Origin of the sequence: Bradyrhizobium sacchari (assembly GCF_002068095.1) — a bacterium.
GTDB classification, from domain to species: Bacteria; Pseudomonadota; Alphaproteobacteria; order Rhizobiales; family Xanthobacteraceae; genus Bradyrhizobium; species Bradyrhizobium sacchari.
Genome location: NZ_LWIG01000001.1, coordinates 317,891 through 373,183 on the forward strand (window position 1 = coordinate 317,891; position 55,293 = coordinate 373,183).

Here is a 55,293-nt window from a genome sequence, read left to right on the forward strand (position 1 = left end):
GGTTAGGCGACCCGCCGAGTTTCATGATCTCCGGCGTGCCCGAACACGTCGACGGCCGCATGATCGGCATCACCGAAAAGACCGGCGCGCGGCTGATCAATCGCGACCGCATGTGGCATTATGTCGAGGGCATCCAGAACTGGTCACCGATCTGGCCGCGCCACGGCATCCGCATCCTGCCCGGGCCCTCGTCGATGTGGTTCGACGCCACGGGCACGCGATTGCCGGCGCCGCTCTTCCCCGGCTCCGACACGCTCGGCCAGCTCAAATACATCATGTCCACCGGCTATGATTATTCCTGGTTCATCCTGACCCAGAGCATCATCAAGAAGGAGTTCGCGCTGTCGGGCTCGGAGCAGAACCCCGACCTGACCGGCAAGAGCTGGCGCATGACCTTGCGCCGCGCCACCAACAAGGGCGCGCCTGCGCCGGTGGAGGCCTTCAAGAGCCATGGTGTCGACTTCATCGTGCGCGACAGGATCGAGGACCTCGTTGCGGAGATGAACAAGCTTGCCGGCAACGACCTGCTCAAGCTCGAGCACATCAGGATGCAGATCGAGGCGCGCGACCGCGAGATCGTCAATCCTTACGTCAAGGACGCGCAGGTCATGAACATCCACAATGCGCGCCGCTATATCGGCGACAGGCTGATCCGCACTGCCGCCCCGCATCGCATCCTCGATCCCGCGCAGGGGCCGCTGATCGCGGTCAAGCTCAACATCCTCACCCGCAAGACGCTGGGCGGCTTCGAAACCGATCTCGACTCGCGCGTGTTCGGTGGTGAAGGCAGCATCATTCCCGGCCTCTACGCGGTCGGAGAAGCCGCAGGTTTCGGCGGCGGCGGCGTGCACGGCTATCGCTCGCTGGAAGGAACCTTTCTCGGCGGCTGCCTGTTCTCCGGCCGCAATGCCGGACGCGCGGCGGCGAAAGCGGTGGGATAGATCATGCGGCAGTGGATGCAGATCGGGATGTTTCTTGCGGCATTGACCGCAGCCTCGGTCGCATCCGCCGACACCATCGACATCAACGGCGTGAAGCGCTCCTACACTCTGCAACTGCCGACGAAGCGGCTTGTGCCGCTGGTGATCGTGCTGCACGGCAAGACCCAGCGCGGCGCCGACATGATCGCGCGGACGGCGTGGCCCCAGGTCGCAAAACGCGAGGGTTTCGCCGTGGTTTTCCCTGATGGCCTCAACCATGCCTGGGCCGATGCGAGAACGAAAGCGGGACCCGCGCTCCGGGGCCCGCCCGAGGGCACCGACGACGTCGCCTTCATCGCAAAGCTCGTCGAGAAGCTGGTGGTGAATGGCACTGCCGATCCGAAGCGAATCTATGTCGCCGGCATCTCCAACGGCGGTGCCATGGCGATGACGCTTCTCTGCGCGCGCGCCGACCTGTTTGCGGCCGGCGCGAGCGTGATCATGAATCTCACCGAAGAGACCGCGGTCACATGCCATCCGTCACGGCCGCTGCCGATGCTGCTCATGAACGGCACGGCCGACCCGCTGGTCCCCTACGCCGGCGGACGCGGATCGAGCTATTTTGCCGCAGACGGGTTCTGGTCGACCGAGGAGACGCTGGCCTTCTGGCGCAAGCTCAACGGCTGCGAGGCAGACGATGCGGCCACGGTCGATCTGCCCGAGAAGAATCCCGCCGACCAGTCGACGGTCACCCGTATCACCTCGCGCTGCCCGGCCGGCCACGACGTCGTGCTCTATCGCGTCAACCACGGCGGCCACCGCATGCCCGGATTCTCGCCCGATGCGCGCTTCCCAAGGGTCGCGGCGGGGCTGCTCGGGCCGCAGAACGGCGACATCGACGGCGCCGAGACGATCTGGGCATTCTTCAGTCAATTCCCGTGAATCGGCACGTGCGTTGGCGGCGACGCATGCGTGCCGGGCAACGCATGCGTGCCGGGCAACGCATGCGTGCCGGGGGTGGCTGACCGCGAGACGCTGCGCTAGACAGGGCCGCCATTCCACCAGGAGATCCCCAAATGAGCATTCAGCGTTTTGAAACCGGCCCGCGCATGAGCCAGGTCGTCGTGCACGGCAACACCGTCTATCTCGCCGGCGTCGTCGCGAACAAGGCCGCCGGTGAAAGCGTCACGAAGCAGACCCAGGACATCCTGGCGACCATCGACGGCCACCTCGCCAAGGCCGGCACCGACAAGTCGAAGCTGCTCTCGGCCACCATCTACATCACCGACATGAAGACCTTCGGCGAGATGAACGCGGTGTGGGACGCCTGGGTCTCGCCGGGTAACACCCCGGCCCGCGCTACCGTCGAGGCCAAGCTGGCGGCGCCGCAATACACCGTCGAGATCATGGTGACGGCGGCGAAGTAATCTTCGCGAAACAACCGACATGTGAATGAAGCGCGATGAGGCCATCATCGCGCTTCATTTTTATGTGTGCCGATGACCTCCGAGGTAATCGATCGGCACGCGCAGTCCTTCGATAGTGACGCCCAGCCGAACACGGCGCATCGAAGGAGAGCAACATGACCGACCACACCGCCATCGCCCACTGCTATATCGATCTGTGGAACGAGCGCACGACGAGCCGCCGGCGTGAGTTGCTGAGCGAGACCTGGACGGCGGACGCGAGCTATGTCGATCCCCTGATGAAGGGCGACGGCCCCGATGGCATCGACGCGCTGATCGCGGGCGTGCAGCAGCGTTTTCCCGATTTCAGATTCAAGCTGATCGGCGAGCCCAACGGCTACGGCGACCATGTGCGCTTTTCGTGGGGGCTAGGTCCTGACGGCGTCGACAGCCCGATCAAGGGGACGGATTTCGCCGTGCTGAAGGACGGGCGCATCCAGAGCGTGACGGGATTTCTCGATCAGGTGCCTGCAGGGGCGTGAAGGCTATCTTACCCTCCCCTGGAGGGGGAGGGTCGGCTCACATTGAGCGTAGCGAAATGTGAGACGGGGTGGGGTGACAGTCTCTCCACCTCGAACAGTGCCCGCGTGGAGAGATCACCCCACCCCGCTCGCGCTGCGCGCGATCGACCCTCCCCCTCCAGGGGAGGGTGCGAGTCCGCGGCTGCGTTCTAACTTACACCAACCGATACGCCGCCATCGCATTCACCCCGAACGCCTTCTCCCGTACCTGCCCACCTAGCCTCGCCAGACACGCTTCCAGCGCGTCCTTGATCTCGCAATAGCTGCCCGCGAGCAGGCACACCGGCCAGTCCGAGCCGAAGATCAGGCGGTCTTCGCCGAAACATTTTGCGGCGTGCGCGACGAACGGGAACAGCCGCTCGGCATCCCAGTCGTTCCAGATTGCTTCCGTCGCGAGGCCTGAGATCTTGCACCAGACGTTGCCGCACGCAGCGAGCGTTGCAATGTGGTTGGTCCATTCGTCGCAGCCGCCACCGGCAATCGGCGGCTTGGCGGCGTGATCCAGCACGAAGCGCGCTTGCGGGAAGGCCTGTGCGGTTGCGATCGCGGCGGGCAGCTCGCGGGTACGGACGAGGAAATCATAGGTGAGATCGCGGGCGAACATCGCGGTGAGGCCCTGCTGGACGTCTTCGCGCAGCAGCCAATCCGCATCAAGCTCGTCGTGGACCTGATGGCGGATACCAACCAGCTTGTCGCCGCCGGGCAAGGTGCGCAGCCGGTCGAGCGTGTCGCCGAGGTCGCCGTCGGTCAGATCGGCCCAGCCGACCACGCCGATGACGGACGGCGTCGCATGCGCGATGCGCAGGAATTCCTCGGTCTCCTCCAGCGCGGAGCGGCACTGCACCACGATGCTGGCGTCGATGCCGTTCGCCTTCAGCAGCGGCGCGAGATTGGCCGGGCCGAAGGCGCGGCGGATCGGCGTGAGCTCGGGCGCCTCCATCCAGGGATAGTTGGCCCGCGCGGGATCCCAGAAATGCTGGTGGGCGTCGATGATCATGGCTCACACTCCACCCGGCAGCGGCGCGCGAGCGTCGACGAGGTTTCGCGCGCGCAGCTCCTGCCAGAACGCCGGCGACACGGTCGTCTCCGACATCGCGATGTTGTCGGCGACCTCGCCGGCATTGCGCGCGCCCATCACGGCGACGGTCACGGCCGGATGGGCCATGCAGAACTGGAGCGCGGCGGCCTTCAGCTCGGTACCGTGCTTGCGGCAGAGCTCGTCGAGCGCGAGCGCACGGGCGACGAGCGCGGCATCAGCGTCCTGGTAGTTGAACTTCGCGCCGGCGTGCGGATTGGCCAGAATGCCGCTGTTGTAGATGCCGCCGAGCAGGATGCCGATATTCCTGGCCTGACAGACCGGAAACAGTGCATCCAGCGCGCCCTGGTCGAGCAGCGTGTAGCGGCCGGCGAGCAGGAAGCAGTCCACCGGCACGGCCTCGGCGAAGCGGGCCGGCATTTCCGACTGGTTCATGCCGGCGCCGATCGCCTTGACGGTGCCGTCGTCCCGCAGGCGCTGGAGCGCGCGGAAGGCACCGGCGACGGCTTCGTCGTAGTGATCGTCGGGATCGTGCACGAGCAGGACGTCGACGCGATCGAGCCCGAGGCGGGCAAGACTCTCCTCAACAGAACGCATCACGCCATCATAACTGAAATCGAACACGGGTCGCTCGCGCGGCGTGCCCTTGTAGTGTTCGTCCTCGGCGGCGCCACCATCGGGGGCACGCAGCAGGCGGCCGACCTTGGTCGAGATGGCATAGGTGTCGCGCTTCTGCTGCCGCAGGAACGCGCCGAGCCGTCGCTCCGCAAGGCCAAAGCCGTAAAGCGGCGCGGTATCGAAGAAGCGGATTCCCGCCGCCCATGCAGTTGCAAGGGTCGCCTCCGCATCGGCATCGCTGACGGGACTGAACAATCCGCCGAGCGGAGCGGAACCGAGGCCGATCGAGGTGACGTCGAGAGAGCCGAGCCGCGCGCGTTTCATTCCCATTGCCTTATAGTCTTCTTCCAGCAGTCCAGACATCATCTCTCCCGCTTGCGGCAAGCGCAAGCGGGAGAGGCACGCAGGAGCGCGGGGCTGGCGGCGCTCCTACTTCAGCATCTGCGCGACGTTGTCCTTGGTGACGAGGTCGAGGCCGGTGTAGACGATCTCCGGAACCTTCTCGCCCTTCTTGATGGCGAGCAGCGTGTCCATCGCCTTCTCGCCCATCTCGAACGGACGCTGGCCGACCAGCGCATTGGCATAGCCGTCACGCAGCAGTTCGAGCTGCATCTTGAGCGTATCGGCGACGACCAGCGTGAACTTGCCGGAATCGATGTCCTTCTTGTTCCTCGAGGCGAAGGCCTTGAAACCTTCGGGAGCGAACATCGGCCAGCCGCCGATGGGCACGATGGCGGCGAGATCGGGCGTTGCGGTGCGCATGTCTGTCATCTGCTGGACCGCCAGCGCGGGATCGTCGTTGCAGAACGTCGGGGAGCCCGCGACCTCGGTCCATTTCGAGCCCTTCAGCGCCTCACGCACGCCGTCGACGCGCTCGGCGAGGTTCTTGGCGCCTGGACCGCCCGAGACCATCGCGTATTTGCCGCCATCGGGGCGCATCTTCAGCAATTGCTTGCCGAGGGCCAGGCCGAACTCCTTGTTGTTGGTGCCGATATAGGCGATGCGCTTGGAGCCCGGCGCATCGGCATCGAAGGTGATGACGGGAATGCCGGCCGCCGTCGCCGCCTCGATCGACTTGGTCATGGCCGCGACGTCGGCGACTGAGATGGCGAGACCGTCAACCTTCTGGGTGACGAAGTCCTGGATGATCTGCGCCTGTGTCGCCGGCTCGTGCTCGACCGGTCCCTTGTAGATGCACTCGATATTGCCGAGCTCCTTGGCGCGCTTCAGGCAGCCGTCGCGCGCGAAGTCGAAGAACGGATTGTTCATAGCCTTGGGCACGATCACGAAGCGGTAGTTCGCGGCGAACGCCGGCGTCGCCATCATCGCAACGGCGATACCGGCAAGAAGCAGTTTCCTCATAGTCTCCTCCACCCTTGTTTGATGCCTATCCTCTGCAAAGCGCCCGGGAAGCGGACAGGCGGCATTTTCGTTGCCTTCCCGAGATGACGTCACGTCAGGTCATCCGCGAACGGATGCGGTCGACCAGCACAGCCAGAATGATGATCACGCCCACCAACGTCTGCTGCCAGTAGGAGGAGACCTGCGCCAGCACGAGGCCGTTGCGGATCACCTCCAGCAGCACGCAGCCGACGATGGCCCCGAGCGGACCCCCGATGCCGCCGGCGAGATTGGCACCGCCGATCACGGCCGCCGCGATCACGTTGAGCTCGTAGGAGGTCGCCATGTTCGCCGGGGCAGATCCGAGCCAGCCGGAGATGATGATGCCCTGAAGGCCCGCGGCGAGCGCGCAGATCACGTAGACCTCGATCTTCACCCGCACCACCGGAATGCCGGTCAGCTCCGCCGCCTTCTCGTTGCCGCCGAGCGCGAAGACGTGGCGGCCGAACGAGGTGTGGTGCAGCACCACGGCCATCGTCAGGGCAAGGATCACGAGATAGATGAAGGGCGCGGGCACGCCGAGCACGTCGCCCGAGGTCAGCGCGTAGAAATAATCGGCATCGGGCCCACCCGGAAAGCTGCCGCGGCCGTTGGAGACGACGTAGCCGAGCCCGCGCACGATCGAGAGCATGCCGAGCGTTGTGACGAAGGGCGACAGGCCGAGCACGGCGATGCAGAAGCCGTTGACGAGCCCCGCGATCAGCGCGACGCCGAGGCCGGCGAGGATCGACACCAGCAGGATCAGGCCGGGCACGTTGGCGAGCACGGTCTTGCCGTCGGCCGCCATATGCACGAACAGCGAGGCGCCGAGCCCGCCCGGCGTCGACAGCTCGGTCATCACCATCGAGGTGATCATGGCCGAAAAGCACATCATCGAGCCGACCGAGAGGTCGATGCCGCCGATGATGATCACGAAGGTGACGCCGAGCGTGGCAATGGCGATGAACGAGAAGTTCTTCGCCACGTTCTGGATGTTGCCTTGGGTGAAGAAGTACGGGCTGGCGAAATGCATGATCACCAGCAGCACCGCCAGCGCCAGCAGCACATAGCCGGTCTGGGAGGCGAAGATGCCGCGCTGCCACCACCTGATCTTGCCGACATTGGTGAAGCTGATCGGGGATTCCATGGGCATGGCCATCACGCCGCCTCCTTCGCGCCGGTGATGAGAGCGGTGACTTCCTCCGGTGAGGTCTCGTGGATCGGCTTGTCGGCCCGCTTCTCGCCGCGGCGCATGACGATGACGCGGTCGCATACCGCGAACACGTCGGGCATGCGGTGTGAGATCAGCATCACGGCGACGCCCTGCTCCTTGAGCCGGTGGATCAGGCCGAGCACCTGCTCGACCTGGCGCACCGAGATCGCCGCCGTCGGCTCGTCCATCATCACCAGCCGCGCATTGGAGAGCCGGGTCCGCGCGATCGCGACGGCCTGGCGCTGGCCGCCCGACATCTGCTTGACGAGATCGTCGGGCCGCGTCTCCGAGCGCAGCTCGCCGAACAATTCCAGCGCGCGCGCCGCCATCGCCTTGTGGTCGAGCAAGGCGATGGGCCCGAATTTGCGCTTGAGCTCGCGGCCGAGGAAGACGTTGGCGGCCGCCGTCAGATTGTCCGATAGCGCGAGGTCCTGATAGACCACCTCGATGCCGACGGCGCGGGCGTCGACGGGACGGCTGAAATGGACCGCGCTGCCGGCAAAGCGCATCTCGCCATGGGTGGGACGGAAATTGCCGGCGATGATCTTGACCAGCGTCGACTTGCCCGCGCCGTTGTCGCCCATCAGACCGACCACCTCGCCAGGGAAGACCTGCATGTCGACGTCGTGCAGCGCGCGGATCGCGCCGAACTCCTTGCCGATGCCGGTGAGTTCGAGCACCGGACTTGCTTCAGCACTTGCCATCAGCGGCGTTCCTTAGACATAGCGGTTGACCAGGGATTCCAGATATTCCTGCCGGCCCGAGCGCGGCTGCGGATCGAAGCCGGGACTCATCGCGCGGTCCGCGAGATCAGCGAGCGAGCGCTGGCCGCCGAGAATGGCGCGGCCCTCGGGCCCGGCCCAGCCCTCGTAGCGCGCGGCGATCGGCGTCGTGAGCGCGCCGGCATCGAGCATGTCGGCGGCGGCGAGGAAGGCGCGCGCGCAGGCATCCATCGAGCCGACATGGGCGTGGATCAGATCATCGGGGTCGATCGACTGGCGGCGAATCTTGGCGTCGAAATTGAGCCCGCCCGAGGTGAAGCCGCCGCGGTTGAGGATCTCGTGGAACACCAGCGCGAGCTCGCCGACATTCATCGCGAACTGGTCGGTGTCCCAGCCGAGCAGGTCATCGCCGCGGTTGATGTCGAGCGAGCCGAACACGCCGAGCGCCTCCGCCAGGGCGACCTCGTGATGGAAGGAGTGGCCGGCGAGGATGGCGTGGTTCTGCTCGATGTTGAGCTTGACGTCCTTGAGCAGGTCGTAGCGTTCGAGGAAGCCGTAGCAGGTGGCGACGTCGAAGTCGTATTGATGCTTGGTCGGCTCCTTGGGCTTGGGCTCGATCAGGATCGGGCCCTTGAAACCTATTCTGTGCTTGTGCTCGACCACGAGCGAGACGAAGCGGCCGAGCTGGTCGAGCTCGCGCTTGAGGTCGGTGTTGAGCAGCGTCTCATAGCCCTCGCGGCCGCCCCACAGCACATAGTTCTGGCCGCCGAGCCGGTGCGTCACCTCCAGCGCGGCCCGGACTTGGCCGGCGGCATAGGTGAAGATGTCGGGGTCCGGGTTGGTCGCCGCGCCCGCCATGTAGCGGCGATGCGTGAACAGATTTGCGGTACCCCAGAGCAGGCGGACCTTGCTCGATGCCATCTTCCGTTCGAACAGATCGGCAATCGCGTTGAGATTGGCGACGGACTCCCTGAGCGAATCTCCTTCCGGCGCCGCGTCGACGTCGTGGAAGGTGAAGAAGGGCACGTCCAGCAGGCGAAACAGCTCGAAGGCGACATCGGCCTTGGCGCGCGCCATCGCCATCGCATCGGTGCCGTGATGCCAGGGCCGCAGAAAGGTCTCGCCGCCGAAGGGATCGCCGCCCGGCCAGCACAGCGAATGCCAGTAGCACACCGCAAAGCGCAAATGATCCTCGAGCCGGCGGCCGTGGACCATGCGGTCCTTGTCGTACCAGCGGAAAGCATGCGTGTTCGCCGCATCCTTGCCGGCAAAGGCGACCGGCGTCGTTGCATCGAAGAATTTGGCTGGCGCGTTCACTTAAACAGTCTCCTTCAATGCGGGATAAAGCGCGCGCCAGCGACGATAGGCCTCGTCATAGGCTGCGGTTACGGATGGGCGCGGCGCAAAGCTCGCGAGCCGGCGCGGGCGGGTACAGACCTCAGCGGGATCTTCGCCGGTGGCGGCGATGCGGCCGAGCCGCGCGGCGCCGAGGGCGGCCCCGACCTCACCTTCCTCGACGCGGTGGACGGCAATGCCGAGCACGTCGGCGCAGATCTGCGCCCACAGCGGCGAGCGCGAGCCGCCGCCGACGAGATCGACTTCACCGATCGGTCCGCTCGCCGCGCTCAGCGCCGCCAGATTGTCGCGCGCGGCGAAGGCGACGCCCTCGAGTACGGCCTGGACCATCTGGGAACGCCCGGTCGCACCGCGCAGACCGACGAAGGCGCCGCTGGCGGCGGCATCGTTGTGCGGCGTGCGCTCGCCATCGAGATAGGGCAGGAATTTGACGGGGCTCGGCCCATCGACGCGCTCGCCGAGCGGCGCGAGCAGCGCGGCCGCAGGCGTCTCCATCACACCGGACAGCCAGGCCAGTGAAGCCGCGGCCGACAGCATCACACCCATCTGGTGCCAGAGTCCGGGCAGCGCGTGGCAGAAGGCATGCACGGCCGACGCCGGCGCCGGCGCAAACCGGTCGGTGACGCGGAACAGCACGCCGGAGGTGCCGAGCGACAGGAAGGCATCGCCCGGCGCGATGGCACCGAGCCCCATCGCACTCGCCGCGTTGTCGCCGGCGCCGCCGGCCACGACGACATCTTTCGTCATGCCCCAGCGTTGCGCGTATTCCGGCGCGAGCGTTGCGCTCACCGCGCTGCCCTCGACGAGGCGCGGCATGTGATGCAGATCGAGGCCGGTGGCATGCAGCAGCAGGGCCGACCAGCGCCGCTCGCCGACATCGAGCCACAGCGTGCCGGCCGCATCCGACATGTCCTCGAGCATCTCGCCGGTCAGGCGGTAGCGGACATAGGCCTTCGGCAGCAGCACCTTGGCGACCCGCTTGAATATCTCCGGCTCGTGCCGCGCGACCCAGAGCAGCTTCGGCGCGGTGAAGCCGGGCATCGCCAGATTGCCGGCGATGGCGTGCAGCGACGGACAGCGCCGCTCCAGCATCGCGCACTCGGCCTGCGAGCGGCCGTCGTTCCAGAGGATCGCGGGACGCAGCGGGCGTCCGTCTTCGCCGAGCAGCGTCGCGCCATGCATCTGGCCCGACAGGCCGATGCCGGCGACCCGCGCCACCTCGCGCGGATGATGGCTGGCGAGATCGTCGACTGCGCCGATCGCGCCCTCGACCCAGGTGTCAGGATCCTGCTCGGACCATAGCGGCGCCGGATGCGACAGCGCGAGCTCGCGCGCCGCCGTCGCGACCACCGCGCCGGCATCGTTCACGAGCACCGCCTTCACACCGGATGTGCCGATGTCCAGTCCGAGATACACGCCATCCTCCCTTTTGCCTGTTGCGGTGCGCGAGCTTCATGTCGCCTTCGCCGCAAGGGCCGATTTTCAAATCCACCTGCCGCTAGGGCAGATTGTCCCGCATCACGATGTCGATCCTGATCTTCTCCTGTTCGCGCAGGATCGGCTCGCCGCGGGCGAGCGCGAGCAGCACGCGCACGGCGGCCCGCGCCTCATGTCCCGGATTCTGCGAGATCGCGGCATCCATCACGCCCTGGAGCAGCAACCGGCGCGTCAGTGCGGTGACGTCGTGTCCGACAAACACGACCTTGTCGCGGCCGGCCTCGCTCAACGCTTTGGCGACGCCCTGCGTGCCGGCGCCGACGTTATAGAGGCCGACAATGTCGGCATGCTTCCCCAACAGCCGCGCCAGCAGCTGCTCCGAGCGCGCGTCCTCGTCGCGCCCTTCCAGCACCGGCAGCACGCTGAGGTCGGGGAATTCGCTAGCCATCACTTGATTGAAGCCGAAAATACGCTCGGCATGGTCGCGCAGGCCCTGCGATCCCGCGACGACGGCAACCTTGCCGGAGCGTCCGCCGACCAGCCGTCCGACCAGCGCGCCCGCAGTGCGGCCCGCCGCGATGTTGTCGATGCCGACATAGTGGTGGCGGCGCGCCGACGGCACATCCGAGACCAGCGTCACGACCTTGGCGCCGGCGTCGACGAGGTCGTTGATGGCGGCGCGGACGGCGGGATGATCCAGCGCCACCACGGCGACGCCGTCGTAATCCCCCGACAGCGCCTCCAGCGAGGCGGCCAGCACGGAGGCGTCGAACACGTCGGTGGCGATCATCTCGACCTTGAGGCGACGCGCCGAGAGCCAGCCCGACATCTCGCCGAGATAGGCCTCGATCTGCTGCATGAACGGGTTCGGCCCTGACGGCATCACGAAGGCAAAGCGGCGGGCCCGGCTGCGCGCGAGCTCCGCGGCCGCCACATGCGGCTGGAAGGAATTGCGCTCGATCGCTTCCCTGACACGCCTGACCATATCCGGCCGCACGCCCGGCCGGTTGTGCAGGACGCGATCCACTGTCGCCAGGCTGACGCCCGCCTCGCGGGCGATGTCCTTCAGCGTCAGGGCGACGGTGGTGAGCGTCTCGGCCATGGCTGAAGGCTAGCAGAGGTGTTTTGAGGTGCGCAACTCATTTTGAGGGATAGGGCAGTCTTTTCGGCCCCGGTAGCGCCGGCCCGGAACTAGCCTCTCAAATCGAGCTTCAGGAACAGGCTGTTGGGATCCTCGGCATAACCCTCGAACGGGCCGCAGGGCACGAAGCCGTGCGCCTGGTAGAGCGCATGCGCGGGCTTGAAATAATCCCACGAGCCGGTCTCGAGGCTGAGCCGCTGCAGGCCGCGCGCACGGGCTTGCGCGATGATGTGGCGGAGCATCTGGCCGCCATAACCGCGCCGCCGCGCGGTCTGCAGCGTATGCATCGACTTGACCTCGCCGTGGCGAGGCGAAAGCGTCTTCAGCGCGCCGGTGGCGACCAGCGTCTCGCCGTCCCAGCCGGTCCAGAACGCGATGTCGCGCGCACGAAGGCCGGCGAGATCGAGCGCATGGGCGCTGCCCGGCGCGGTCTGCGCCCGCGCCGCCGTGACGTGATGGTCGAGCAGCGCGATGACGCGGGGATCGAAGGTGTCGCCGGGGCGGATCTGCATCTTCGGCCTCACATCGCTGGAAAGCCGCATCTGCATGAGGACCATATCGAGCCAGCGGCCGAACTTGCAGCCAACTTCGGGCATACGGCCGACCTCGGCAAAGCCGAACGAGGCGTGCAGCGCGATCGAGGCGGAATTCGAGGCCTCGATCGCGGCGACCATCGTGTGCTTGTTCAGTGCCGTGGCGCGCTCGATCAGCGCAGCCATCAGGCCGCGGCCAATGCCCGCGCGATGATGCCGCTCGTCGACATAGACGGAATTCTCAACCGTGTGGCGATAGCCGGGCCAGGGACGGAAATCGCCGAAGGAGGCGAAGCCGACCACATCCCTACCCTTCATGGCGACCAGAACGGGATAGCCGGCGTCCCGTCGCGCGCGGATCCACGCGCGCCGCGAATCGAGATCAACCGGGCCGTCGGTCCAGACCGCCGTGGTGTTGACCGCGGCGTAATTGTAGATGGCCAAAATATCCTCGGCATCCTCTAGCGTGGCGTCGCGCACGATCAGCGGCATCACATCTTCCCGTATGAGGTGCCGCGCCGCGTGATGATGACGTAGCGGGCATCCTGTTTTGTTTCGTTCTCGAATGTCACCGCACGCATCACGTCGAAGTCGAGACAGTCGCCATCGCGCAGGCGCACCGTCTTGGCGTCGATATGCACGCAGACCGCGCCGTCCAGCATCAGGAGCTGCTGGGTGAAGGCGTTGCGGCCCCAGGGGCTGTAGGAGACGCGCGCGCCGGCCGGCAGATCGACGACGATGATCTCGATGCCGCTGGCCGCATCAGGCGGCGAGGCATGACGCCGGCGATAGCCGCTGTCGGGATCGCGCCAATGCGGCTGGTCGGCAAGCCGCATCAGGCGCTCCGGCGGCTTCTCCGCAAGCGCGACGACGTCGCTGAGCGTGACGTCGAGCGCCGCGCAGAGCTTGTTGAGCAGCGCCGCCGTCGCACTGCTCTGCGCCCGCTCCACCCGCCCGATCATGGCCCGGCTGACGCCGGAGCGCCCTGCGAGTTCGTTCAACGTCATGCCCGCCTGCGTCCTCAACGTCTTCAAGCGACGACCGATCGCGCGATCCAGTTTCTGCTGGTCCATCTCTTTGCAGGTCCTGTCCTTGATCCGAACATTGCCCGACACGAGGACCCATCCGACAGGGCGGGAGAAGCTTAAGGCTGGCGAGGCGCGCGTGCGGGGCGTGAGGAGCTAATATATTAGAATCTTGCGAGGCCCGCCGGGCCGATTAGGATGCGTCCGACGCCGATGACGACCTGGAGGCGACGAGATGGGCGAGCCGACGCAGCGGACGATCAAGGCCAATGGCATCAGCCTCAACGTCGCCGAGCAGGGCGAGGGGCCGATGGTGCTGCTCTGCCACGGCTTTCCGGAAGGCTGGTACTCCTGGCGCCACCAGCTCGAGGCGCTGGCGGCGGCCGGCTACCACGCCGTCGCGCCCGACATGCGCGGCTACGGCAAGAGCGACAAGCCCGAGGCGATCGACCAGTACACGATCCTCCACATGGTCGGCGATCTCGTCGGCGTCCTCGACGCCTTCGAGGCAAAGGACGCCGTCATCGTCGGGCACGACTGGGGCGCGACGATTGCCTGGCACACGGCGCGCCTGCGGCCTGATCGTTTCCGCGCTGCCGCGATCCTCAGCGTGCCCTATCGACCGCGCAGCGAGGTGCGTCCGACCAGCGTCATGCCGCAGACGGCGGATGCGCAATTCTATCAGCTGTACTTCCAGGAGCCGGGGGTCGCCGAAGCGGAGTTCGAGCGGGATCCGCGCGCAACGCTCGGCGCCATGCTCTATGGCGGCTCCGGCGAAGGAGCAGCGGCGATCCGCGCCAATGCCGAGCGTCAGGGGCGAACCGTCGGCGTCGGCATGGTCTCGCGCAAGGAGGGGATGTTGCCGAAGGTGCAGGTGCCGCGACCATCGTGGCTGAGCGCCGCCGATCTCGACTATTACGCCGGTGAATTTGCCCGCAGCGGGTTTCGCGGACCGCTCAACTACTACCGCAACATCGATCGCAACTGGGAGCTGATGGGGGCCTTCGAGGGCATCAAGGTGATCGTTCCCGCACTCTACATCGCCGGCGACCACGACATGGTCATCGCCTTTCCCGGTGCCGCCGAGCACCTCGCCAACATGAAGCAATGGGTGCCGCAGCTGCGCGAGATCAGGATGCTGCCCGGCTGCGGACACTGGACGCAGCAGGAGCGGCCCGCGGAGGTGAATGCGGCGCTCGTGGAATTCTTGCGGAGCCTGCCGGGCTAAGTATTGGAGCGGGCGAAGGGAATCGAACCCTCGTATGCAGCTTGGGAAGCTGCCGTTCTACCATTGAACTACGCCCGCTTATGCGCTGCTCGCGCTCATCCTGATTAGCCGAGACGGCGCGCCTCGCCAAGCGGTTTGGCGCGGCCGGCCGGACGCTTCTTAACGTTTTGGCAAGATTTTGGGTGCGCCGGATTGTGGCGGTGTTATGATCGAATGTCGGGGGAGAAACGTGCACTGAGTGGGGCGTGTGCATGGCGGGGCGTGGCTACACGATATTCGACACGGCGATCGGGCGCTGCGGCATCATCTGGAGCAGCACCGGCGTCGTTGCCGTGCAATTGCCGGAGGCGCGGGAGATCGACACCCGCCGCCGGATCTTCCAGGTCCATCCCGAGGCGCGGGAGCAGCAGCCGCCGCTCAATACCGAGCTCGCGATCGAGGGCATCGTGGGCCTGCTGCAGGGTAGCGATCCCGATTTTTCCGACGTCAGCCTGGATGCCGGCGCCGTGCTCGCCTTCAACCGTCGGGTCTATGAATACACCTGCACGATCCCGCGCGGGGAGACGCGCACCTATCATGAGATCGCCCGGGCCCTGGGCGCTTCCGGCGCGGCGCACTCGGTGGCGCAGGCGATCGCAAAAAATCCCTACATGTTGATCGTGCCGTGCCACCGCGTGCTGGAGGCCGGCAATTACGCCGACCGGATCTCGCCTTACGGCGGGGTGATCTCCAAGCGGCGGCTGCTGTCGCTGGAGGGCGCCCATCCGGTCGCCAGCAAGACGCTGTTCGAGGTCCTGCTGCCCGTTGCTCCGCCCCGCGCGCCCAGCTAAGGCGCGATCCTGATCGCACCTTAGCTTGGTTTTTTGGCATGATCTCATCGGACAACCGCTACACACTTGTCCGGATCATGCCTAGATAGGTCGCATGGATGCGACCACGCTGCTGACGACACGATCGATAATCGTCTCCGAATTTCGCTGCGATGCGGGACCGGACGACACGCCGTTTGCGGAATGCCGCACCGGCCATTCCATCGCCTATGTCCGCTCGGGCAGTTTCGGCTGCCATTGCCGTGCCGGCTTCTTCGAGCTGGTGGCGGGCTCGATGCTGGTCGGTGCCCCCGGTGAGGAATACACCTGCACGCACGAGCATGTCTCGGGCGACGTCTGCCTCGGCTTCTTCTTCAGTGAGGACCTCGTCGATGCCCTCGGCGGACAGCGCGAAATCTGGCAGATCGGCGCGACGCCGCCGCTGCCCGAGTTGATGGTGCTGGGCGAGCTGGCCCAGACGGCAGCAGATGGCAACAGCGACTTGGGTCTCGACGAGATCGGTCAAATTCTTGCGGGCCGTTTCATTGATGTGGTTTCAGGCAAGGCGCGAAAGCAGGCGACGCCGACGGCGCGCGACCGCCGCCGCGCCGTCGAGGCCGCGCTGTGGATCGACGACAATTCGCATGCCGAGCTCGACCTCGAGCAGGCGGCAAAGCAGGCAGGCCTCAGCCCGTTCCATTTCCTGCGGCTGTTCTCTGCCGTGCTTGGCGTCACCCCGCATCAATATCTGGTGCGCTCGCGGCTGCGGCACGCCGCGCGCAAGCTCGCCGACGAGGACATCGCCGTCACCGACATCGCCTATGACGTCGGCTTCGGCGACCTCTCCAACTTCGTCCGCACGTTTCATCGCGCCGCCGGCGTGTCGCCGACGAAGTTCCGGCAGGCCGCGAAGGGCGAGCGCAAGATTCTCCAAGAGCAGCTCGCCCTCAACTGACTAGGCTCGTCTCCGGCGCGCGCCAGTTGCGGCGCGCTTTGCAATGGAGACGATCATGTACGACCACATCGGATTGCGTGTTGCCGACCTCGACGCCGCCACGCGCTTCTACACCGCGGTGCTGGCGCCGCTTGGTTACGTCCTCTGCTCCAGTGGTGACGGCTATGCCGGCTTCGGGCCGAAGGGCGAGCCGGGGCTGTGGCTGCACCTGAATAAGGGACGCAAGGCCGACGGCGCGCATATCGCGTTTCGTGCCAAGGATCACGACGCGGTCAAGGCGTTTCACAGCGAAGGGCTGAAGAGCGGCGGCCGCGACAATGGCGGCGCCGGACCGCGCAAGGATTACAGCCCGACCTATTATGCGGCGTTCTTGATCGATCCTGATGGCAACAATGTCGAGGCGGTTTGTGTGTGAGCTCTCTCCTTCGTCATTGCGAGGAGCCCTTGCGACGAAGCAATCCAGACTGTCTCTGCGGAAACATCTCTGGATTGCTTCGCTTGCGCTCGCAATGACGGTGTTTGTGGCGACCACTTAATGAAAATCAAGGACACCTTCATGGCCTCCATCCACAACGACATCCCCCTGCCCGTGCCCGCCCGCGACGTCTGGGACGCGGTGCGCGATTTCGGCGCGCTGCCGCAGCGGCTGGCACCGGGCTTCGTCACGGCCTGCACGCTCGACGGCGATGCGCGCATCGTCACCTTCGCCAACGGCTCCGTCGCGCGCGAGGTGCTGGTCGATTGCGACGACGCGCGGCAGCGTCTCGTCTATGCGATCAACAACGAGCGGCTGAAGCATTACAGCGCCTCGGTGCAGGTGATCGCCGAGGGCGATGCGCGGTGCCGGTTGGTCTGGATCATCGACATGCTGCCGAACGAGCTCGCGCCGTATGTTCAGGGGCAGACGAGGGAGGCCGTCGCCGCCATCCATCGGGCATTCCCGCCCGCTTCTGCGTGATCTTTTTCACAGAGCGGCCTCCTCGCCGGCCGTAACCATGCCCCGCGTGCGTCCGGTTGGCTCCGCTCTCCCGGCGGCGCCGCGCACGCGAGGAGCATGCCATGAGAGGTGCGGACAAGGTGATCTGCCAGGCAGCCGCCGTGCTGCTGCTGTTTTCGATGTCGAGCGTGCCGGCAAAGGCGCAGTTCCTCGGCGGCGGGAGCGCCGGCGGCGAGGACATGATGACGCAGATGGCGCCGATGCTGGAAATGATGAAGGCGAAGCTGGGCAAGCGCCGCTTCGCCATGCTGATGCAGACCATGGGTCCGATGATGAGCCGCATGATGGAGAACGGCGGCATGATGGGCGGGGGCAGTGGCCTTGGTGGCCTCGGCGGCGGTTTCGGCGCGCCCACTTACGGCGGCACCACCCCGATGGGCGGAAGCGGCTATCTGCCGGCCGGGCTCGGCGGCATGGGCGGCGGCGATATCATGGGCATGCTCGGCGGCTCCGGTGGCAGCGACATGATGGCGATGATCCCGCAATTGATGCGGCTCGCCAATGCCGGCGGCGGTCATCGCCGTCACCGGCATCGCTAATCCGCCGCGGCCGACAGCGCCGGCCTGATCGCGGGCTTGCCCTCGCGCGGCCCCCAGCGCGTCAGCACGACGCTGGAGCAGGACAGCAGGCCGAGCACGACCATCGAGCTCGCGGCCAGCCAGAAGAAGCTCTGCGCCGTGGCCTCGTGCGTCAGCAGCCACCAGCCGACCGCCGAGATGTAGACAAGCCGCGCGGTCTGCGCCAGCACCGGGCCAATCACCTTCGCCGCGCCTTGCGAGGAGAAATACATCGTCGTTGCAAGGCCGAAGAACGCGTAGAACGGCCCGACCGTCGAGAGATATTGATGGCTCGCCGCGCGCACGACCGGGCTGTCGGTGAAGATGTTGACCCAGAGATCGGGGAAGATCGCAACGAGGCATGCCGGCATGCCGACTGCCACGAAGGCGGCGGCACTGGCGATCCAGGCAACGCGGCGGGCGCGCGCGATGCGGCCCGCACCGATCGCCATGCCGACCATCGGCACGCAGGCAATGCCGAACGAGAACGCGATCGAGGTCAGCAAAAATTCCAGCCGCGCGCCGATGCCGTAACCGGCGAGGATGGCGGTGCCGAACTTCGCCAGCATGTGGGTGAAGATCGAGATCGTCAGCACCGATTGCAGCGGTGAGAAGCAGGCGATGGCGCCGACCTTGAGGATGTCGAAGAACATCGCCCATTGGATGCGAAGGCCACGCAGCTTCGGTGCGATCCGCGCGCGGCCGGAGAACAGGTACCAGCCCATGATGCAGATGTTCATGGTGTAGGCGATCAGCGCGCCGGCCGCGACGCCGCGCATGCCGAACTGCGGCACCGGACCGAGCCCGAGGCCGAGGGCGCCGCCAAGCAGGATCTGCCAGGCTGCGGAGTTGAGGATCAGGAACGACGGCAGCTTCATGTTGCCGGTGCCGCGCAAGATGCCCGCCATGGTGTTGAGCAGCCAGGGCAGCACGGCGCCGCCGAAAAACACCTGCGTATAGGCGATCGCATGGGTGAGCACGTCGCCGCGGCCGCCGAGCATTTCGAGCACCCTGGGTCCGAAGATCAGCATGCCCAGCATGAAGACGAGGCCGAAGCTGATGCCGATCAGCATCGCATGCATCGCGAGCGTGCCGGCACGCTCGCGGTCGCCGGCGCCGAGCGCGCGTGCGATGGCGGACGCCACGGCGCCGCCCATGGCGCCGCCCGACATCGTCATGGTCAGGATTACTGTCGGAAACACCAGCGCCATCGCGGCCAGCGCCTCGACGCCGAGACGGCCGATATAGGAGGTCTCGGCGATCACCGTACAGGTGCCCGCCGACAGCCCGATCACGGTCGGCCAGGCGAGCCCCAGCAGCGTGCGCAGGATCGGCCCGTCGATCAGCGCGCTCCTTAGGGGACGCGGCGGTGGCGGCGGGCGTTCTTGCTCATCGACCGGGATCTCGGCGATGTCGGACATGTCCTCCCCCGGACACAGGCGCCATTTGCAGCGCGGCAATCACCTGGTGTGCCAATAACCTTATTCGCGTGAAGGCGCGGCGAGAGGCTTGTTAGCACGGCGATTGCCGATTCCTCCTGCGCTTCATGCAGGCGTGCCCTGCGGCAGCGCATTCCGATGGGTGGAATTCGTTTTTTCTCCCTCTCTGCATTCTTACGGATTGCAGGGGCCCTGCCCGCACGGTGAGAATTGGACTCGCGGAGACTCCCCTCGCCCCGCTTGCGGGGAGAGGTGCCCGCTGCAATACCGTCGATCTACTCGATGGTCCACACCAGTGGCGGACGGCCGCCTGCAGCGGTGCGCAGGTGTACGCCGATGTGCCGGCCACATCCAGCAGCAAGGCCTTCGAACAATCCCTCCAGCACCTTTGCGCAGGCGCGGTGATAGTCGGCTACTTCGTCCATCAGCTTCCAGTTCTGCTGGCGGATTTCGAACGCGCCTTCGGGCTGCGTCGTCTCGGCCGCGTCATCCTGCGCGGCGAACAGCGCAGTCACGAATGATGCAAACTCGCTTGCGCCGCCGCGGGTCAGCGACAGCGCTGCTGCAACATCATCAAAGTACTGCATCCCGATCAGCTTGCCGGTGAGATGCAGGAGATAGCCGGCGTCTTCCGGGCCGAACAGCTGCACCATGACGGGCGCGGCGGTGCGGACATATTCCATGGCGTAGTTGCGATAGGCTTTTTCCAGCCGCGGTTTTGGCCAGCTCGCAACAGGGAGCGCCGGCGCAGTCTTGGCATCGAACAGCGGCGCCTCCAGATGTCGCGCGAACACGAGGCGCTGGTCCAGCTCGAGCGGATGATCGTATTGGTGATAGTAACCTTCGAGGCCGTCCTGGCCGTCGACGCTCTGCTTGGTGCAGACGAAGCCAAGCCTGAGATCGCCGAGCGCGACGCCGTTGTTGGCGTGCCAGCCGCGCAGCATCGCGCGTGAGACCTCGCCCGGCACGCCGCAGATCGCGGTGCCCTTCCAGATCCAGCGCGGCGGCGGATAGCGGATCCAGGCTTTGGTGTCGCTCTCGTACATGTATTCGACATGCACGCCGCCGATCCAGTTGGAGAGATAGTGATATTGCGCGGCAGCCACCGCCGGCGGCAGATGGTCGAGCCCGAGCTTTTGCAGGCCAGGCAGGAAGCGCTCCTGCTGCTGGCGGCGAAACACGCGGAAGACGAATTCCGCCGCATCCGCCGTGCCGCGGCGCGTGACCACGGTGAGGATGAGGCCGGTGAAATAGGCGTGATAGAGATCGGCGACCGCACGCCAGCGCTTCCATTGCGCTTCCTGCGCGAGATCTGATGCGGCGGTCATGTTCGCTCCCGGCTTGTTGTTTTGCCGGAGTGTGTCATCGCGGAAGGGGCTGCGCAACCAACCGCGCGCTCGGTGTCATCGCCCGGCGAAGACCGGGCGATCCAGTATTCCAGAGACGGTCGTGACTGAATCGAGAGGCCGGGGCGTACTGGATTCCCCGCCTTCGCGGGGAATGACAGCGGAGGATGGGGCTAGCGCTATACCCGAAAATGCTTGGAGAGCTTCAGGCCCTGCGCCTGGTAGTTGGAGCCGATGCGCTGGCCGTACATCGCATCGGGGCGCGCGAGCATCTTCTCGTAGACGAGACGGCCGACGATCTGGCCGTGCTCGAGGATGAAGGGCACTTCGCGCGAGCGCACTTCGAGCACGGCGCGCGCGCCCTGCCCGCCGGCGCCGGCATAGCCGAAGCCGGGATCGAAGAAGCCGGCATAGTGCACGCGGAATTCACCGACCAAGGGATCGAACGGCACCATCTCCGCGGCGTAGTCGGGCGGCACCTGCACAGCTTCCTTGGAGGCGAGGATGTAGAACTCGCCGGGGTCGAGGATCAGACTGCCATCGGGCCGCGCCGAGATCGGCTCCCAGAAATCTTCCACCGCATAGCCGGCGCGGCGATCAACGTCGACGACGCCGGTGTGGCGCTTGGCGCGGTAGCCGACGAAGCCGTTCGCCTTCTCGCCGGAGAGATCGACGGAGACGGCAACGCCGCCTGAGAGATCGGCATCGTCGATGTCGACGAGGCGCTCGGCGGCATGCAAGCCATCGAGTTCGTCGGCGTTGAGAATGGCGTCCCCCGTGCGGAAGCGCACCTGCGACAGGCGCGAGCCCTCGCGCACCAGCACCGGAAAGGTCTTCGGGCTGATCTCGGCATAGAGCGGGCCGTGATAGCCGGCGCCGATCATGTCGAAGCGGCGGGTGCCGTCGGCGATGACGCGGGTGAAGACGTCGAGACGACCTGTCGAGCTTTTCGGATTGGCAGCTGCGACGATCTCCGGTGGCAGCGCAAGGCTCTCGAGCAGCGGCACGATGTAGACGCAGTTGGTCTCCAGCACCGCGCCGTCGGCGAGGCTGAATTCGTGCAGCTTCAGTTCATCGATGCGCTCGGCGACCGTGGCGCCGGGCCCGGGCAGAAAACTGGCGCGGACACGATAGGCGATGTCGCCGAGGCGCAGATCGAGGCTGGCCGGCTGGATCTGGCTTTCGACGAAATCGTATGCGGGCAGGATGAGACCTGCCTCCGCCATCGCCGCGATCATGCGGTCGGGCAGGATACCATTGGCGTCGGCGGCGATCGAAAAGCTCAACCGGGGGTCCTCGTCAGGGGTCAAACGCATCCGGACATGCGGGAAATACTAGCCTTTTACGGCTATCCGATGGACGCCTTGACGGAAAGGCCATTGCGGAATATGAGCATCACTTATCCCGTGGTGATTTGAGCCGGCCGGCTTGCAGCCACGTTAAATAAGTCGCTAAACAGGCCGGGGACCTCTGTGATCCCGGCCCGTGGTTTTGTCCAGGCCGGTTTTTTTGTGACCGTTTTCGACGAAACGGTCATGTCGGAGGGTCCTATGTCGAAGTCGCCTGCGAACTACCGCCCCGAAACCCGCCTGGTCCATTCCGGCACCCTGCGCTCGCAATATGGCGAGACGTCGGAGGCGCTGTTTTTGACGCAAGGCTATGTCTACAACAGCGCCGAGGAGTGCGAGGCGCGGTTCAAGGGCGAGGATCCCGGCTTCATCTATTCGCGCTACTCCAACCCGACCATTGCGATGTTCGAGCGCCGCATGATCGAGCTCGAAGGCGCCGAGGCCGCCCGCTCGGCGGCAACGGGCATGGCGGCGGTGACGACCGCGATCCTGGCCCCGCTCAAGGCCGGCGATCACGTCGTTGCCTCCCGCGCGCTGTTCGGCTCCTGCCTCTACGTCATCCAGGACCTCCTGCCGCGCTACGGCATCGAGACCACGCTGGTGGACGGCCTCGATCTGGACCAATGGCAGCGCGCGCTCAGGCCGAACACCAAGACATTCTTCCTGGAGAGCCCGACCAACCCGACGCTCGATGTGCTCGACATTCCCGGCATTGCCGAGATCGCGCACAAGGGCGGCGCGCGGCTCGTCGTCGACAACGTGTTCGCAACGCCGATCTGGCAGAGCCCGCTGGCGCTGGGCGCCGACGTCGTCGTCTACTCCGCGACCAAGCACATCGACGGCCAGGGCCGGTGCCTCGGCGGCATCATCCTGTCCTCGGAAGCCTTCATTGCCGAGCACCTGCATAATTTCATGCGCCAGACCGGCCCGTCGATCTCGCCGTTCAACGCCTGGGTCCTGCTCAAGGGCCTGGAGACGCTGGGCGTGCGCGTGCGCGCGCAGACCGATACAGCGGGGCGCGTCGCCGAGGTGCTGGCGAGCCACCCCAAGATCTCGCGGCTGGTCTATCCCGGACGGGCCGATCATCCGCAGGCGGCGCTGGTGAAGAAGCAGATGCGCGGCGGCTCGACGCTGGTTGGCTTCGAGGTGAAGGGCGGCAAGGCGGCGGCGTTCCGCGTGCTCAACGAGCTGAAGCTTGCGAAGATCTCGAACAATCTCGGCGACGCCAAGAGCCTCGTGACGCATCCGGCCACGACGACCCATCAGCGCCTGAAGCCGGAAGACCGCGCCGCGCTCGGCATCAGCGAAGGCTTCATCCGCTTCTCCGCGGGGCTGGAGCACGCGGATGATCTGATCGAGGATCTGACAGCGGCGCTGGAAAAGGCGTGAGATTGTTGTCGTCCCGGCGAAGGCCGGGACGACAGCGGATAGAATGGTAGGGCGGGCAAAGCGAAGCGTGCCCACCGTTCAAACGTACACTGCCGATAGATGGTGGGCACGGCGCAGAGCGCGCATCTGCCCCCCTGCGGCACCGCGCCTCTACATCGGCCGATACGTCCGCACATCCGCCGGGACGTTCACCCCGAGCTTGATCTGGCCGACGGAGCGGATGATGTCGTCGCCGAGGAGCTGGGCGAAGCAGGCGTAGCCCCAGTCGTTCATGTGCAGGCCGTCGGAGATGACGAAGCTCTCGACCGGGATCGACTGGTTCTCGTGCCAGTCGCGCATCACTTCGAAGCGCGGAAAGATGCCGACGTGGCGGAGCTCGGCGACCTTGCCGAGCAGCTTGATCATCTTGCCGGCGCTCTCCTTGCGCTGGTTGACGGCCGGCGAATATTGCGGATCGACCAGCACGATGTCGGCGCCGCCGGCGGCCTGGATGTGGGAGATGCCCTCCTCGACCAGCTTGGCGGTGTCGCCGGGATCGAGATTGCGCAGCACGGCGTTGGTACCGACCTGCCAGATCACCATGTCCGGATGCACGTCGATCACCTGCGTCTGAAGGCGCTTCATCATCTCGGGCGCGTCCTCGCCGCCGACACCGGCATTGATGACGGTGATGTCAGCGCTCGGATAGTGCCGGCGCAGCTGTGCGGCCAGACGGTTCGGATAGTTGAAATCGGGCGAGCTCGCGCCATAGCCGGCCGTCGAGGACGAGCCGAACGCGACGATCACGACAGGCTGGCCGGCGACGAGCTTGGCGGCGACATGCGGCAGCGAGCCCATCGTCTTCGAGCCGTCCTTCGGCGGCAGGCAAGGTACACGGCTGAAGATGTCGCCGGCGGATTTCGCGACCTGCTTCACCTTGTCGATGGCGCGCGAGGTGATGCCGCGCTGCTCGGGGGACGACACGGCGACCGTGGTCTGGGAAGGCGATGCGGGCGCGGGATTAACGGTTTGCGCCGGTACTTGCGTTGCCTGCGCGGCCTGTGCCTGCGCGCGCGACTGCGACACCGGCATCAGCAACAGCAGCGCTGCCGCTGATACAGCCAGCCATGCCGTCGGGAAAAAAGGGCGGAGAGAACTCATTAACGCTAGACCTCAATTTTGCTGCTGGGCCGGCCCCAGATGGGCCGCGTCAATCACGAACTGGGCCAAGGCCCGGCCCAGGCAATCATGAACCTGTTTCGCCAGCTCGGGGCCGCGGGACGGGCTGAACAGGTCGAACTGCCCCTGGTCATTCCACTGCCGCATGATCGCGAAACGGTCGAACAGCGGGATGTCGTGCTCCTGCGCCACCACCCGCATATTGTCGAGATAGGGCGGCACCGAGATCATGGTTTCGGTCCGCGGACTGTACTGCAAGTTCATCAACACGACGTCAGCCCCTGCATTTTGCAACGCGGTAACCCCCCCGGTCACCGCGCCACGAAAATCGTCGGGATCGATGGCTCGGATAGCATCCACGGTCCCGGTCTGCCAGATGACCAAAGTAGGTCTTTTTGCTTCCACCAGCTTAACGAAGGTGGTGGCCGCCTCCTCTGCCGTTTTCTTGCTCTGTATTTCTACGGAGACGTGTACGACTTCCGACGCCGGAAGCTTGTCCTTCAAGATGGCCTGCATGCGCGCCGGATAGGACGCATCCTCCGAGGCCGGAATCGTGGTCGAACGGCTGCCGATGACGAGGATTTCGAGCGGTTTGCCCGCCTTGACGGCTTCGGCGACCTTGGGAAGCCTGCTTTCGCTGGTGAGCAGATAGGACGGCAATTCGCAGGCCGGGGGCACCGCTGGAGCGGCAGGCGCAGCATCGTCCGCGCGCGCCGTGGGCGCGGCGAGGTAACCGCATAGCAGGACCAGGCTCAGGAGAACCTTCGCCTTCATCAGCCCCCTCCCGCCAGATCGGCGTTGCCGACGGCGTTTTTGGTTTTCGCACCGCTCTTCTCAGCCACGCGCTTGTACCACGAAATCACCCACGCAACGCCCCACATGATCAGGATTCCGGAGAGACTAATCAGCGCATGCATGGCTGCGCCGCCGGAGACCTCGGCCAGGATGAAATGGCCGGCGAAGGCGAGGAAGACGCCGAGGCAGAAGATCTCGAGCGAATGCTGGCCGCACAGGATCAGCGGCCGCAGCCACGGCGATGTCAGGCCAGGCCAGTCCCGCGGCAGGAAGCGCACGGTCAGCGCGGCCAGCGCCAGGAAATGCGTGAAACGCAGAACGTCGAGATCGGTCTTGTCGATCGGATACATCCACTGCTCGAGCCGCTTCGGCATCAGATGGGACAGCTGCGGCACATACCAGGTCAGCGTCACATAGAACGCCGCCACGATATAGGCGATCGCGATCCACATCGTTACCGGCGACGCTAAAATACGCGACATGCGCCGCGCACCTCCGAGCGCGCACCAGGCACCGAAGACGAAGAGCAATTGCCAGGCCAGCGGATTGAAGGCCCAGAAGCCGTTCGGATAGGCGGAGAAGTAGAGGTCGTATTCCCAGGTCACCGCGTAAAGCACGACGGACAAGGCGAGCGTGAGGTCGGGCCTCCATTTCATCGACCACAGGATCACGGGCAGCGCCAGCATCAGGACGATGTACAGCGGCAGCACGTCCATGTTGACGGGACGGAAGCGCAGCAGCAGCGCCTGCACGATGGTGACGTCGGGCTGCTTGAGGAAGTCCATGATCCCCATCTCTTCGGTGTAGAGCGGGTTCTCGAAGCTGGTCGCCACATAGGAGATCTCGGCGAGGAAGATCGTGAACAGGAAGACGTGGGCGACGTAGATCTGCCAGACCCGGCGCAGGATGCGCGCGGTGGCAATGACGACGCCGCTCTCCAGCATCGCGCGGCCGTAGACGAAGGCGGCGGTGTAGCCTGAGATGAAGATGAAGATCTCGGTGGCGTCGCTGAAGCCGTAATTGCGGATCGTGAACCAGGTCAGCAGGCTCGGCGGCAGATGGTCGATGAAGATCAACCACAGCGCCAGCCCGCGGAACAGGTCGAGCCGGAGCTCGCGCTCGCCGATGGCGGGCAGCGAGATGGCCGGCGCGGCCGCACGCGGCTTGGCCCCCGCGGTTCCCGCGATGGTTGATCCCGTCACTTGGTCGGCAATGGTCATCGGGGCCTAAAAACCCTCACCCAAATCGCGACGTTAAGGGAGTGTACCGGTCCGGCCGTCATCTCGCAAAGCGACCGGATCACATGGGGGTTCACATGGGGGTGTCTTCGGAGTGTCTTCCCCTCAGGCGTGTACTTCTCCGCCAATTCTGGCGGCACGATGTCACCAAAACCGCCCTCAGGGTTTGGTTCCGGCACCGGATTCGGTATGATGGCAGCCATGTACCGCGCCGTGACCCGCCAGATCGAAGTGACCGTCGAGCCGAACTTTGTTCCGGAGCAGTCGTCGGCCGACCGCTCCCGCTATTTCTGGTCGTACACCATCGTCATCACCAATTCCGGCGAGGAGACCGTGCAGCTCAAGACGCGGCACTGGATCATCACCGACGCCACCGGCCGCCAGCAGGAGGTCAGGGGCGAAGGCGTGGTCGGCGAGCAGCCGACGCTCGCCCCCGGTGAGCGGTTCGAATACACCTCCGGCGTGCCGCTCACGACCGCCTCCGGCTTCATGACCGGCCGCTACCAGATGGTCAGCGAAACCGGCGAGCGATTCGAGATCGACGTGCCGACGTTCTCGCTGGACAGCCCTGACTACAAACGGGTGTTGAATTAGCGCGGTGCCGTGAGGTGGGCAACCTGCCTGCCTATCGTCATTGCGAGCGCAGCGAAGCAATCCAGAGTCTTTCCGCGGAGGAATCCTGGATTGCTTCGCTGCGCTCGCAATGACCGGAGGATGGACTTACGCGTCCTCGACGCCCGCCTCGTGCGGCGTGAACTGGTAGACTGACGAGCAGAACTCGCAGGTGACGACGACCTTGTCGTCCTTCACCATCGCCGCACGGTCATCGGACGAAAAGCTCTTCAGCATGGACGCGACGGCGTCGCGCGAGCAGGAGCATTGCGCCTTCAGCGACAGCGGATTGAACACCCGCACGCCGCGCTCGTGGAACAGGCGATAGAGCAGCCGCTCGCCGGAGAGCTCGGGGTCGATCAGCTCGACGTCCTCGACGGTCTCGATCAGCGAGCGCGCCTCGACCCAGGCGTCATCTTCAGCGATGCTGTGCGCTTCGACGCCTTCAGGCGCATCGCCGGGATGCAGATCCGCCTGCCGCGCGCGCTCCGGCGCCTTCGGCAAGAACTGCATCAGCATGCCGCCGGCGCGCCAGCGATGCTTGCCGCCGTCGCTCGAGCGCCACTCCTCGCCGACCGCAAGGCGCACCTTGGTCGGGATCTGCTCGGAGCGCAGGAAATATTCGTGGGCGGCATCTTCCAGGCTGCCGCCGTCGAGCGCGACCAGGCCCTGGTAGCGGCTCATGTCAGGGCCCTGGTCGATCGTCATGGCGAGGTGGCCGCGGCCGAGCAGCGTGCCGGAATCCTTTGCCGTGCCCAGGCGCGAGGCGTCATAGCGGGCATAGGCGCGCAGATGGTCCGGCGCCTTGTAGTCCACCACCAGGAACGACACCGGACCGTCGGTCTGGGCCTGCAGGATGAAGCGGCCCTCGAATTTCAGTGCCGAACCGAGCAGCGTCGCGAGCACGATAGCCTCGCCGAGCAGCTTGCCGACGGGCGCGGGATAATCGTGCTTGGTCAGGATGTCGTCGAGCGCAGGGCCAAGCCGCACCAGGCGGCCGCGCACGTCGAGCGCATCGACCTCGTAAGGCAGCACAGCGTCGTCGACCGGAACGGCGGATGGCGCGCGAACCGGGCCTTCAGGCCCGGTTTTCATGTCAGGGGATTGGGAAACCATGGCGCTCTATCTGGGGTCGGATGGTGAGGAATGGAAGGGGTGCGAGGCGCGGGATGCAAGTCGAACCATACCAAGCCACCTCAAACTCGGTGTCGTCCCGGACAAGCGCAAGCGCAGAGCCGGGACCCATAACCACAGGACTACGTCACAACGCGAGACGGCAACTCCGAGTCATCGCCACACGACGTCCGGTGGCCATGGACTCCGGATCTGCGCGCACTTTTGGCGCGCTTGTCCGGGATGACGAGCAGTGTTTTTGGCCGGCGCGATGCCAGCCAATACCTACTTCACCGCGTCAAAGCACCAGGCCAGAATGCCCTTCTGCGCGTGCAGGCGGTTTTCAGCTTCGTCGAACACGACCGATTGCGGGCCATCGATCACCTCGTCAGTGACCTCCTCGCCGCGATGGGCGGGCAGGCAATGCATGAACAACGCGTCGGGCTTGGCCAGCGACATCAGCTTCGAATTGACCTGATAGGGCTTGAGCACGTTATGGCGGTGCTCGCCCTCCTTGTCACCCATCGACACCCAGGTGTCGGTGACGACGCAGTCGGCGCCTTTCACGGCGGCTTCGGGATCGGTGCCGAGCATGATCGGCGCGCCCGTCGCCTTGATCCAGTCGCGCATCGCCTTTTTCGGCGCGAGCTCCGGAGGCGTTGCGACATTGAGCTGGAATTTGAAACGCTCGGCGGCGTGCGCCCAGGACGCCAGCACGTTGTTGTCGTCGCCGGTCCAGGCCACCGTCCGGCCCTCGATCGAGCCGCGATGCTCCTGATAGGTCAAAAGGTCCGCCATCACCTGGCAGGGATGCGAGCGGCGCGTCAGGCCGTTGATGACCGGCACGGTCGCATTCGCGGCAAGCTCGAGCAGCGCATCATGGTTGAGGATGCGGATCATGATGGCGTCGACATAGCGCGACAGCACGCGCGCGGTGTCGGCGATGGTCTCGCCGCGGCCGAGCTGCATCTCGGCGCCGGTGAGCATGATGGGCTCACCGCCGAGCTGGCGCATGGCGACGTCGAACGAGACGCGGGTGCGCGTCGAGGGACGCTCGAAGATCATCGCCAGCGTCTTGCCTTCGAGCGGCTTCACCGGCTGCTGCGCCTTCTGCTTCGCCTTCATGGCGGAGGAGGCGTCGAGCATGCTCTTGAGCTCCGACAAGGGTAGCTCGTTGATATCCAGAAAGTGCTTCGGTGACTTGCTCATCAGCTTGCCGCCCGCTTGGTCTGACTGGACGAGATCGCAGCGCAGGCGCGCTCCAGCCGCGCAACGCTGTCCTCGATCTCGGCTTCGGTGACGATCAAAGGCGGCAGGAAACGCACGACATTGTCGCCGGCGCCGACCGTGAGCAGCTTTTCATGGCGCAAGGCCGCAGCGAGATCTCCCGAGGGAACCACGGCCTTGATACCGATCAAGAGGCCCTCGCCGCGCACCTCGCTGACGACATCGGGGTGACGGTCGATCACGGAGGCGAGCTTCTGCTTGAGCAGCAGCGACATCTTCTGCACGTGGTCGAAGAAGCCGGGCTTGAGCATGACATCGAGCACGGCATTCGCCGCCGAGATCGCCAGCGGATTGCCGCCGAAGGTCGAGCCGTGAGAGCCAGGGCCCATGCCGGCCGCCGCGTCGGCGGTCGCCAGGAACGCGCCGATCGGGAAGCCGCCGCCGAGCGCCTTGGCCAGCGACATCACGTCAGGCGTAACGCCGGTGCGGCGATGCGCGAACAGATCGCCGGTGCGGCCCATGCCGGTCTGCACCTCGTCGAAGGCGAGCAGCAGGCCCTTTTCGTCGCAGAGCTGGCGGAGCGCCTTGAGGAAGCCTGGAGGCGCCGAACGCACGCCGCCTTCACCCTGGATCGGCTCGATCAGGATGCCGGCGGTCTGCGGACCGATCGCCTTCTTGACGGCTTCGATATCGCCGTGCGGCACCTGGTCGAAACCATCCATCGGCGGACCGAACCCTTCGAGATATTTTGCAGATCCCGTTGCCGCCAGCGTCGCCAGGGTCCGGCCATGGAAGGCGCCTTCGAAGGTGATGATGCGAAAGCGCTCCGGATGACCCTTCGAGAAATGATGATGGCGGACCAGCTTGATCACGCCTTCCAGCGCTTCAGCGCCGGAATTGCAGAAGAACACGAAGTCCGCGAAGCTTTCCTTGCACAGGCGCGCGGCGAGCTTCTCGCCGTCCGGACTCTGGAACAGGTTCGACATGTGCCAGAGCTTGGTCGCCTGCTCCTGCAGCGCCTTGACCAGCGCGGGATGGGCGTGGCCGAGCGCGTTCACAGCGACGCCGGAGGTAAAATCAAGATAGCGATCGCCATTGGTCGCAATCAGCCAGCAGCCTTCGCCGCGCTCGAAACCGAGGTCGGCCCTGGCGAAAACGGGGAGCAAATGCGGCGCGGCGCTGTTCGTCATGACGATCACTTGATGTTGCGGACGGCCTGAACACGCTCATGCAGCGCACCATTGACCGGCCCGGAAAACGAAACGTGCCGCCTTTTAAGGGCGGCACGTGACACTATCTTATGCCGGGTAGAACGGGTGTCAATGCCGCCCGAAAGCTCCGCGAAACGCTGAATCCGTAGTCTTGCGGTGCCGGATTTGCGGGGTTTTTGCCACGGAACATGTGGAAGCGAGTCGGCTGACTCTTGCGCGTGAGTCACGCCATATTGTAGCGTTTGGCTTGTCAGATACGACATCTCGTGCAGCAGTTCTGATCCTCTAAGTCCTCATGTACCGGCGTAGACGTTCGGGCGTTCTGGTTACGCCCGGCGAGCCTTAAGGGATTCTGGCGGCACGGGTTTTTCGAGGCTTAGGCATTCGCCGCAAGGCGCCAGGACGGCAGCCGCACGGCGAGGGAAAGGGTGCAATGACGGTTTTGACCTGGTCCGACGATCGCGTCGAGCAGCTGAAGAAGCTCTGGGAGGCCGGACTGTCGGCCAGCCAGATCGCAGCCGAGCTCGGCAACGTGACCCGTAATGCCGTGATCGGCAAGGTGCACAGGCTCGGCCTGTCCGGCCGCGCCAAGAGCCCGTCATCGGCAGCTCCGCGACCGCGCAAGGCGCGTCCCGCGCAGCACATGATGCGGGTGACCCGCCCCATCGCGCGCGGCAACACCGCGCTGGCACAGGCCTTCGAGGTCGAGGTCGAGGCTGAGCCCGTGACCTACGACAACGTGGTGCCGATGAGCCAGCGGCTGTCGCTGCTGGAATTGAACGAGGCGACCTGCCACTGGCCGGTCGGCGATCCCTCGAGCCCGGACTTCTTCTTCTGCGGCGGCAAGGCGCTCTCGGGCCTGCCCTACTGCGCCCAGCATTCGCGCGTGGCCTATCAGCCCGCGGCGGATCGCCGTCGCGCACCGGCGAAGCCGGGCACGCGGTGAGCGCACGGAATTAGGTGATCGCCAAGCCTGGTCGCCAAGCTTCATCGAAGACTGCAGCCATCACACGATGGCCGCTTCAATCACTCGGTGTCATCCCCGCGAAGGCGGGGATCCATAACCACAGGGCGCAATCGTTGCGCGAGATGGTCATTCCGAGTCTTCGCCAAACGTGATCCTGTGGTTATGGATCCCGGGCTCGCGCTGCGCGCGCCCCGGGACGACAACTGAGATTGTGGCCGCAGCTCGCTAAACCAGCTTACGTCTGCTCAGCCTTCGCGAACCGGTCATCGAGCGCATAACCGGCGCCGCGGACGGTACGGATCGGGTCCTGCTCGCGGCCGAGATTGAGCAGCTTGCGCAGGCGGCCGATATGGACGTCGACGGTGCGTTCGTCGATGTAGATATCGCGGCCCCAGACGCTGTCGAGCAGCTGCTCGCGCGAGAACACGCGGCCGGGATGCTCCAGGAAGAACTCCAGCAGGCGATATTCGGTCGGGCCGAGATCGATCGGCCGGCCCGAGCGCGCGACGCGGCGCTTGTCGCGATCGAGCTCGATGTCGCCATAGGCGAGCACGGTGGCGAGCCGCTCGGGGCTGGCGCGCCGCAACAGGCCCTTCACGCGCGCCAGCAGCTCGGGCACCGAGAACGGCTTGACGATGTAGTCGTCGGCGCCGGTCGCAAGCCCCCGCACCCGCTCGCTCTCCTCGCCGCGCGCGGTGAGCATGATGATCGGGAGCTGCTTGGTCTCGGGACGGGTCCGCAGCCGCCGGCACAGCTCGATGCCCGACAGGCCCGGCAGCATCCAATCGAGCACGATCAGATCGGGAATGTGTTCCTTGAGGCGGGTGTCGGCGTCATCGCCGCGCATCACCGTCTCGACGTCATAGCCGTCGCCTTCGAGGTTGTAGCGAAGAAGCTCGGTGAGAGCTTCCTCGTCCTCAACCACCATAATGCGTGCGCCCATGGTGTCGTCGCTCCTTAAGTCTTCAGGTATTCGGAACCGTCGTGGCGAAGGTCGTCATGTCGCCCTTCGGCCGCTTGTCTGTGATCGCCTGGCCCTCGATCATGTAGAACACGGTCTCGGCGATGTTGGTGGCGTGGTCGCCGATCCGCTCGATGTTCTTGGCGCAGAACATCAGATGGATGCAGAACGAGATGTTGCGCGGATCCTCCATCATGTAGGTGAGGAGCTCGCGGAATAGCGAGGTGCAGATGGCGTCGACTTCCTCGTCGCCCTTCCACACAGCCATCGCCGCCGGCAGATCGTGCGCGGCATAGGCGTCCAGCACCGACTTGACCTGCTGCTGCACGAGGTCGGTCATGTGTTCCAGGCCGCGGAACAGCTTGAGCGGATGGAAATCGGTCTCCAGCGCGGCGACGCGCTTGCCCATGTTCTTGGCGAGGTCGCCGATGCGCTCGAGATCGGTCGCAACGCGCATGGCGCCGACGATCTCGCGCAGGTCGACCGCCATCGGCTGGCGGCGGGCGATGGTGAGCACGGCGCGCTCCTCGATCTTCTTCTGCAGCGCGTCGAGCTCGGCGTCGGTGGTGACGACGCGCTGGCCGAGCGCGACGTCGCGGCGGATCAGCGCGTCGACGGAATCGACGATCATGCGCTCGGCGATGCCGCCCATCTCGGCGACCAGGCGGGTGAGCTCCTGAAGGTCGGTATCGAAGGCTTTTGCAGTATGTTCAGAACCCATGTCCTGTCTCCTCAGCCGAACCGGCCGGTGATGTAATCCTGCGTGCGCCGATCGCTCGGCGACGTGAAGATCTTGCTGGTGTCGTCGAACTCGATCAGCTCGCCGAGATACATGAAGGCGGTCTTGTCGGAGACGCGCGCCGCCTGTTGCATGTTGTGGGTGACGATCGCGATCGTGTAGTTCTCGGACAGCTCCTGGATCAGCTCTTCGACCTTGGCGGTCGAGATCGGGTCGAGGGCCGAGCAGGGCTCGTCGAACAAGATCACCTCAGGGCGCACCGCGACGGTGCGGGCGATGCAGAGGCGCTGCTGCTGGCCGCCGGAGAGCGACAGACCGGAGGCGTTGAGCTTGTCCTTGACCTCGTTCCACAGCGCGCCGCCGCGCAGTGCCTTCTCGACGCGGTCGTCCATCTCGGACTTCGAGATCTTCTCGTAGAGGCGGATGCCGAAGGCGATGTTCTCGTAGATCGTCATCGGGAACGGCGTCGGCTTCTGGAACACCATGCCGACGCGGGCGCGCAGCAGGTTGAGGTCCAGCTTGGGATCGAGGATGTTGGTCTGGTCGAGCATCAGCTGACCGGTGACGCGCTGGCCCGGATAGAGGTCGTACATCCGGTTGAAGATGCGCAGCAGCGTGGACTTGCCGCAACCCGACGGGCCGATGAACGCGGTGACGCGGTTGGTGCCCAGCGTCAGGTTGATGTTCTTCAGCGCGTGGTGCTCGCCGTAATAGAAGTTGAGGTTGCGCACCGTCACCTTGGCGGGGGCTTCCGGCAACGGCTGCTGCGAGGCGAGATGGGCGTTGGAACTCACGGATACGGAAAGGTCGGTCATTTTGCAGTCCTCTCGGCGCCGAGGATGCGCGCGCCAATGTTCAGGGCAAGCACGGTGATCGTGATCAGCAGCGCGCCGCTCCAGGCGAGCTGCTTCCAGTAGGCGTAGGGGCTCTGCACGAAATTGTTGATGGTGACCGGCAGGTTCGCCATCGTCTTGTTCAGGCCGAGGCTGAAGAACTGGTTCGACAGCGCGGTGAAGAGCAGCGGCGCGGTCTCGCCGGCGACGCGGGCGGTGGCGAGCAGCACGCCGGTGATGAGACCTGAGCGTGCCGCACGATAGGCGATGCGCTTGATCACCAGCGAGCGCGGCAGACCGAGCGCGGAGGCCGCCTCGCGCAGCGCGTTCGGCACCAGCAGCAGCATGTCCTCGGTCGTGCGCAGCACCACCGGGATGACGATGACGGCGAGCGCGAGCGCCCCCGCAATCGCCGAGAAGCCGCGCATCGGCACCACCACCGCGCCGTAGATGAACAGGCCGATGATGATCGAGGGCGCCGAGAGCAGGATGTCGTTGATGAAGCGGATCACCGAGGTCAGCTTGTCGTTGCGGCCGTATTCGGCGAGATAGGTGCCGGCGAACAGGCCTAGCGGCGCGCCGATGCCGACGCCGAGCACGGTCATGATGATCGAGCCGACGATCGCGTTGCGCAGGCCGCCTTCGCTCGAGCCCGGAGGCGGCGTGTCCGCGACGAAGATCTGCAGGTTCAGACCGGCGATGCCGTTGTAGAGCAGCGTGATCAGGATCAGCGCGAGCCAGGTGACGCCGAAGGCGGCGGCGCCGATGCAGAGCCCGCGGATGACGATGTCCTTGCGGCGCCGGCGTGCGTAAATCGGGTTCATGTCACTTCCCCGCCTTCTTTTCCAGACGCAGCAGCATCAGCCGTGCGCCTGCGAGCACGAAGAACGTCAGCACGAACAGCAGGAGGCCGAGCAGGATCAGGCCGGACTGGTGCAGGCCGTCGCTCTCGGCGAACTCGGATGCGATCGCCGCCGAGATCGTGGTGCCGGGCGCGAAGATCGACGAGGAGATCCGGAACGAGTTGCCGATGATGAAAGTCACCGCCATGGTCTCGCCGAGCGCGCGGCCCAGCGCCAGCATGACGCCGCCGATGATGCCGACGCGGGTGTAGGGGATCACCACGCTGCGCACGACTTCCCAGGTGGTGCAGCCGACGCCGTAGGCCGCCTCCTTCAGCACCGGGGGCACCGTCTTGAACACGTCGACCGAAATCGAGGTGATGAAGGGCAACACCATGATGGCGAGGATCAGCGCGGCGTTGAACAGGCTGAGATAAGACGGCGGGCCGGCGAAGATCGCACCGAGCACGGGCACGCCGTCGAAGATCTTGATCATGAAGGGCTGGAAGGTGTTGGCCAGGAACGGGCCCAGCACGAAGAAGCCCCACATACCGTAGATGATCGAGGGGATGCCGGCGAGCAGTTCGACCGCCATGCCGATCGGGCGGCGCAGCCATTGCGGGCAGAGCTCGGTGAGGAAGATCGCAATGCCGAGACCGACCGGGATGGCGATCAGCATCGCGATGAAGGAGGTGACCAGCGTGCCGTACATCGGCCCGAGCGCGCCCAGCACGGGCGGATCGGCCGACGGCGCCCAGCGCTGCGTCCACAGGAAGGAGAGGCCGTACGCCTTCATCGCCGGGAAGGCGCCGACGATCAGCGAGATGATGATGCCGCCGAGGATGAGCAGCACCGAGATCGCGGACAGCCGCGTGATCCAGTAGAAGGTGAGATCGCCGAGCTTGAACGCGCTCAAGGCCTTGGCGCGATCATACGGTCCGGCGGCATCTATTACGTTGCTCTCGACAGCCATCTCAGCCACGCCGATCCCCTGTACCCGTTATTTATATACGCTTGTTGTTGGTGGCGCGCTCCGGATGCGGCGTGCGGCCGATCCGGAGCGGAAGTCTTGGATCGTCCCGGCATCAGGACCGGGCCAGGAGCGCCTTAGCTCTTGATCTCGGCAGCCCAGGTCTTCTCGATCAGGGTCACGACGCCCTCGGGCATCGGGATGTAGTCGAGCTCCTCAGCCGCCTTGCCGCCGTTCTTGAACGCCCAGCGGAAGAACTTGATGGCTTCCTGCGAGGCCGCCTTGTCGGTGGCTTCCTTGTGCATGAGGATGAAGGTCGCCGCGGTGATCGGCCAGGACTTGTCGCCGGGCTGGTCGGTCAGGATGACGTAGTAGCCGGGAGCCTTGGCCCAGTCGGCGTTGGAAGCGGCCGCCTGGAAGGCTTCGACGGTGGGCTGCACCGGCTTGCCGGCCTTGTTGACGAGACCGGTGTAGGTCAGCTTGTTCTGCTTGGCATAGGCGTACTCGACATAGCCGATCGAGTTCTTGGTCTGGCTGATGTTGCCCGACACGCCTTCATTGCCCTTGGCGCCGACGCCGACCGGCCACTCGACGGCCGTGCCTTCGCCGACTTTGCTCTTCCAATCGGCGCTGGCCTTGGAGAGGTAGTTGGTGAAGTTGAAGGTGGTGCCCGAACCGTCCGAGCGGCGGACCACGGTGATTGCGTCCGACGGCAGCTTCACGTTCGGATTGAGCTTCTTGATCGCGGTGTCGTCCCACTTTGTGATCTTGCCGAGATAGATGCTGGCCAGGGTTTCGCCGTCGAACACCAGCTCGCCCGGCTTCACGCCCTCGATGTTGACGACGGGGACGATGGCGCCCATCACCATCGGCCACTGGACGAGGCCGTCCTTCTCGAGTTGCTCGGCCTTGAGCGGCGCGTCGCTGGCGCCGAAGGTCACGGTCTTGGCCTGGATCTGCTTGATCCCGCCGCCCGAGCCGATCGACTGGTAGTTCAGACCGTTGCCGGTCTCCTTCTTGTAGGCGTCAGCCCATTTGGAATAGATCGGGAACGGGAAGGTCGCGCCGGCGCCCGTGATATCGGCAGCAAAGGCCGCCGTCGTCGTTGCGGCGACCAAGCCGGCAGCGACGATCGTTTTGATGAAATTCATGCTGGTCTCCATACAGGGGAGCGAAGCGCCATCCGCGCCCGATCGCGCTCCCCGCGCCGCCCCTTTAGGAGCAGTCGGCTGTGCTTTTACGAAGGTTTCGTGACAGCTGGATGACACAACCAAGCGGCTGAAATCACTTCGGTTTCAGCTCTGCGCTGAAGTCTTCACCTGGGGAAAACAGGCCGTGAAGGTGGCGCCCTGTTTCGGCACGCTCTCGATCAGAAGTCGGCCGCGATGACGGTTAAGAATATGTTTCACCAGCGATAATCCGAGCCCGGTTCCACCCTGTGAGCGGCTGTCGCCGACATCGACCCGGTAGAAGCGCTCGGTCAGCCGCGGCAGGTGCTCCGGGGCGATGCCGGGGCCGAAATCGCGGACCATGACCCGGATTTCCTGAGTTCCGTCAGTGGCGGCGCTCGAGGTCAGCGACACGATGACGCGTCCGCCCGAGGCACCGTATTTGAGCGCATTCTCGATCAAGTTCTCGAACAGGCGGAGCAGTTCCTCGCGGTCGCCCGCGATCATCACCGGCGGCTCCGGCAGATGGATATCGACCTCGACCTGGCGCTCGCGCGCCAGCGGCTCGAGCCCGTCGGCGACCTGACGGATGATCGGCTGCAGGTCGACCAGGGTGTCGGGCCGGACATGGGCCGACAGCTCGACCCGCGACAGCGACAACAGATCGTCGATCAGGCGCGCCATGCGGCTCGCCTGGTTGTGCATGATGCCGAGGAAACGCTCGCGCGCCCTGGGGTCGTCCTTGGCCTGGCCCTGCAGCGTGTCGATGAAGCCCGAGAGCGCGGCGAGCGGTGTGCGAAGCTCGTGGCTGGCATTGGCGACGAAGTCGGCGCGCATCTCCTCGACCCGGCGCAGCGGCGTCTGGTCGTGGAACGTCATCAGCATGCATTTGTCGGCGCCACCGAACGAGGTCGGCACCGGCACCGGCGTGATGATCAGCTCCATCCAGCGATCGACCGGGACATGGTCGAGATAGGTCGCGCGGCGCGGCTCCGTGGTCGCGATCGACTCGCGCAGCGCCGTGATGATCTCCGGCGAGCGCAGCGCGAACTGGGCGAGCTCGTTGCGGCGCAGCGCCGGCGCGAGCTGGGCGGCTGCGGCATTGAGATGGATGACGCGGCCGGCGCGGTCGAGCAGCACGGCCGGATCCGGCATGCCGGCGACGACCGCGGCCACCGCAGCGCTCTCGACCGGATTGATGCGCCGGACATCGTCGCGCGAGGCGGCGGTATCGTGCAGCCGCCAGGGAATCAGCGCCGCGGCGGCGATGCAGAGGAACACGGCGATGGCGTGCAGCGCCGACAATTCGCCGAGCGAGACCACCACCGACAGCGCCAGCGCAGCGGCGATCAGGATGATCGTCGAGTGCCGCAGCCGGTCGGACCAGGGCTGGGCGGCGGGAGAAGAAGGGGCGTCGATCGCCATCGGGGCGGGCTTCTCCTGGAGGGACTTCTTTTAAGGAACTGGCGCCAGTCAGACGCCGCCGTCCCTGCGCTCTCTCACATAGGCGGCTTCCGGCGCCGGGCCGGGGTCGAGCTTGAGCGCCGCCTGCTGCAAGCGCTTCGATCGGGCGCCGATTATAACTTCGCGAAACGTCAGCAAGATTACAGATATGACGAAGGGGGACAGATAATAGAGCACGCGGAACAGGAGCATGCCGCCCAGCAGCTCCTCCCGGTCCATCTGCCAGAGGCCGACCAGCATGGCGGCGTCGAACACGCCGAGGCCCCCGGGCGAGTGGCTGGCAAAGCCGAGCAGGGTGGCCGACACGAAGATCACCGCGACCACGACAAAGCCGAGATTGGGTTCGTCCGGGACCAGCACATACATAGCCAGCGCGCAGAAGCCGAGGTCGATGATGCCGATCGCGATCTGGAGCAGCGTCAACGGTCCGCCCGGCAGCACCACAGTCCAGGGCCCGCGGCCGACCACGCGCGGCTGGGTCCAGACCCAGACCACATAGCCGACCAGCGCCACGATGATCATCAGCGCCAGCGTCCGGTTCAGCCAGGGCGGCAACTGGTCGATCGAAGCCGCGGCCTCCGGATGATAGGCGATGCCGAGGCCGAGCACGGCGGCATTGCCGAGCCAGAAGGTCAGGCCGGCGAGGAAACAGATTTTTGCGACGTCGATCGCGTTCAGGCCGTAGGCCGAATAGATGCGATAGCGCACCGCGCCGCCGGTGAAGACGCTGGCGCCGACATTGTGGCCGATCGAATAGCTGGTGAAGGCGGCAAGCGCGTTGATGCGGTAGGGCACATGGGCATGGCCGATCGCGCGCGTGGCGAACAGGTCGTAGAAGGTCAGGGTGAAATAGCCCGCGGCGACGAACAGCGCGGCCATCGCAATCTGGCTCGGCTCGGTGCTCTTGATCGCTTCGAGGACCTCGTTGACATCGATGCCGCGCAGCATGTGATAGAGCACATAACAAGCGATGCCGATGACCGCGACGCTGATCACAACTCCAAGCTTATGCAGGATTTGCTTCTGGCGCAGAAACGTCATCGCCCTGCGTATGGCTTCCAGCATCTAGACCTCGAACAACGCTTCAGCGGCCAGGACGGCCGGCGAACAGGCGAACGACACACTGGCACGCGACGGCCCCTCACCGCCGGCTCCGGCATCACCCACGCCCCCCGTCTCTCCACTAGCGCGTTTTGGCGCGGAGTGGAATTCGGCAATTCGAACAAAAACACGTGCCTTCAATGTTTTAGGCAGGTTGCGGGCTCCGGATGCACGATTTGGCGCTTTCGGCGGCAAGGCCTGACGCGAATCTCCGTGGTGATCCTGCGCAGTCGGCATGAAGGTTTGATGATTTCGGCCGCACAATGTTCCGTCACGCCTTAAGCCGAAATCAATCTATGGGCCGCGCCGGCCTGTTGAAAGAGGGGGAGATCCCGGAGCTTCGTTGACGGATTTCGCCTGTGCCGAAAGGCCGCGGTGCAGCAGCGACCTTTCGGAGCGTTCCGGATCAGTGCCGCGCTGCGGCAACGGCGGCCACGATTTCGTCGGTACCGGGAAAGTGCCTTGCGGCAGGCGGCAACCAACAATGCCGTTACCGACCTTGGCCTGGAATACCCGCCCTTGCCGGGTACACTCCATTACGGCCGCGTCAGGCCGCAAGCTGTGGGCGCGCAGCCTCGATGCCGGCGATCCAGCCCGCGACAGAGCGGCCGATCGCCTCGGGGTGATCCTCCTGGAGGTAGTGCAGCCCGGGTCCGAGATGAACATGCGCACAATGCTTCAGCGAGCTGGCGAACTGCCCGGCGAATTCCGGCGCGACGAGTGCACCGGGCGCGCCCGAGAACAGCAGCTTCGGATAAGACGATGCAGCGAGCGCGGCATGTGCGGATTGCAGCGTCTCGTAGACGTCGGCAGGCTCGCCCTCGATCGGCAGTTCGCGGGGAAAGGCGAGGACGGGACGGCGACTCGCCGGCGTCGGGAACGGCGCGCGATACGGCGCCATCTCGTCGTCGCTGAGCTTGCGCACGATGCCGCCGGGCAGCACGCGTTCGACGAATGCGTTGGCCTCGAGGATCATGGCCTCGCCCTCGCCCGGCGTCCTGAACTTGCGGAATACGGCCCTCGCCGCCTCGGCGTGGTCCTGTTCCTCCGCGACCTCAGTGTGGTGAAAGTCCTGCCAGGTCGGCATCGGCCGGATGAACTCCATGAAAGCAAGTCCGCGCACGAAGTCCGGCCGGCGCGCGGCGAGATGAAATGCGAGCGCGGTGCCCCAGTCCTGCGCGACGAGATAGGCCGAGGAGATGCCGAGCTCGTCGATCAGCGCATCGAGATAGCGGGCGTGATCGAAGAAGCGATAGGCCATATCGGGCTTGCCGGACTGACCGAAGCCGATCAGGTCGGGCGCGACGCAACGCGCGAGCGGTGACACCAGCGGCAGGATGTTGCGCCAGATGTGCGAGGACGTCGGATTGCCGTGCAGGAATAGCGCTATCGGCGCATCTTTTGCGCCCGCCTCGCGATAGGCCATATTGCTTCCCAGGACTGATGCGGTTCGGATTGCGATTTCGGCCGGCTTGGTCATGTCATCTCCTTGAACACGGTTTTGAAGGCGATGGTCTTGAAGCGTTCGAGCGCGTCGGGATTTCGCTCGACCTTCATGCGCAGGATCGCGCCCTGCCACGACGTGAGCAGGAAGTCGGCGAGCTCCTCGGGCTCGAAGTCGGACGCGATCTCGCCGCGTGTCTGCGCTTCGGCGATGCAGGCGGCAAAGGGCACGCGCCACTCCGCAAAGATTTCCGTGAGACGCACGCGCAGTAGCTCGCTGCTGCCTGATGCCTCCAGGCTGAGATCTCCGATCAGGCAGCCGCGGGCATAGCCATCGGCCTCAAGACGGCCGGTGATGATGTCGAGGTAGCGCCGCAGCCGCGCGCGCGGCGTCAGCGAGGTGTCCTCGAGCGCCTCGGCGACCAGCCCCCGTGTGACGTCGAAATAGCGGTCGAGCACCTCCGAGGCGAACGCCTCCTTGGAACGGAAATGGTTGGTGAAGGACCCCTGCGGCGCGCCCGCAGCAGCGGTGACGTCGCGCACGCTGGTGCCGTGATAACCGGTCCGGAACATGACCTTGAGGCCGGCATCGAGGATAGCGTCTTTGAGTGAGGGCTTTGGCATGCCGCATATAATACGTACGTACGTATTAAAGTCAAGCGTAAAGTCGTTCTCCCCGGAATTTGGCTCCAATCGGCCTCTACGCGATGTCGATGCGGGCGAGCTGGCGCCTCAGCCGGGCGGCGTGCTGCGCGAGACCACCCGGTCGCGCAGCCAGGCGCCGATGGTGCAGCCGACCAGATAGCAGGCGAACATGATCAGGCCGAGGTCGAGCCAGTAGCCGAAGCGGCCGGGGACCACATGCGCGAGCGAGGCCGCGACCAGTCCCGCAGCGAGCAAAGCGAGCCAGCGCGCGGTGACCTTCGAGGTGCCGTTGCCGCGCTGGACCACTGAAATCCAGCCCATGCAGAAGCCCAGCAGCACCGAACCAATCAGCCAGCCCATATGGAACGAGACGAGATAGGGCATCGTCACCTCACCAGAAATTCGATGCGGCGGTTCTGCGCCTTGCCGTCGTCGGTGTCGTTGCCGGCGACGGGCTGCGTCGCACCATAACCGACCGCGCTGAAGCGGCTGGCGGGCAGGCCAGCCTTGACCAGGTAGTCGATCACCGCCTGCGCCCGCTTCTCGGAGAGCGCCTGGTTGAAGGAATCCTCACCGTCGGCATCGGTATGACCTGCAACCTCGATATTGGCATTGGGGCAGCGCAGCGCCGTCTCGATCAGATGGTCGAGGATGCCGGCGGAGTCCGGATCGATGTCGGCGCGCTTGGTGGCGAAGCGGATCTTACCCTTGCCGAGCAGCTCGGAGAACAATTGCTGGCAGACCGTGCCGTCAACCGGCCCCGCCGCCGGCTTCACCGTGATCTCCGGCTTGTATTGCCAGGTCTTTGGAAAATCCTTGCCGAGGCCGGCGCGGATATCGTTGGCGGCACCTTCGTAGAGCGCATCGCCCGACAGCTTCACCTCACGGTCGGACACCACGAGCGTGCCGGTCGACAGCCGCGACAGCGCCCCGAGCGCCGCGACCACGGCGGGGTTGAACGAGGCCGGCGCGCCGATACTGGCCTTGAGGCTGTCGACGATCTTCTCGCCGAAGAACTTTCGCGAGGCGCTGGTGGCGATCGCCGCGTGCACGTTGTTGTCAGGTACGTAGCCGGTCAGCGTCACTGTCGCGGCCACCGGATCCTTGTAGGCCTGGAAGATGTAGGGCGGCGCCTTGATCTCGTTGGCGGCGATCGAGAACCCCTCGGGCAGATTCTTCAGCGCGGATGCGATCGCTTCGCGACCTCCAAGCTCACGCGCCATGCCCGACAGATTGACCTTGGTGTCCGATATCGTGATCTTGCCGTCCTTGAGCTTGCCGATCTGGTCGAGCAGCAGCATCGCAGCGGCCTCGAAGCGCGGCGGCGCGCCACGCGCAAGACCCATCTGATCGGCCACCTCGACGCCGCCGACCTCCTTGCGCGCCGCCTCGGTCAGGCGGGCCTTCATCGACGGCAGAGGGGCGGACCCCGACAGCGTCACCCGCACCACGTCGCGCTCGGCATTCCAGACGAAGGGTTTTGCCTCGGGAACGAGGCGGGNCGCCGGGAACGAGTTCGACCGCCATCACCGCGTCGCGGCGGCCCTCCTCGGAAAAGGCGTCCGCGGCCAGACTGACGTCGCGGCCGTCCACCGCGATCCGGGTCTTGTCCAGAACGGTATCCTTCAGCGCCGCCGAGCTGCGGGCGGACAAATCGGCCTCGACCGGCAAGGTGTTATTCCAGGCCGCAAATCCCCACATGACGGCCAGGGGGATGAGCCCCGGCCACCATTTGCTGGCCCACGTGAAAAGCTTCTGCATTCGACGACCCGAACTCTGGAACCGGAGACAAAACAAACCCTTGGCGGGCTGTCAAACCGGAAATCGTGCCCTTCCGGGGGCGCTGCGTGGACAATTGGAATAACTTTTTCTTCAAGGGTCGGTCCGTAAATTGAGGGCGGAATGCCCGGGGGTCCGCCAGCCTGCAATGAAACAACTCCGCAACAACGTCATCCGCGCCGGGCTGGGGGCGCTCTACTTCAGTGGTGCGCACCATCTGCTGCGCCCGCTGCTGGCGGGCGTCGGCGCCATTTTCATGCTGCACCACGTGCGGCCGGCCCGCGAGGATGCGTTCCAGCCGAACCGGCACCTCGAAGTCACCCCCGAGTTCCTCCGTGCGACGCTGAGCCATCTGCGCTCGCGCGACATCGACATCGTCAGCATGGACGAGCTGCACGAGCGGCTGGTGCGGGGCCGGTTCGACCGCCGCTTCGCCGCCTTCACGCTCGACGACGGCTATCGCGACAATCTCGAGCATGCGCTGCCGGTACTGCGCGAATTTGACGCGCCTCTGACCGTCTATGTCGCCAGCGATTTCGCGGAAGGCACCGGACGGCTGTGGTGGACCGCACTGGAGGCCGTGATCGCCAGGGCCGAGCAGATCGAGGTGCAGATCGGCCAATCCGCGCTGCGACTCGATGCGACGACGCCGGCCGCGAAGCAGGCGACGTTCGACCGCCTGCATGACTGGCTGCGCGCGCTGCCCGGCGAGCATGACCTGATGCGCGAGATCACGACGCTCTGCACCCGACATGGCGTCGACATGGAAGCGCTGTGCCGCAGCCTCTGCCTGTCCTGGGACGGCGTGAAGCAGCTGGCCGCCGATCCGCTTGTCACGATCGGCGCGCACTCCATCAGCCATTGCAATCTCGCCAAGCAGAGCGAGCAGATCGCCGCGCAGGAGATGGCGGTGAGCCGCGCGCGGATCGAGCAAGCGCTGGGGCGCCCCGTGCTGCACTTCGCCTATCCCTATGGCGACCGCGACGCGGCGGGCGAGCGTGAATTCACCATTGCCGCCTCGGCCGGCTTCAAGACCGCGGTGACGACGCGGCCCGGCATGCTGTTCGCCGAGAACGCCGGCCACATGACCGCCCTGCCGCGCGTCTCACTCAACGGCAACTACCAGGACACGCGGATTTTGCCGGTGCTGACCTCGGGCGCGGCGACGGCGATGTGGAACGGCTTTCGAAGGATCGCTGCGGCGTAGGCCTTAAACATCGTCCCGGCGAAAGCCGGGACGACACTGAGTTGGTTGAACGGCTATCGCACCACACGCTCGCCCTTCCTTGACTCCCCTCCCCGCCCCGCCCACAACGGGCGCCAACCAAGGGAGGCACCATGTTCAACGATCTGTTCTCGCTCAAGGGCCGCATCGCGCTCGTGACGGGCGGCTCGCGCGGAATCGGCAAGATGATCGCGGCGGGATTCCTCAGCGCCGGAGCTGCGAAGGTCTACATTACCGCGCGCAAGGCCGGCCCGTGCGAGGCGACCGCGCAGGAGCTCACCGCGCAATATGACGGCGAATGCATCGCGCTGCCGATCGACATCTCCACCGTCGAAGGGTGCAACCGGCTCGCCGGCGAGATCATCAAGCTGGAGCCGAAGCTCGACATCCTCGTCAACAATGCCGGCGCGGCCTGGGGCGCGGAGTTCGACGAATTCCCGGAGAGCGGCTGGGACAAGGTGATGGACCTCAACGTCAAGTCGCTGTTCTTCCTGACCAAGGCGCTGGCAAAGCCGCTCCGCACGGCAGCCAGCGCGGAACGGCCCGCGAAGGTGATCAACATCGCCTCCGTCGACGGCATCTTCGTCAATCCGAGCGAGACCTATTCCTACGCCGCCAGCAAGGCCGCCGTGATCCATCTGACGCGGCGCATGGCGACGAAGCTGATCAAGGACAACATCAACGTCACCGCGATCGCGCCGGGCGCGTTCAAGTCCGACATGAACCGCGCCGCGCGCGACCACGCTGACGAGGTCGCCAAGCGCATTCCGGCACGGCGGATCGGCGCCGAGGAGGATATGGCCGGTGTGGCGATCTATCTCGCCTCGCGTGCCGGCGATTACGTGGTCGGCAACACCATCGCCGTCGATGGAGGCGTTGTGTATGCGAATGCGGGATTGGAGATTGCGGGGTAGCTGAACGGGTGGCCAGGAGAGCGAGCGCGCTGGTTGATAGACGCGACGCCCTCGCCTCTTATTCAGCGTCGTCCCGGGCAAGCGAGCAAAGCGTGCGCAGATCCGGGACGACAGGGAGTATGAGGCGCCGCCGCAGCCCTTACGACTCGATCTTGACGTACTCGAAATCGCCCGGCTTGTTGTCGATGCCGACCTTGGGCGGCGAGATCCAGGAGGCGAACTGGCCGACCTCGGTAACGGGCTGCATCAGCGAGGTGATGAAGTCGCCGTCACTGGCCGAGGGCAGCCACTCGTCCTTGCGCTTCGCCCAGGTGGCGTCGTCGATCAAAATGCCGTCGGGTGTCGCATGGACGTCCTTGAACTCGCCGATGTGGCGGTGGAAGGCGACGTTGGGCAAGGTCAGCTTGAAGTCGTAGCCCGCGGTCGAGATCACCTTGTTCCAGCGTAGCATGCCCTTGACGCAATCCTGGCTGTAGTCGTCGCGCAGGCGCATGTTGAGCGCGGTCAGCGCCGGCTCGTCAACCAGCTTGATCTCGCCGTTGACGAACTTGAGCACCGGATAGGTGGCGTTCTTGAGCTGGTGATCGTCCTCGATCTGGGTCTCGTGATAGCGGCCCTTGATGCCGGCGTTGAAGGCGTTGGCCGCGTTGGTCGAGACCTCCGAGCCGAACAGGTCGAGCGACAGCGTGTAGTGCAGGTTCAGTTTCTTCTGGATGGTCGGAAGATCGATCACGCCGAGCGCGCGGACCTTCGCGATGTCGGTGGGATCGGTGATGCCGGCCGCCTTCATCGCATCGCAGGTGCGCTGGACGACGCGGGTGATGCCGGTCTCGCCGACGAACATGTGGTGCGCTTCTTCCGTCAGCATGAAGCGGCAGGTGCGCGACAAGGGATCGAAGCCCGACTGCGCCAGCGAATGCAGCTGCATCTTGCCGTCGCGGTCGGTGAAATAGGTGAACATGAAGAAGGACAGCCAGTCCGGCGTCGCCTCGTTGAAGGCGCCCAGCATGCGCGGCGCGTCGGCATCTCCGGAGCGGCGGCGCAGCAGATCGTCGGCCTCTTCACGTCCGTCACGACCAAAGTATTTCTGCAGCAGATAGACCATCGCCCAGAGATGACGGCCTTCCTCGACATTGACCTGGAACAGATTGCGCATGTCGTAGAGCGAGGGCGCGGTCTTGCCGAGATGGCGCTGCTGCTCGACGGACGCAGGCTCGGTGTCGCCCTGGATCACGATCAGGCGGCGCAGCATGGCGCGATGCTCGCCCGGCACTTCCTGCCAGGCAGGCTCGCCATAGTGCTCGCCGAACGGAACGACGCGATTTTCCTCCTGGGGAGCGAGAAGAATGCCCCAGCGATATTCGGGCATGCGGACATAGTCGAACTTGGCCCAGCCGCGCGGATCGACGGAATAGGCGGTGCGCAAGTAAACCAGCGATTCCTGGAAACCTTCCGGCCCCATGTCGCTCCACCAGTCCATATAGCCGGGATGCCAGCCTTCCAGCGCCTTGAGCACCTGGCGGTCTTCGGCGAGATTCACGTTGTTGGGAATCTTGGTCGAGTAGTCGACGTTCATGATGTTCATGTTCATGGCCGTGCTCCTTGGTCCGTCTCGTGTCCCGGACGCAGTGCGGCGTGAAGTGCTGCACTGCTGAGCCGGGGCCTATTGCTCGGTCTGTGTGGGTCCCGGTTCTGCGTCGCGCCGCTTCGCGCTGCGCCGCGCCCGGGACACGATAGCTACACCCGCGTCATGTCGAATTTCGGCTTCTGGCCGCTGCCGTAGCGGCGCAGTGCGCCTTCTTCGCCGACCGCGTTCGGGCGCTGGAAGATCCAGTTTTGCCAGGCGGTGAGGCGCGCGAAGATCTTTGACTCCATCGTCTCCGGGCCGACGAAGCGCAGGCTCGCTTCCATGCCGGTGAGACTGTCGGGCGAGAAGCTGGCGCGTTCCTCCAGGAACACGCGAACCTCGTCGTCCCAGTCGATGTCGTCGAGCGCGAAGGTGACGAGGCCGAGCTCCTCGGCCTGCTCGGCGTCAAGCGCAGTGCCGAGCGTTGCTTCCGCGCGCTCCACATCGGACGGATCGGCCTGGAAGCGCGACTCCAATCGCGTCAACCCGTGGCTCATCGGGTAGGGGCCGAAATTCATGGCCGATAATTCGATGGACGGCGGCGGACGGTTGTCGCCCTGACGGGTGCCGATCAGCATGTAGGAGCGGTCGGCGGCGAAGACGAGCTCGGCGAGCGTGCCGGCGAAGCAGGAGCCGGGCTCGACCAGCGTCACCAGCGTACGCGAGGTGACGTCGATGCGCTTGAGCACGCGCTTCCAGTAGTGCCTGATCTCGTTGACCAGCCAATGCGCCTTGTTGGCTTCGAGGAAGGCGTCGTGCGCGAGCACAAGGGCTCGGTCGCCATGGCTCTTGAACACGAGCATCGCGATCTCGAGCTCATTGATGCGCAGGTGCAGGATGGCGTCGTCGAGCTCGCGCGCGACCTGGAGCGGCCAGAACGAAACGCCCTGCGCCATCATGCCATCGATGTCAGCGGGCGGCGCGGCCTCCGGCGCCTTGATCGATATGGTGGCAATGCGCGCAGCGCGGTCGATATCGACGCTGACGAAGCCGTATTGGATACCGGTCTCGCCGATGATGCGCTTGAGCGGCGTCAGCGTAATGCCCTTGCCGCTGCCCTTGCGCTTCGAGGCCGCCGCAAATTCCCTGGCGCGCTCGGCAATCTTGCCTTCCAGCTTCGAGTTCGGCGCGATCTCGTCGACGAGACGCCATTGCACCGCGCGCTTGCCCTTCACGCCCTCCTCGATGGTGCAGAAGAAGTCGGCGTGGTCGCGGCGCACCTTGCGCTTGTCGACGACGCGGGTGAGGCCGCCGGTGCCGGGCAGCACTGCGAGCAAGGGCACTTCGGGCAGCGCGACGGCAGACGCGCCGTCGTCGGCGAGGATGATGTGGTCTGTGGCGAGCGCAAGCTCATAGCCGCCGCCGGCGGCCGAACCGTTCACGACCGTGATGAAGCGCTGGCCGGAATTCTCCGAAGAGTCTTCCATGCCGTTGCGGGTCTCGTTGGTGAACTTGCAGAAGTTCACCTTGTGCGCATGGGTCGAGCCAGCGAGCATGCGGATATTGGCGCCGGCGCAGAACACGCGGTTCTTGGCCGAGCGCATCACCACGACCTTCACTTCAGGGTGCTCGAAGCGCAGGCGCTGGATCGCGTCGGCGAGCTCGATGTCGACGCCGAGATCATAGGAATTGAGCTTGAGCTGGTAGCCCTCGAACAGGCCGCCGTTCTCGTCGACGTCCATGGTCAGCGTCGCGACGTCGCCATCGACCGCGAGCTTCCAGTGCTTGTAGCGGGACGGTTCGGTCTGGAAATCGATGAATGTCGCGCCGCCTGCGAGGCGCCGATCTTCCCCGGCCATGGGCCCACCCTTGAGCTTGGTTATATGGTTCTGGCGTTTACCTTTAGATGCACAATAGTGCATCTTTTGGGGCGCGTCTAGTGCTTAATCGGCGGCACATGCACTTTGTTTCATGGAGGGTCAGGACCGTACGGTCGCCCCGAGTGCGATCCAGTCGGCTTTGGAAAGCTGGGATCGGCCAAGCTTGGCCTGGACCAGCGCCACAAGGGCCGCGACCGGAAAGCTCTCGACAAGGCCGTCGCCGGCCGCAGCCGCCTTGCGCGAGCTCAGGGCCCGCAGCTCCGTCAGCGCATCTCCAAACAAGCGCGCGGCCGAATGCGGCCGCTGCATGCGCAAGCGCAGATTCGCATTGGCGATGTGGATGCAGGCGCGCAGCAGGATGCGCTCGCGACCACCTTGGGGAGCCGCTGCCCACACGGCCTCGAGCACCTCCTGCGCCTCCCAGAAATAACCGCGGTCGTTGAGCGCGAGCCCATAGCGCAGCGCCGGATGGCGCGCCGGCACATGGCCGCGGAAGGCCGAAGGCACCAGTGCCTTGGCCATGTCGAGCGCGACGTAGTCGGCATCGACGCCGCCGGTCTCACCCGGCACATAGGCCCATTGCGGCCACGGCAGTGGCCCGCCCGCATTCGGTGGCGCACTCATGAGAGCCGCGCCTCCGCAGAATCATGCGGCGCGTCCCTGAAGTCCCTGATCGTCGCGCAGGGCCGCTTTTGCAAATTGCTCAATCGCGTCAAGCGTCGCCCCCGGCGCTTCACGATGCGGGGAATGGCCCGCGTCTGGAATAATTTTCAAATCTACCGGACAATAACACTCTTCCTGCGCGATTTCGACCTGGCGCAGCGTCCCATATTGGTCGCCCGTACCTTGCAGGACCATGACGGGAACGCGGATGTAGGCGAGATATTCCGAGATGTCCCAGTCGCGGAATTTCGGATCGAGCCAGGCGCCATTCCAGCCGTGGAAGGCGTTGTCGACGTCCTTGTGCCAGCGTGCGAGCTTTGACTTCAGGTCGGTGGTCTCGAAGGCGGCCTTGATCGCCGCGATCGATTCGATCGAGATATCCTCGACGATGAAATGCGGCGCGATCAGCACGAGACCGTTCAGGCGGTGATCCTGATGCGCCCCGGCATAGATCGTCGCGATCGAGGCGCCGTCGGAATGGCCGAGCAAAAGGCCACGCTCGAAGCCGATCGCATCGAGGATTTTCGGCAGCACGTCCAGCGCCTCGCGCTGCATGTAATCGAGCGGCCGCGGCAGCATGACCGGGCTCGACTGGCCATAGCCGGCGCGCGAATAGACGAAGATGCCGGCCCCGGTCGCCTGCTGCAGCTTCTCCGGAAAATCGCCCCAGAGGCCGACCGAGCCGAGGCCTTCGTGCAGCATCACGATGGTAGGGGCATCGGCAGATGCGGGTGCGAGCCATTTGTATTCGAGGCTGGCGCCATCGACGCTGAGGAAGCCGGTGGGGGTGAGGTTGGTCATGCTGTCGTTCCCGTTCATTCCGTCATTCCGGACAGCTCGCCGCGCGAGGTGATCCGGAATCTCGAGATCGTTTGGAGACTCGAGATTCCGGGTTGGATGCTTCGCATCGCCCCGGAATGACGAGCGGTTAATTCGCCCCTTCCCGCAGCTTGAAGCGCTGGATCTTGCCTGTCGCCGTCTTCGGCAAGGACTCCACGACATCGATCCAGCGCGGATATTTCCACGGGCCGATCTTCTGCTTGACGTGCTCCTTCAGCATCTCCTGCAGCTCCGTCGTCTTTGCACCGGGACGAAGAACGACGAAAGCTTTCGGCTTCAGGAGCCCTTCCGGATCGGCTTCGGGCACGACAGCGGCTTCCAGCACCGCGGGGTGCGTGATCAGCGCGCTCTCGACTTCGAAGGGCGAGACCCAGATGCCGGAGACCTTGAACATATCGTCGGCGCGGCCGCAGAAGGTGTAGCGGCCGTCCGCGTTGCGGATGTATTTGTCACCGGTGCGGGTCCACGGCCCCTCGAAGGTACGGCGGCTCTTGTGGCGCTGGTTCCAGTAGCCCTCACCGGCCGAGGGTGCATCGACCAGGAGCTCGCCGACTTCGCCGTCGGCAACATCCTGACCGGCTTCGTTGACAAGCCGCACCGCATAGCCGGGCACCGGCTTGCCTGAAGAGCCGTACTTGATGTCGCCGGGCGCGTTCGAGAGAAAAATGTGCAGCAGCTCGGTGGAGCCGACGCCGTCGAGAATGTCGACGCCGAAACGCGCCTTCCAGCTGTTGCCGACCGATTCCGGCAGCGCCTCACCGGCGGAGGTGCAGATGCGCAAGGCCTTTCCGCCGCGCGCGGCCTTCATGGTCTCGTCGTTGAGCATGGCCGCGAACAGCGTCGGCACGCCGTAGAAGATCGACGGGTTGTAGCGGTTCATCAGGTCGAACATGCGCGCCGGCGTCGGCCGCTCGCTGTTCAGGATCACGGTGGCGCCGACCGACATCGGGAAGGTCAGCGCGTTGCCGAGGCCATAGGCGAAGAACAGCTTTGCGGCGGACAGGCACACGTCACTCTCGCGGATGCCGAGCACCTGTTTGGCGTAGGTGTCCGCGGTCGCCTGCAGATTCGAATGCAGATGACGCACGCCCTTGGGCATGCCGGTCGAGCCCGACGAGTAGAGCCAGAATGCTGGCTCATCGGGATGCGTCACGGCCGTGGTGAACTGGTCGCTCTCGCCGGCGATCTCTTCAGCGAGTTGCTTGTGGCCGTTCTGCTTGGCGCCGGAGACTACGACATGCTCGAGATCGGGCATGCGGCCGACCACGTCCTTGATGACGGGATAGAGCGCCTCCGACACGAACAGCACGCGCGCGCGGCAGTCGGCGAGGATGTAGGCGTACTGGTCCGCAGTCAGCAGGGTGTTGAGCGGCACCGGCACGATGCCGGCGCGGATCGCGCCCAGGAACACGATCGGAAAGTCGACCGTATCAAGCATGATCATCGCCACGCGCTCCTCGCGGCGGACGCCGAGCCGGCGCAGCATGTTGGCGGCGCGCCGGGTCTGTTGCTGGAGCTCGCCATAGGTGAGCCGCGAGACGGTGTCGTCGAAGGCGAGCTTGTTGCCACGCCCCTCCTCGACGTTACGGTCGAGCAGCCAGGTCACCGCGTTATAGGATCCCTCGCTCACGGACATCTCTCCCGAATTTAGAATTATAATTCATAGAAAGACACTCCGGCGGCTTGCTGTCAATGCCAGCAGGCATTATGTTTCATTAAAACGCGCCGCAAGACCTTCTTTAAAGAAGGCATCCGTAAAGAAGGCTCATGACCGACAGTCCCGACGCCGAATCCCGCTTCCTCGAACAGCTCGGCCAGCGCGTGCGCACCATGCGCGCGCTGCGGGGCATGTCACGAAAAGTGCTCGCCAAAGTATCAGGGATTTCCGAGCGCTACATCGCGCAGCTCGAGAGCGGCAAGGGCAACGTCTCCATCGTGCTGCTGCGCCGCGTCTCCGATGCGATGGGCGCGCATCTCGAAGACCTGCTTCCCTCGGCCGACCCGACGCCGGACTGGCAGATGTTTCGCGACCTCTTGCGCAAGGCGACGCCGGCGCAGATCGCGCAAGCAAAAGATCTGCTCACGGGAGGTAACGCATCCGCGCAGCGGCGCGCGCCGTTCTGCGGCATTGCGCTGATCGGCCTGCGTGGCGCCGGCAAGTCCACGCTCGGGCGGATGCTCGCAAAGAAGATCGGCTGGAGCTTTGTCGAGCTCAACAAGGAGGTCGAGCAGCAGAACGGGCTCTCGGTCGCCGAGATCATCGCGCTCTACGGCCAGGAAGGCTTTCGCCGCATGGAGCAGGCGGCGCTGCAGCAGCTGCTCGCGCGCAACGAGCTGATGGTGCTGGCGACCGGCGGCGGCATCGTCTCCGAGCCCCTGACCTTCGACCAGATCCTGACCTCGTTCTACACGATCTGGCTGAAGGCCGAGCCGGAAGAGCACATGGCCCGCGTGCGCCGCCAGGGCGACCTGCGCCCGATGGCCGACGATCGCTCCGCGATGACAGAGTTGCGCAACATCCTGCTCAGCCGCGAGCCGCTGTATTCGCGCGCGACCGCGGTGGTGGATACCGCAGGGCTGTCGGTCGATGCCGCGGCGGCACGGCTGATCGACGCGGTGCGGCCGGTGCTGCAGAACGAGGCGCGCAGCTTCGGGCTGCGCAGTGTGGCGCTGTAGCTCTCCGCTGTCGTCCCGGACAAGCGTAAGCGCAGATCCGGGACGGCGAGGGTTTTGCGCGGCCTTCAGCAACACTATATCAACGCAAGCACCAAGCCCTGGGACCCATGATGACCGATAGCGACGTCACCATCTCCATGTTCGAGCGGATCGGCGGCAGCGCCACGATCGATCGTCTCGTCGATCGCTTCTACGACCGCATGGACACGTTGCCGGAAGCGAAAATGATCCGCGCCATGCATGCGGATGATCTCGGCCTGATCAGGGACGTGCTGAAGCGCTATCTCACCGAATGGACCGGCGGGCCGCGGCTCTATACGCCCGAGAAGGGACATCCGCGACTGCGCCAGCGCCATTTCGGCTTCGCCATCGGCGACGCCGAGCGCGACGCGTGGCTGCTCTGCATGCGTGGCGCTATGGAGGAGACCGTGACAGATGGTGCTGCGCGGCAGGACCTCAACAAGGCGATATCTGGCCTCGCCGACTGGATGCGCAACCGGACATAGCCCGTACTTCCGACGCCGCTAGACCGACCAGTAATTCGGATGCTGGTAGGGCCGCGAGCGGTCGCCCCAATCGAAGGCCTCGCCATCGAACTCGCATGGACCGCTGCTCAATTGCTCCGGCGTCAGATCGACCTGAAAGGCCTGACGGTTCTGATCATATTTCAGCGCACTCCACTGCACCGGATAATGGTGATGAGTGCCGAGCAGGCCGCCGGTCCTGACCACTGCGTAGGCGACCGTTCCGCTCACCTTGTCGAGCATCAACCGCTCGATCGTGCCGAGCTTCGTGCCGTCACAACCATAGACGGCGACGTGCTGCACACGATCACTGGGAACCATGGTGTGGTTCATGGTTGTCCTCCCTCGTCTCTTGTGCTTGCGACATTATAGCACCGGTTTCGAGGCGGGGGGAATGCAGCTACAGAAGCTGCGACCGCACCGACTCCGCCCCTTCCCGCAACAGCGGCAGGAAGCGGTCGATCAATTCCTGCGCCGGCACGCGATCGACATGGGCGCCCATGTTGATGGCGGCGACGATGACGCCGTCGTAGCGGCGGACGGGGACCGAGATCGAGCGGAAATGTGGTTCGGCCTCGCGGTCGACCAGCGCATAGCCCTGCGCGCGATCGGCGGCAATGCGCGCGAGCAGCGCCTTCGGGTCGGTCACCGTCTGCGGCGTCAGCGCCTGCCGCCTCATCGTCTTGAGGCGCGCGGCGAGATCGGCCTCGTCGAGCCGGCCGAGCATGACCCGGCCGACCGAGGTGCAGAAGGCCGGCAGGCGGTAGCCGATTTCCAGCCCACCCGAGAACATGCGTGCCGGGCTGCTGCGCGCGATGAACACGACGTCGTCGCCGTCGAGCACTGCGAGTGAGGAGATTTCGTTGGCCGCGGTCGCAACGCGATCGAGCACCGGTTGCAGCACCGTGACGACCTGGTTGGAGCGCAGATAGGACGCCGCCAGCGTCAGCACGTGCGGCGTCAGCGAGAACAGCTTGCCATCGCCAGAGACGTAGCCACCGCGCTGGAGCGTGAACAGCATGCGCCGCGCGGTCGCGCGCGGGAGATCGGCAGCGCGGGCGAGATCGCTCAGCGTCATCGGCCCCGCGGTCGTGCCGAAGCAGTGGAGCAGGCGCAGGCCGCGATCGAGCGCTTCGACGAAGTCCGTCGCGCGCTCGTCAGTCTCACTCCGCTTCAGCTTGGGCATGGTGCCGGGACAATCCTGCAAAATAGTGCTTGCTGCCGATCCAAGGCATGTCATAATTCGCCCATTCGTTCAACAGGCGAACAAACGCCACTCCACAAAGGATGCAATCGCCAT

Annotated in this window: 56 protein-coding genes, 1 tRNA gene, 2 pseudogenes and 1 riboswitch (1 of these 60 running past the window's edge); of the genes and pseudogenes, 18 read left to right on the plus strand and 41 right to left on the minus strand. The window is 65.3% G+C overall.

Annotated features, from left to right (window positions below):
• The 4 genes from A5906_RS43640 to A5906_RS01510 all read left to right on the plus strand — a co-directional run.
• Window positions 1-941 (plus strand): FAD-binding dehydrogenase (locus A5906_RS43640; protein ID WP_245326552.1); only part of this gene is annotated, 941 nt, incomplete at its 5' end.
• A gap of 3 nt (window positions 942-944) precedes the next feature.
• Entirely contained in the window at window positions 945-1,862 is a 918-nt protein-coding gene (locus tag A5906_RS01500) for a CE1 family esterase (RefSeq protein ID WP_136614867.1), read from the plus strand.
• Window positions 1,863-1,996: 134 nt separating this feature from the next.
• The gene (locus tag A5906_RS01505) at window positions 1,997-2,347 is read left to right on the plus strand and encodes a RidA family protein (RefSeq protein ID WP_027575148.1); all 351 of its coding nucleotides are present in this window, start codon (window positions 1,997-1,999) and stop codon (window positions 2,345-2,347) included.
• A gap of 155 nt (window positions 2,348-2,502) precedes the next feature.
• Complete coding sequence (locus tag A5906_RS01510; RefSeq protein ID WP_080133514.1) at window positions 2,503-2,868, plus strand: nuclear transport factor 2 family protein; 366 nt, start codon at window positions 2,503-2,505, stop codon at window positions 2,866-2,868.
• Window positions 2,869-3,061: 193 nt separating this feature from the next.
• On the opposite strand, the gene A5906_RS01515 is transcribed toward A5906_RS01510, so the two are convergent.
• The 11 genes and pseudogenes from A5906_RS01515 to A5906_RS01560 form a co-directional block, all read right to left on the minus strand.
• Window positions 3,062-3,904: an amidohydrolase family protein gene (locus A5906_RS01515; protein ID WP_080133515.1), complete on the minus strand. Its 843-nt coding sequence runs from the start codon at window positions 3,902-3,904 to the stop codon at window positions 3,062-3,064.
• Window positions 3,905-3,907: 3 nt separating this feature from the next.
• Window positions 3,908-4,885 carry an aldo/keto reductase gene (locus tag A5906_RS01520; RefSeq protein ID WP_080133516.1) on the minus strand — a complete coding sequence of 326 codons (978 nt, stop codon included), beginning with the start codon at window positions 4,883-4,885 and terminating at the stop codon, window positions 3,908-3,910.
• Window positions 4,886-4,990: 105 nt separating this feature from the next.
• Complete coding sequence (locus tag A5906_RS01525; RefSeq protein WP_061879645.1) at window positions 4,991-5,923, minus strand: sugar-binding protein; 933 nt, start codon at window positions 5,921-5,923, stop codon at window positions 4,991-4,993.
• A gap of 94 nt (window positions 5,924-6,017) precedes the next feature.
• A complete protein-coding gene (locus A5906_RS01530) occupies window positions 6,018-7,100 on the minus strand; it encodes an ABC transporter permease (RefSeq protein ID WP_026312291.1) in 1,083 nt (360 codons plus the stop codon).
• The gene (locus tag A5906_RS01535; RefSeq protein ID WP_080133517.1) at window positions 7,100-7,858 is read right to left on the minus strand and encodes an ATP-binding cassette domain-containing protein; all 759 of its coding nucleotides are present in this window, start codon (window positions 7,856-7,858) and stop codon (window positions 7,100-7,102) included. The genes A5906_RS01530 and A5906_RS01535 overlap by 1 nt, the downstream gene beginning before the upstream one ends.
• 12 nt (window positions 7,859-7,870) lie before the next feature.
• Entirely contained in the window at window positions 7,871-9,193 is a 1,323-nt protein-coding gene (gene xylA / locus A5906_RS01540; protein WP_080133518.1) for a xylose isomerase, read from the minus strand.
• Complete coding sequence (xylB, locus tag A5906_RS01545) at window positions 9,194-10,648, minus strand: xylulokinase (RefSeq protein WP_080133519.1); 1,455 nt, start codon at window positions 10,646-10,648, stop codon at window positions 9,194-9,196.
• 82 nt (window positions 10,649-10,730) lie between these two features.
• Window positions 10,731-11,771 (minus strand): LacI family DNA-binding transcriptional regulator, encoded by a 1,041-nt coding sequence (locus tag A5906_RS01550; protein WP_080133520.1) that lies wholly within the window; start codon window positions 11,769-11,771, stop codon window positions 10,731-10,733.
• Window positions 11,772-11,860: 89 nt separating this feature from the next.
• Window positions 11,861-12,322: a GNAT family N-acetyltransferase gene (locus A5906_RS42835; RefSeq protein WP_186465149.1), complete on the minus strand. Its 462-nt coding sequence runs from the start codon at window positions 12,320-12,322 to the stop codon at window positions 11,861-11,863.
• Between the two features lie 3 nt (window positions 12,323-12,325).
• Window positions 12,326-12,835, minus strand: a pseudogene (locus A5906_RS42840) (GNAT family N-acetyltransferase); the annotation flags it as partial.
• Window positions 12,835-13,416, minus strand: coding sequence for a helix-turn-helix domain-containing protein (locus A5906_RS01560; RefSeq protein WP_080134007.1), 582 nt, complete (start codon window positions 13,414-13,416; stop codon window positions 12,835-12,837). The gene A5906_RS01560 and the pseudogene A5906_RS42840, both read right to left, overlap by 1 nt.
• 187 nt (window positions 13,417-13,603) lie before the next feature.
• Here A5906_RS01560 and A5906_RS01565 point away from each other — a divergent pair, with 187 nt between their 5' ends.
• Window positions 13,604-14,596: an alpha/beta fold hydrolase gene (locus A5906_RS01565; RefSeq protein WP_080133522.1), complete on the plus strand. Its 993-nt coding sequence runs from the start codon at window positions 13,604-13,606 to the stop codon at window positions 14,594-14,596.
• A 4-nt stretch (window positions 14,597-14,600) separates the two neighbouring features.
• On the opposite strand, the gene A5906_RS01570 is transcribed toward A5906_RS01565, so the two are convergent.
• Window positions 14,601-14,674: transfer RNA gene (locus A5906_RS01570), tRNA-Gly, on the minus strand.
• Between the two features lie 173 nt (window positions 14,675-14,847).
• On the opposite strand from A5906_RS01570, the gene A5906_RS01575 reads away from it, so the two are divergent.
• From A5906_RS01575 to A5906_RS01595, 5 genes are all read left to right on the plus strand, one after another.
• Window positions 14,848-15,426, plus strand: a complete 579-nt coding sequence (locus A5906_RS01575; RefSeq protein ID WP_080133523.1) for a methylated-DNA--[protein]-cysteine S-methyltransferase — start codon at window positions 14,848-14,850, stop codon at window positions 15,424-15,426.
• A gap of 94 nt (window positions 15,427-15,520) precedes the next feature.
• Window positions 15,521-16,360, plus strand: a complete 840-nt coding sequence (locus A5906_RS01580; protein ID WP_080133524.1) for a helix-turn-helix transcriptional regulator — start codon at window positions 15,521-15,523, stop codon at window positions 16,358-16,360.
• 55 nt (window positions 16,361-16,415) lie between these two features.
• Window positions 16,416-16,775: a VOC family protein gene (locus tag A5906_RS01585; RefSeq protein ID WP_080134008.1), complete on the plus strand. Its 360-nt coding sequence runs from the start codon at window positions 16,416-16,418 to the stop codon at window positions 16,773-16,775.
• A 141-nt stretch (window positions 16,776-16,916) separates the two neighbouring features.
• Window positions 16,917-17,318, plus strand: coding sequence for an SRPBCC family protein (locus A5906_RS01590; protein WP_080134009.1), 402 nt, complete (start codon window positions 16,917-16,919; stop codon window positions 17,316-17,318).
• Window positions 17,319-17,419: 101 nt separating this feature from the next.
• On the plus strand, window positions 17,420-17,896 hold the full coding sequence (locus tag A5906_RS01595) for a hypothetical protein (RefSeq protein ID WP_080133525.1): 477 nt from the start codon (window positions 17,420-17,422) through the stop codon (window positions 17,894-17,896).
• Here the strand turns inward: A5906_RS01595 and A5906_RS01600 are convergent.
• The 3 genes from A5906_RS01600 to A5906_RS01610 all read right to left on the minus strand — a co-directional run bounded on the left by A5906_RS01600 (window position 17,893) and on the right by A5906_RS01610 (window position 21,985).
• Window positions 17,893-19,335 carry an MATE family efflux transporter gene (locus A5906_RS01600; protein ID WP_080133526.1) on the minus strand — a complete coding sequence of 481 codons (1,443 nt, stop codon included), beginning with the start codon at window positions 19,333-19,335 and terminating at the stop codon, window positions 17,893-17,895. The two genes, A5906_RS01595 and A5906_RS01600, sit on opposite strands and share 4 nt — an antisense overlap.
• A 293-nt stretch (window positions 19,336-19,628) precedes the next feature.
• Window positions 19,629-20,681: a hypothetical protein gene (locus A5906_RS01605; RefSeq protein ID WP_080134010.1), complete on the minus strand. Its 1,053-nt coding sequence runs from the start codon at window positions 20,679-20,681 to the stop codon at window positions 19,629-19,631.
• A 197-nt stretch (window positions 20,682-20,878) separates the two neighbouring features.
• Complete coding sequence (locus tag A5906_RS01610) at window positions 20,879-21,985, minus strand: 2'-deoxycytidine 5'-triphosphate deaminase (RefSeq protein ID WP_080133527.1); 1,107 nt, start codon at window positions 21,983-21,985, stop codon at window positions 20,879-20,881.
• Window positions 21,986-22,095: 110 nt separating this feature from the next.
• Window positions 22,096-22,175: riboswitch (SAM riboswitch) on the plus strand.
• 74 nt (window positions 22,176-22,249) lie between these two features.
• On the opposite strand from A5906_RS01610, the gene A5906_RS01615 reads away from it, so the two are divergent.
• Window positions 22,250-23,437 carry an O-succinylhomoserine sulfhydrylase gene (locus tag A5906_RS01615; protein WP_080134011.1) on the plus strand — a complete coding sequence of 396 codons (1,188 nt, stop codon included), beginning with the start codon at window positions 22,250-22,252 and terminating at the stop codon, window positions 23,435-23,437.
• 150 nt (window positions 23,438-23,587) lie between these two features.
• Here the strand turns inward: A5906_RS01615 and A5906_RS01620 are convergent, their stop codons facing one another.
• The 3 genes from A5906_RS01620 to A5906_RS01630 are packed head-to-tail and all read right to left on the minus strand — an operon-like array spanning window position 23,588 to window position 26,610.
• Complete coding sequence (locus A5906_RS01620; protein WP_080133528.1) at window positions 23,588-24,577, minus strand: SGNH/GDSL hydrolase family protein; 990 nt, start codon at window positions 24,575-24,577, stop codon at window positions 23,588-23,590.
• 12 nt (window positions 24,578-24,589) lie between these two features.
• Entirely contained in the window at window positions 24,590-25,369 is a 780-nt protein-coding gene (locus A5906_RS01625; protein WP_080133529.1) for an SGNH/GDSL hydrolase family protein, read from the minus strand.
• Window positions 25,369-26,610: an OpgC domain-containing protein gene (locus A5906_RS01630; RefSeq protein WP_080133530.1), complete on the minus strand. Its 1,242-nt coding sequence runs from the start codon at window positions 26,608-26,610 to the stop codon at window positions 25,369-25,371. The genes A5906_RS01625 and A5906_RS01630 overlap by 1 nt, the downstream gene beginning before the upstream one ends.
• Before the next feature lie 219 nt (window positions 26,611-26,829).
• Here A5906_RS01630 and apaG point away from each other — a divergent pair, with 219 nt between their 5' ends.
• Window positions 26,830-27,222: a Co2+/Mg2+ efflux protein ApaG gene (apaG, locus tag A5906_RS01635; protein WP_080133531.1), complete on the plus strand. Its 393-nt coding sequence runs from the start codon at window positions 26,830-26,832 to the stop codon at window positions 27,220-27,222.
• A 126-nt stretch (window positions 27,223-27,348) separates the two neighbouring features.
• Here the strand turns inward: apaG and A5906_RS01640 are convergent, their stop codons facing one another.
• The 3 genes from A5906_RS01640 to A5906_RS01650 form a co-directional block, all read right to left on the minus strand.
• Window positions 27,349-28,356, minus strand: a complete 1,008-nt coding sequence (locus A5906_RS01640) for an Hsp33 family molecular chaperone (RefSeq protein WP_080133532.1) — start codon at window positions 28,354-28,356, stop codon at window positions 27,349-27,351.
• Window positions 28,357-28,638: 282 nt separating this feature from the next.
• Complete coding sequence (gene argF / locus A5906_RS01645; protein ID WP_080133533.1) at window positions 28,639-29,562, minus strand: ornithine carbamoyltransferase; 924 nt, start codon at window positions 29,560-29,562, stop codon at window positions 28,639-28,641.
• Entirely contained in the window at window positions 29,562-30,770 is a 1,209-nt protein-coding gene (locus A5906_RS01650) for an aspartate aminotransferase family protein (RefSeq protein WP_080133534.1), read from the minus strand. Before A5906_RS01650 ends, argF begins: the two co-directional genes overlap by 1 nt.
• Before the next feature lie 454 nt (window positions 30,771-31,224).
• Between A5906_RS01650 and A5906_RS01655 the strand changes: the two genes are divergently transcribed.
• Window positions 31,225-31,737: a GcrA family cell cycle regulator gene (locus A5906_RS01655; RefSeq protein WP_080133535.1), complete on the plus strand. Its 513-nt coding sequence runs from the start codon at window positions 31,225-31,227 to the stop codon at window positions 31,735-31,737.
• Between the two features lie 256 nt (window positions 31,738-31,993).
• Here the strand turns inward: A5906_RS01655 and phoB are convergent, their stop codons facing one another.
• The 13 genes and pseudogenes from phoB to A5906_RS43645 form a co-directional block, all read right to left on the minus strand.
• Window positions 31,994-32,701 carry a phosphate regulon transcriptional regulator PhoB gene (gene phoB / locus A5906_RS01660; protein WP_008143479.1) on the minus strand — a complete coding sequence of 236 codons (708 nt, stop codon included), beginning with the start codon at window positions 32,699-32,701 and terminating at the stop codon, window positions 31,994-31,996.
• A gap of 22 nt (window positions 32,702-32,723) precedes the next feature.
• Window positions 32,724-33,440, minus strand: coding sequence for a phosphate signaling complex protein PhoU (gene phoU / locus A5906_RS01665; RefSeq protein WP_080133536.1), 717 nt, complete (start codon window positions 33,438-33,440; stop codon window positions 32,724-32,726).
• 11 nt (window positions 33,441-33,451) lie between these two features.
• A complete protein-coding gene (gene pstB / locus A5906_RS01670) occupies window positions 33,452-34,273 on the minus strand; it encodes a phosphate ABC transporter ATP-binding protein PstB (protein WP_080133537.1) in 822 nt (273 codons plus the stop codon).
• Complete coding sequence (pstA, locus tag A5906_RS01675; RefSeq protein ID WP_080133538.1) at window positions 34,270-35,115, minus strand: phosphate ABC transporter permease PstA; 846 nt, start codon at window positions 35,113-35,115, stop codon at window positions 34,270-34,272. The genes pstB and pstA overlap by 4 nt, the downstream gene beginning before the upstream one ends.
• Window position 35,116: 1 nt before the next feature.
• Complete coding sequence (gene pstC / locus A5906_RS01680; RefSeq protein WP_080133539.1) at window positions 35,117-36,106, minus strand: phosphate ABC transporter permease subunit PstC; 990 nt, start codon at window positions 36,104-36,106, stop codon at window positions 35,117-35,119.
• A 134-nt stretch (window positions 36,107-36,240) separates the two neighbouring features.
• Window positions 36,241-37,254, minus strand: a complete 1,014-nt coding sequence (gene pstS / locus A5906_RS01685; protein ID WP_080134012.1) for a phosphate ABC transporter substrate-binding protein PstS — start codon at window positions 37,252-37,254, stop codon at window positions 36,241-36,243.
• A gap of 144 nt (window positions 37,255-37,398) precedes the next feature.
• Window positions 37,399-38,697, minus strand: coding sequence for an ATP-binding protein (locus tag A5906_RS01690; protein WP_080133540.1), 1,299 nt, complete (start codon window positions 38,695-38,697; stop codon window positions 37,399-37,401).
• 48 nt (window positions 38,698-38,745) lie between these two features.
• Window positions 38,746-39,801: a lysylphosphatidylglycerol synthase domain-containing protein gene (locus tag A5906_RS01695; protein WP_080133541.1), complete on the minus strand. Its 1,056-nt coding sequence runs from the start codon at window positions 39,799-39,801 to the stop codon at window positions 38,746-38,748.
• A 583-nt stretch (window positions 39,802-40,384) separates the two neighbouring features.
• Entirely contained in the window at window positions 40,385-41,317 is a 933-nt protein-coding gene (locus A5906_RS01700; protein WP_080133542.1) for a haloalkane dehalogenase, read from the minus strand.
• Window positions 41,314-41,904 (minus strand): TetR/AcrR family transcriptional regulator, encoded by a 591-nt coding sequence (locus A5906_RS01705; protein WP_080133543.1) that lies wholly within the window; start codon window positions 41,902-41,904, stop codon window positions 41,314-41,316. The genes A5906_RS01700 and A5906_RS01705 overlap by 4 nt, the downstream gene beginning before the upstream one ends.
• 108 nt (window positions 41,905-42,012) lie before the next feature.
• Window positions 42,013-42,309 (minus strand): hypothetical protein, encoded by a 297-nt coding sequence (locus A5906_RS01710; RefSeq protein WP_080133544.1) that lies wholly within the window; start codon window positions 42,307-42,309, stop codon window positions 42,013-42,015.
• Between the two features lie 2 nt (window positions 42,310-42,311).
• Window positions 42,312-43,426, minus strand: a 1,115-nt coding sequence (locus tag A5906_RS01715) for an OmpA family protein (protein ID WP_245326554.1), incomplete at its 5' end; no start/stop codon positions are given.
• A 1-nt stretch (window position 43,427) separates the two neighbouring features.
• A pseudogene (locus A5906_RS43645) lies at window positions 43,428-43,686 on the minus strand (OmpA family protein); the annotation flags it as partial.
• Window positions 43,687-43,852: 166 nt separating this feature from the next.
• Here A5906_RS43645 and A5906_RS01720 point away from each other — a divergent pair.
• Both A5906_RS01720 and A5906_RS01725 read left to right on the plus strand, forming a co-directional pair.
• Window positions 43,853-44,911: a polysaccharide deacetylase family protein gene (locus A5906_RS01720; RefSeq protein WP_080133545.1), complete on the plus strand. Its 1,059-nt coding sequence runs from the start codon at window positions 43,853-43,855 to the stop codon at window positions 44,909-44,911.
• A 131-nt stretch (window positions 44,912-45,042) separates the two neighbouring features.
• Entirely contained in the window at window positions 45,043-45,843 is an 801-nt protein-coding gene (locus tag A5906_RS01725) for an SDR family NAD(P)-dependent oxidoreductase (protein ID WP_080133546.1), read from the plus strand.
• Between the two features lie 139 nt (window positions 45,844-45,982).
• Here A5906_RS01725 and boxB read toward each other — a convergent pair whose 3' ends face one another.
• The 5 genes from boxB to A5906_RS01750 all read right to left on the minus strand — a co-directional run bounded on the left by boxB (window position 45,983) and on the right by A5906_RS01750 (window position 52,423).
• Window positions 45,983-47,434: a benzoyl-CoA 2,3-epoxidase subunit BoxB gene (gene boxB / locus A5906_RS01730; protein WP_080133547.1), complete on the minus strand. Its 1,452-nt coding sequence runs from the start codon at window positions 47,432-47,434 to the stop codon at window positions 45,983-45,985.
• A gap of 146 nt (window positions 47,435-47,580) precedes the next feature.
• Entirely contained in the window at window positions 47,581-49,269 is a 1,689-nt protein-coding gene (boxC, locus tag A5906_RS01735; protein WP_080133548.1) for a 2,3-epoxybenzoyl-CoA dihydrolase, read from the minus strand.
• A 120-nt stretch (window positions 49,270-49,389) separates the two neighbouring features.
• Window positions 49,390-49,914: a DUF309 domain-containing protein gene (locus A5906_RS01740; protein ID WP_080133549.1), complete on the minus strand. Its 525-nt coding sequence runs from the start codon at window positions 49,912-49,914 to the stop codon at window positions 49,390-49,392.
• Between the two features lie 21 nt (window positions 49,915-49,935).
• The gene (locus A5906_RS01745) at window positions 49,936-50,754 is read right to left on the minus strand and encodes an alpha/beta fold hydrolase (protein ID WP_186465140.1); all 819 of its coding nucleotides are present in this window, start codon (window positions 50,752-50,754) and stop codon (window positions 49,936-49,938) included.
• 127 nt (window positions 50,755-50,881) lie between these two features.
• Entirely contained in the window at window positions 50,882-52,423 is a 1,542-nt protein-coding gene (locus A5906_RS01750; RefSeq protein WP_080134013.1) for a benzoate-CoA ligase family protein, read from the minus strand.
• Between the two features lie 137 nt (window positions 52,424-52,560).
• Between A5906_RS01750 and A5906_RS01755 the strand changes: the two genes are divergently transcribed.
• Window positions 52,561-53,469 (plus strand): helix-turn-helix transcriptional regulator, encoded by a 909-nt coding sequence (locus tag A5906_RS01755; protein ID WP_080133551.1) that lies wholly within the window; start codon window positions 52,561-52,563, stop codon window positions 53,467-53,469.
• 110 nt (window positions 53,470-53,579) lie between these two features.
• A complete protein-coding gene (locus tag A5906_RS01760; protein WP_080134014.1) occupies window positions 53,580-53,975 on the plus strand; it encodes a group II truncated hemoglobin in 396 nt (131 codons plus the stop codon).
• Window positions 53,976-53,993: 18 nt separating this feature from the next.
• On the opposite strand, the gene A5906_RS01765 is transcribed toward A5906_RS01760, so the two are convergent.
• Window positions 53,994-54,326, minus strand: a complete 333-nt coding sequence (locus A5906_RS01765) for a PRC-barrel domain-containing protein (RefSeq protein WP_080133552.1) — start codon at window positions 54,324-54,326, stop codon at window positions 53,994-53,996.
• A 67-nt stretch (window positions 54,327-54,393) separates the two neighbouring features.
• The gene (locus tag A5906_RS01770; protein WP_080133553.1) at window positions 54,394-55,179 is read right to left on the minus strand and encodes an IclR family transcriptional regulator domain-containing protein; all 786 of its coding nucleotides are present in this window, start codon (window positions 55,177-55,179) and stop codon (window positions 54,394-54,396) included.
• Between the two features lie 112 nt (window positions 55,180-55,291).
• Here A5906_RS01770 and A5906_RS01775 point away from each other — a divergent pair, with 112 nt between their 5' ends.
• Window positions 55,292-55,293 carry a 2-nt sliver of an aromatic ring-hydroxylating dioxygenase subunit alpha gene (locus A5906_RS01775; RefSeq protein ID WP_080133554.1) on the plus strand. It continues 1,357 nt past the right edge of the window, so only 2 of the gene's 1,359 nt are visible here; its start codon straddles the right edge of the window (only 2 of its three bases are visible, at window positions 55,292-55,293); its stop codon lies beyond the right edge, outside the window.

Excerpts from the sequence above, each read along its gene's own strand:
- A5906_RS01530 (WP_026312291.1), bottom strand. The coding sequence starts at position 7,100 with ATGGCCATGCCCATGGAATCCCCGATCAGCTTCACCAATGTCGGCAAG.
- phoB (WP_008143479.1), bottom strand. The coding sequence starts at position 32,701 with ATGGGCGCACGCATTATGGTGGTTGAGGACGAGGAAGCTCTCACCGAG.
- A5906_RS01520 (WP_080133516.1), bottom strand. The coding sequence starts at position 4,885 with ATGAAACGCGCGCGGCTCGGCTCTCTCGACGTCACCTCGATCGGCCTC.
- A5906_RS01770 (WP_080133553.1), bottom strand. The coding sequence starts at position 55,179 with ATGCCCAAGCTGAAGCGGAGTGAGACTGACGAGCGCGCGACGGACTTC.
- A5906_RS01580 (WP_080133524.1), top strand. The coding sequence starts at position 15,521 with ATGGATGCGACCACGCTGCTGACGACACGATCGATAATCGTCTCCGAA.
- A5906_RS01585 (WP_080134008.1), top strand. The coding sequence starts at position 16,416 with ATGTACGACCACATCGGATTGCGTGTTGCCGACCTCGACGCCGCCACG.
- boxC (WP_080133548.1), bottom strand. The coding sequence starts at position 49,269 with ATGGCCGGGGAAGATCGGCGCCTCGCAGGCGGCGCGACATTCATCGAT.
- A5906_RS01535 (WP_080133517.1), bottom strand. The coding sequence starts at position 7,858 with ATGGCAAGTGCTGAAGCAAGTCCGGTGCTCGAACTCACCGGCATCGGC.
- A5906_RS01505 (WP_027575148.1), top strand. The coding sequence starts at position 1,997 with ATGAGCATTCAGCGTTTTGAAACCGGCCCGCGCATGAGCCAGGTCGTC.
- A5906_RS01615 (WP_080134011.1), top strand. The coding sequence starts at position 22,250 with ATGTCGAAGTCGCCTGCGAACTACCGCCCCGAAACCCGCCTGGTCCAT.
- A5906_RS01605 (WP_080134010.1), bottom strand. The coding sequence starts at position 20,681 with ATGACCGCCGCATCAGATCTCGCGCAGGAAGCGCAATGGAAGCGCTGG.
- pstB (WP_080133537.1), bottom strand. The coding sequence starts at position 34,273 with ATGACCGACCTTTCCGTATCCGTGAGTTCCAACGCCCATCTCGCCTCG.
- pstS (WP_080134012.1), bottom strand. The coding sequence starts at position 37,254 with ATGAATTTCATCAAAACGATCGTCGCTGCCGGCTTGGTCGCCGCAACG.
- A5906_RS01565 (WP_080133522.1), top strand. The coding sequence starts at position 13,604 with ATGGGCGAGCCGACGCAGCGGACGATCAAGGCCAATGGCATCAGCCTC.
- boxB (WP_080133547.1), bottom strand. The coding sequence starts at position 47,434 with ATGAACATGAACATCATGAACGTCGACTACTCGACCAAGATTCCCAAC.
- A5906_RS01575 (WP_080133523.1), top strand. The coding sequence starts at position 14,848 with ATGGCGGGGCGTGGCTACACGATATTCGACACGGCGATCGGGCGCTGC.
- A5906_RS01725 (WP_080133546.1), top strand. The coding sequence starts at position 45,043 with ATGTTCAACGATCTGTTCTCGCTCAAGGGCCGCATCGCGCTCGTGACG.
- A5906_RS01695 (WP_080133541.1), bottom strand. The coding sequence starts at position 39,801 with ATGCTGGAAGCCATACGCAGGGCGATGACGTTTCTGCGCCAGAAGCAA.
- A5906_RS01745 (WP_186465140.1), bottom strand. The coding sequence starts at position 50,754 with ATGACCAACCTCACCCCCACCGGCTTCCTCAGCGTCGATGGCGCCAGC.
- A5906_RS01650 (WP_080133534.1), bottom strand. The coding sequence starts at position 30,770 with ATGACGAACAGCGCCGCGCCGCATTTGCTCCCCGTTTTCGCCAGGGCC.
- pstC (WP_080133539.1), bottom strand. The coding sequence starts at position 36,106 with ATGGCTGTCGAGAGCAACGTAATAGATGCCGCCGGACCGTATGATCGC.
- A5906_RS01525 (WP_061879645.1), bottom strand. The coding sequence starts at position 5,923 with ATGAGGAAACTGCTTCTTGCCGGTATCGCCGTTGCGATGATGGCGACG.
- A5906_RS01620 (WP_080133528.1), bottom strand. The coding sequence starts at position 24,577 with ATGAGTTCTCTCCGCCCTTTTTTCCCGACGGCATGGCTGGCTGTATCA.
- A5906_RS01550 (WP_080133520.1), bottom strand. The coding sequence starts at position 11,771 with ATGGCCGAGACGCTCACCACCGTCGCCCTGACGCTGAAGGACATCGCC.
- A5906_RS01655 (WP_080133535.1), top strand. The coding sequence starts at position 31,225 with ATGACGGTTTTGACCTGGTCCGACGATCGCGTCGAGCAGCTGAAGAAG.
- A5906_RS01510 (WP_080133514.1), top strand. The coding sequence starts at position 2,503 with ATGACCGACCACACCGCCATCGCCCACTGCTATATCGATCTGTGGAAC.
- A5906_RS42835 (WP_186465149.1), bottom strand. The coding sequence starts at position 12,322 with ATGCAGATCCGCCCCGGCGACACCTTCGATCCCCGCGTCATCGCGCTG.
- A5906_RS01720 (WP_080133545.1), top strand. The coding sequence starts at position 43,853 with ATGAAACAACTCCGCAACAACGTCATCCGCGCCGGGCTGGGGGCGCTC.
- A5906_RS01705 (WP_080133543.1), bottom strand. The coding sequence starts at position 41,904 with ATGCCAAAGCCCTCACTCAAAGACGCTATCCTCGATGCCGGCCTCAAG.
- A5906_RS01755 (WP_080133551.1), top strand. The coding sequence starts at position 52,561 with ATGACCGACAGTCCCGACGCCGAATCCCGCTTCCTCGAACAGCTCGGC.
- A5906_RS01690 (WP_080133540.1), bottom strand. The coding sequence starts at position 38,697 with ATGGCGATCGACGCCCCTTCTTCTCCCGCCGCCCAGCCCTGGTCCGAC.
- A5906_RS01590 (WP_080134009.1), top strand. The coding sequence starts at position 16,917 with ATGGCCTCCATCCACAACGACATCCCCCTGCCCGTGCCCGCCCGCGAC.
- A5906_RS01595 (WP_080133525.1), top strand. The coding sequence starts at position 17,420 with ATGAGAGGTGCGGACAAGGTGATCTGCCAGGCAGCCGCCGTGCTGCTG.
- A5906_RS01500 (WP_136614867.1), top strand. The coding sequence starts at position 945 with ATGCGGCAGTGGATGCAGATCGGGATGTTTCTTGCGGCATTGACCGCA.
- A5906_RS01600 (WP_080133526.1), bottom strand. The coding sequence starts at position 19,335 with ATGTCCGACATCGCCGAGATCCCGGTCGATGAGCAAGAACGCCCGCCG.
- A5906_RS01765 (WP_080133552.1), bottom strand. The coding sequence starts at position 54,326 with ATGAACCACACCATGGTTCCCAGTGATCGTGTGCAGCACGTCGCCGTC.
- argF (WP_080133533.1), bottom strand. The coding sequence starts at position 29,562 with ATGAGCAAGTCACCGAAGCACTTTCTGGATATCAACGAGCTACCCTTG.
- A5906_RS01740 (WP_080133549.1), bottom strand. The coding sequence starts at position 49,914 with ATGAGTGCGCCACCGAATGCGGGCGGGCCACTGCCGTGGCCGCAATGG.
- A5906_RS01515 (WP_080133515.1), bottom strand. The coding sequence starts at position 3,904 with ATGATCATCGACGCCCACCAGCATTTCTGGGATCCCGCGCGGGCCAAC.
- A5906_RS01630 (WP_080133530.1), bottom strand. The coding sequence starts at position 26,610 with ATGACCATTGCCGACCAAGTGACGGGATCAACCATCGCGGGAACCGCG.
- A5906_RS01640 (WP_080133532.1), bottom strand. The coding sequence starts at position 28,356 with ATGGTTTCCCAATCCCCTGACATGAAAACCGGGCCTGAAGGCCCGGTT.
- A5906_RS01700 (WP_080133542.1), bottom strand. The coding sequence starts at position 41,317 with ATGACCAAGCCGGCCGAAATCGCAATCCGAACCGCATCAGTCCTGGGA.
- A5906_RS01760 (WP_080134014.1), top strand. The coding sequence starts at position 53,580 with ATGACCGATAGCGACGTCACCATCTCCATGTTCGAGCGGATCGGCGGC.
- apaG (WP_080133531.1), top strand. The coding sequence starts at position 26,830 with ATGTACCGCGCCGTGACCCGCCAGATCGAAGTGACCGTCGAGCCGAAC.
- phoU (WP_080133536.1), bottom strand. The coding sequence starts at position 33,440 with ATGGGTTCTGAACATACTGCAAAAGCCTTCGATACCGACCTTCAGGAG.
- pstA (WP_080133538.1), bottom strand. The coding sequence starts at position 35,115 with ATGAACCCGATTTACGCACGCCGGCGCCGCAAGGACATCGTCATCCGC.
- A5906_RS01560 (WP_080134007.1), bottom strand. The coding sequence starts at position 13,416 with ATGGACCAGCAGAAACTGGATCGCGCGATCGGTCGTCGCTTGAAGACG.
- A5906_RS01625 (WP_080133529.1), bottom strand. The coding sequence starts at position 25,369 with ATGAAGGCGAAGGTTCTCCTGAGCCTGGTCCTGCTATGCGGTTACCTC.
- A5906_RS01710 (WP_080133544.1), bottom strand. The coding sequence starts at position 42,309 with ATGCCCTATCTCGTCTCGTTCCATATGGGCTGGCTGATTGGTTCGGTG.